The following is a 52,946-nucleotide window of genomic DNA, read 5'->3' on the forward strand; positions in this document are numbered from 1 at the left end:
GGGCCAATCCTGTCACTGCCTTTTTTAGAAAAAGTAAAAAACTGCGCCACAGCCTTGGCAGGCCATCGCGCAGCGATTTTGTTCACTTCAAGTTTGCATGGCAGGTGGCTATCATGGAGATGAAGAGAAATGGATGAGAGGAAAGCGTATTGGTTTGAACAGCCATATATGCCGCGGATGAAAAATATTGCGGTGGCTCCTGTTATTCTGGAAGATGGAAGGCTGTCCTTCTGTGTTCCGGGGATGATGGTCCTCCGTGGTCCGGGGTGTGGAACCTGACTGGAAAGGTTGTTTTGGACGGGGATGATTATTTTGAGTTAAGACCTTGATATGGATGTCAATTTTGCTACAGATTGCATCTGTTTGAAGTTGTGAATGCGCGATATCAGAGGAGTGGACAGGTTTCCGTTTTGACAGGATATGTTTCCGTAAACGGGCACAAGACCTGACATCAATCAGAAGGTATCGCGCCACGTGGAGACGGTGTGCCTCTTGAGCAAACGAAAACCAGATACCACGGTAAAACTCAGCGTGGATATGGATGATTACTATCGTATTATAGCTTGCGACTGCAATTTCCCGCCCAGGTCTGCAGCATTTGGGATGGAAATCACATATTAAAAAGAATCTTAGGTGGATACTAGTTGCATGGTTCCTTTCTGTAATATTAGGAACGCTCGGAGCAGCAATTTATTTTCTTATTACACCTGACGCATGGGACACATAGGTGCTTTGTGTGCGACTCGGATGTGCCAGTTTTCTGAAAGAAGGCTTGGCGAAATGCTGTCAACCGAATTTCAGGCCATGATGCTGTTTGTGAAATCCAAGGCAGGAGAAACGCAATGAGCACTCCTGAAACGCAATGGATTTTGTGTCCGGCGTGCCACGGAAAGACCCGGACACAGTTGCGCAAGGACACGGTTTTACAGAACTTTCCGCTTTTCTGTCCGAAATGTAAAAGGAGTTTTCTGATTTCACTACGGGAATGTAAAACTGAATATGAAATCAAGCCAGACGCCAAGACGCAGGCTTACTGGATGGAATATGAATATGAGCTGAAGGAGCATGGTTTTTCCGGTGAAGAAGATTATATTTTGAAACTTACTGATATGCCATTTGAGGAAATGTTTCAGATCAGCAAAATGCCTGAGGATGCGCTTGATGTGCATGCCGGAGCATTTGAGATAGCAACCATGCGTGAAATTTATACGGAAGCGATCAGAAAAAATGCACTTATTCCAAACGGCTATGTTGGAGAACTAAAAGGCAGCCAATATATTGAGACAAAGGCGAACGTGGAAAAATAAAAAACCAGGACGGAATGCACGGATGGATTTCCTTACAAAAACATTGGAATTTACATCCAGGTGGTGATACAATTTTGACATAAAGGCAAAACAGGAGGACAAAATGATGTTATTTTTAGAATACCCAAAATGTTCCACATGCCAGAAAGCGAAAAAGTGGCTGGATGTGCATCAGATTTTATATACAGACCGTCATATTGTGGAAGAAAATCCAACTTATGAGGAACTGAAAGACTGGCATGAGAGAAGCGGACTTCCACTTAAGAAGTTTTTCAACACCAGTGGAATGGTATACAAGGAACTTCAGTTAAAAGATAAGTTGCCGACGATGAGCGAAGAGGAACAGTTGAAGCTACTTGCGACCAATGGAATGCTAGTGAAGCGTCCGCTGGTTGTCAAAGAAAACTGTATCCTGACGGGATTTAAAGAAGCTGAGTGGGAAAAAAATATTTTGGATTGAAACATTTGAGAGAAAAAAGATGAACCACACTGTGAGAACGCAGTATGGTTCCTTTTTTTAACGTTATTTCGGCCAGATGAAGTTGCAGTTTCCGGCTTCCAGTCCATCAATCAGGATATTCTGCCCGGTGCAGAAGCGGTTGATCACAGCCATGAAATAGATCCACTGTGCAGCTTCTTCTACAGTCATCCACCGTTTCAGCGGGGTGAGCTCCATGATTTGATTCCAGAGCTTTTGGTCTTCCATCACCGGGCGGTTCAGCTCGGTTAAGACGCCACCGAAGTCCAGGCTGTTGCAGGTGGCCTGATAAGGAGCAATGCGCATGGCGACGTTCTTTGTGTAAGCGAGAACGCCGCCTTTGCTGGCTGCATATTCCGGAAATTCTGAACCAGTGTGTCCGCTGGCAGAACCGATCATGATCACGGAATGGATTGCCGGATGGATGGCATAATGTTCTGTAATAGAAATGGTTCCCTTCAGATTTACATCAATATCATCACCATCCTGCACACCGGCATTATTAATTACGATATCCACAGGAGAAAGCTTTGGGTAGGCAGATTTATCCCGTATGTCCAGACAGAAATGGGTATAAGCAGGATGTGAAATTGTAGAAGTATCTTTGTCAAATCCATATACCAGATGCCCTTCTTTCAGAAAATATTCTGCGCAGCCCTTTCCGATTCCTGAGCTGGTACCTGTAATTAATATGTTCATTTTGCAAAAATCCCTTTCATATTTTTTCGCAGTGCAGTGATCAGAACTGCAGATACTGCAAGGCATAAAACACGGTCAATATAATCAGTAATAAACTGAACTACGAAGCAGCTTCCCACCATACCAAGCGGTGTTCTTGCTAGAATCTGTACCAGGATGGTAGATCCGGAAGAAGTAATACCACCGAATAAAAATGCGGTAATGCAGGAACTGATAATGGTAGATGGCAGGGTAATCAGCAGGGCTGCCGGAAGGATGCCCCATTTTTTCGGCTGCCATTTTCTGTACACAAGACCGGTGACAAAACCAAGTACAATACCGACCGGTGCATAATACAGAGAATAGACGTCTACGGTCATACCCATCAACAGGCCACTGAGCAGATTTGGCAGCATACCGTAAAACGGACCCAGTGTAGAAGCTACGAAGACGGTACCGATGCTGTCCAGATAAATCGGGAGTCTCATAAGCAAAGCAATCTGTCCGCCTACAAAGTTGATACAAATAGCAAAAGCGATCATGCAGATCGTATATGTTGTCATTTTTGATGTTTTCATAATTCACACGCCTCCTTAGATCAAATCCTGTAAAATATCCAGTTTTTCCGGTTCCAAATCCAGAATCCTTGACAGGAATGTCTGGAAGAAAGAGTATACATCCACTTCTGTTAGCACTTTGGTATTCGGTGTTTTCCGATAGAAGTTCATGGCATCTACTACGGACTGACCAAGGGAGATCCCTTCGGTCTCGATCTGTACATAAGAGTTAAATCCCTGACAGATAGATGGATTCAGAAAATAAGCAACCGCCAGAGGGTCATTGATGACACAGCCAATGATATGTTCCCATTCCCAGTGGAAGTCAAAGTAGAACTTTGTGATCTTGCGTATGAATGAACCAGTTTCTTGATCCAGACGGCAGATATATTCCAGAAGAGTAGGTGTCAGGACAATCTTTCTTGTCACATCCAGACCCACCATATGGATGGTTTTACCCAGCTCGTGCATCGTATGATATACAAGGGCTGCAGCATCCGGATCGCACCAGTAATTATATTCTGCCACAGGAGAGCAGTTACCATGGCTTTTAAAAGTACCACCCATGGAAACAAACGTATCAATATTGGCAAGAGCATCTTTGTCCTTTTGAATCAGTCTGGCCAGATTCGTCATTGGAGCCAGTGCAATCACAGAGATGGATTCTTTTTTCAAAATATCAGCCAGAAAGTCTACAGCACTCCTATCCTGATGGAAGCCTGGAACTTCTGGCAGAAAGCTTTCTCCCAATCCATCTTCCCCATGGGTATCCAGGGCATTTACATAGTCCCGTTTTAACGGGGTACTTTCACCGATGAACACCGGTACATCCAGTCGGTTCATCTGTTTTAGAATTTTTTTGGCATTTTCAAATCCCATCTCTACGGGAGAATTGCCACAGACCACAGTGATTCCCACGACCTCGATCTCCGGAGATTTCAGTGCCAGCATGATGGCGAGACTGTCATCAATGCCCGGATCACAGTCAATAATAACTTTTCTTTTTTCCATTACAATCCTTTCTTGCGTGTAAAAATAGAATCTTGGCTTACGGCATAAAAAAAGCTCTTGTTTATACCTCAATAAACAAAAGCAACAGTGAAAAGACTGCCAGAGCAGCCTGTTTTTCTATTTTTACTTTGCCTAGTTTTTTATACTGGGAGGTTTCCGAACCAGTTCGGCTGTCATTTTAACATATGTTTCCTGTGATAGCAATATTATTTTCAGAAAATCCCCATTTTTCGCATTTTCTGCTTACTTTATTTACAATTCTATGTTACACTGTTCTTTGCGTGTCATATAAAAATGAAGGAGATTTAAGGTTATGAGCAAAAACAAAGGAGAAGGCCTGAAATTGTTCAACAAGGGATTTACCGTGCCGGATACCTACATTATTATCTTTTTTGTAGTGGTTATTGCAGCGGTTATGACATTCCTTGTTCCCAAGGGCTATTACGAGACAACAGATATCTCGTACACGATTAACGGGACTGAAAAGACCCGTACGGTAATTAAAGATGGAAGTTTCCAGTATCTGACGGATGATGAAGGAAAGCCGGTAACAGAGGGTGTGGCTTTATTCAGTGGTGATGGTGAAACAGGTTTCTTTAATTACATGTATAATGGAATTGTCAGTAGTTCTGCAATAGAGATTGTAGCATTTTTGCTGGTAGTAGGAGGTGCATTTGGCATCATGATCCGAACCGGCGCTATTGAAGCTGGACTGATTGGACTGATTCGTAAAGCGAAGGGCGCAGAAAAACTGCTGATTCCGGTACTTTTTGTATTGTTTTCCTTAGGAGGGGCAGTGTTTGGAATGGGAGAGGAAGCACTTCCGTTTACTATGATTCTCTGCCCATTGTTTGTAGCAGTAGGATATGATACGGTCATTGCCGTACTGGTAACTTATGTGGCTACTCAGATTGGCTTCGGAGCATCCTGGATGAATCCGTTTTCCGTAGGAATTGCACAGGGAATTGCCGGTATTGATGTATTCTCCGGAGCAGGATTCCGAATGGTGATGTGGGTGGTATTTACTGCACTGGGCTGTGGAATGACCATGTTCTATGCATCCAAAGTAAAAAAGAATCCGAAGATTTCAGTTGCATACGAAAGTGATCAGTATTTCCGTGATCAGAATGAAAAGACCGGTATTGACGAAGGTCATAGTTTTGGTATTGGACATATTTTAGTATTACTGACATTGGCGGTTACCATAATCTGGGTAGTCTGGGGAGTTATGACAAAAGGATACTATATGCCAGAGATTGCTACTCAATTCTTTGTGATGGGTGTGGCAGCAGGCGTCATTGGTATCATCTTCCACTTAAATGATATGAAGATGAATGATATCGCCTCTTCCTTTAAAGATGGAGCAAAGGATCTGATTGGTGCAGCCCTGGTGGTAGCCATGGCACAGGGGATTATGCAGGTGCTTGGCGGTTCTGATCCGACGACACCGACAGTCATCAATACGATTATGTACAATATTTCACAGGCACTGGCAGGTGTATCGGGTGCAGTGGCAGCCGTGCTGATGTATCTGTTCCAGTCAGTATTTAACTTTTTTGTGGTATCTGGTTCCGGACAGGCAGCAATCACTATGCCGATTATGGCACCGCTGGCAGATCTGCTGGGCGTAACCCGTCAGACTTCTGTACTGGCTTTCCAGTTGGGGGATGCATTTACGAATTTAATTGTTCCAACATCAGGCTGTCTGATCGGTTCCCTGGCAATTGCCAGAATCGAATGGTCCAACTGGATCAAATTTATGTGGAAGTTCCTTGGTATCTTAATGATCGGTGCGGTTGTTACCATATTGATTGCAGTAGGAATCGGTTTCTAAAAATGAGGGCAGAGCAGAAACATGGTGAAATTCATTCAAAATATTGACGTATATGCACCACAGCATTTGGGGCAAAAAGATGTACTTACGGTTAATGACAAGATTGTAAAAGTTACAGACGCAGGCACTATACAGGGTGTTACATTATTTCCTGAACTGGAAATAGTAGACGGAACGGGAAAAATCCTGACACCGGGATTTATAGACTGCCATGTTCATGTGCTGGGAGGCGGCGGCGAAGGTGGATTTGCCAATCGAACCCCTGAGGCTACTATGGAAGGGTTGACGAAGTTTGGGGTAACTACCGTAGTGGGCTGTCTGGGAACGGATGGAATTGGGCGTGATATGTGTGCCCTTGTAGCAAAAACAAAGGGATTAAATGAACAGGGCATGACGGCTTACTGTTATACGGGAAGTTATCAGATTCCAGTGCGTACACTAACAGATAGTATTACAAAAGATATTATGATGATTCAGGAAATCATTGGAACAGGAGAGATTGCCATTTCTGATCATCGATCCTCTCAGCCAACCTTTGAAGAATTTGCCCGTGTGGCAGCAGATACCAGACTGGGCGGTGTGCTTTCCGGTAAAGCAGGAATCATCAATGTGCATTTGGGTGATAGCCTGAGATGTATGGATCTCATTGAACGGGTGATTGATGAGACGGAGATACCTGCATCCCAGTTCCTTCCAACCCATGTCAACCGGAATGAAATGCTGTTCCGTAAAGCCATCACGTATGCTTTGAAAGGTGGGGCTGTGGATTTTACCGGAAATGAAGACATTGATTACTGGGAAACGATTTGCGATGAAGTTCGGGTCTGCAATGGTATGAAACGGATGTTAGATGCAGGCGTGAATCCAAACCGCATCACCATCTCATCAGATGGACAGGGAAGCCTGCCGATTTACAACAAACAGGGAGAATTCCTTGGAATGGGCGTAGGACAGTCCAGCTGTCTGTTAAAAGAAGTGAAAGAATGCGTAGAGCGGGCAGATATTCCTCTGGAAATAGCACTTTCCGCTATTACATCCAACCCTGCAGAGACCCTGAATCTGAAGGGAAAAGGAAAGATAGAAGAAGGAAATGATGCTGATCTGTGCATTCTGGATCAGAAGCTACAGATCACAGAGGTTATAGCAAAGGGAAAAACAGTATATACAAAATAAGGTAAGTCTGGCTTGACTTTATATACGATTCTTTTTATAATATCTCCAAGTAAATACAGGTGCAACGTGGCACATGGACAGAAGATGTCTGTGTGCCTTATTTTTTTACATATAAAATGGGGGAAGATATGGCAGCTTTTGAAAGAATCTGTTCTGGGATTCCGGACATGGATCAGGCGCTGGATGCTATCCGGCTTGGTGATAATGTAGTCTGGAGAGTTTCGAATCTTCAGGAATTCCGGTATTTCTGTGAACCATACGTAGAGCAGGCAATTCAAGATAAGCGGCGAATCATATACTTTCGATTTGCCAGTCATGAACCGCTGGTAAAAGACTGCCCGCAGGTTGAAAGGATAGAGATTCCGTTATCGCATCGATTTGAAGATTTCACAGTGAAAATACATAAGATCATTGAAAAAGAGGGCTTTGACGTATTCTATGTGTTTGACTGTCTGTCGGAGCTTCAGACGGCCTGGGCCACAGATCTGATGATGGGAAATTTTTTTCGTGTGACCTGTCCGTTTCTGTTTACGTTGGATACGGTTGCGTTTTTTCCGATCATCCGGGGCAAGCATTCCTTTCATGCTGTGAAAAAGATATTAAATACCACGCAACTTTTTCTGGATGTGTATTCGGATCGGAAAAATATATATGTTCGTCCGGCTAAGGTGTGGAACCGTGATTCTGAAACCATGTTCCTGCCACATATTTATAACAGAGAAGCAGGGACATTTAAGCCGATTCTGGACGGCGTACAGTCCAGCCGGTTTTATCAGGTACTTGGCAAGTTTCAGAGACCGGGAGAAGAACAGTTTACCGATTCCTGGAATCGTTTTTTTAATACGGCGAAAATGCTGTATGACAACCATATGAATACAGACGATGCCTGTAATACTATGTGCGATATTATGATGACCAGGGATGAAAAGATGCGACGTATGGTGAAAAAACATTTTACGCCGGAAGATTATTTCCGTGTTCGCAATCATATGATCGGAACAGGCATGATCGGTGGAAAAGCCTGCGGTATGCTGCTTTCCAGAGCAATTGTACGCAATCTGGCACCAGACATTGAGGAGGTGCTGGAGCCGCATGATTCTTTTTTTATAGGATCCGATGTGTACTATACCTATATCGTAGACAATGGATTCTGGGATATCCGCATCCGTCAGAGAGAGGAAAAAGAATATTTTTCACTGGCAGAGGAGTTCGCACAGCGTCTGAAGGAGGGCGCATTTTCAGAAGAGATGAAAAATCAGTTCCTGCATATTCTGGAATATTATGGGCAGGATCCCTTTATTGTGCGTTCCAGCAGCATTCTGGAGGATGGGTTTGGCAATGCGTTTGCAGGTAAGTATGAGTCTGTTTTTTGTGCCAACCGAGGATCGCTGGAAGAACGCCTTTTGGAGTTTGAAAATGCGATAAAGACTGTCTATGCCAGTTCTATGAGTCTGTCTGCGCTGGATTACCGAAAGCGAAGAGGACTGGACAAGCGGGATGAACAAATGGCGCTTCTGGTGCAGAGGGTGTCTGGTTCTTACTATGGTTCATATTATATGCCATGTGCGGCAGGAGTGGGATATTCCTATAGTCCATATAAATTTCTGGAGCAGATTGATCCCGGGGCAGGAATGTTACGGTTGGTGATGGGGCTGGGAACGTCGGCGGTAGATCGAACAAAAGGTTCTTATCCAAGGCTGGTCAGCCTGGATATGCCACAGGCAACAAGCTGTACCACTGTTGCAGAAAAACATCAGTTTTCTCAGAGGAATATAGAGGCAGTGGATACAACCATGCATTGTGTGAGACAACTGGATCTGCAGCAGATCGAGCCGTTACTTCCGGGATATCTGGGTAATATTTTGTTAGATCATGATTTTGAAGTGGAAAGATCCTTCCGGGAGAGGGGGCTCAACCGGTCAGTTCGTTTTATTTCCTGTAGTGGTATCGTGAAAAATGAGATATTAATGAAGCAGATACAGGCAATTATGCAGCTCATCCAGAGGGAATACGAATATCCGGTAGACATTGAGTTTACCGTGAACCTCTCGGAAACAGGAGAATATTCCATAAATCTGCTGCAGTGCCGTCCGCTTCAGGTATTTAAGGATACCGGAAAAGTGAAGATTCCAGAACATATTCCAGAAGAAAATATTATTCTGGAGAATGTACATTCTTCCATGGGATTATCCAGAAATGTAAAAATGGATATGATTGTTCTGGTGGATCCGATTGCGTATTATCATATGCCATATGCAAAAAAGACAAATGTGGCACGTTTGATCGGAGTGGTGAACTGGAAAAATAAGGGGCGGAATAAGCATATGCTTTTGATGGTTCCCGGACGGATAGGTACTTCTTCGCCGGAACTTGGGGTACCGACTACATTTGCGGATATCAGTGAATTTGAAGCGATCTGTGAGATCGAAGAGAAAAATGCAGGATATAACCCGGAGCTTTCCTATGGGAGCCATATCTTTCAGGATCTGGTAGAGGCAGAAATATTATATACAGCCGTATTTTCCAACGAAAAGACACTGCATTTTGTACCGGAAAAACTGGCAGAATATCCAGATATTGTCAGCCAGTTCACGGAAGATCCCGAACTGAGACAAATTGTGCATGTGTATGATGTGAGCAGGGGCTCCTGTGAATTATGCAATGATCTGCAGAGGGAAAGACTGATGCTATATCTAATTTAAAGGATATCATTCAATCGAGAAGTTCATCAAAGCAACTGGTGCCACCTTTGGATGATAAAATATTGTTCGGGGCATGCTGACATTGACTCTTCTGTATGCCGATAATAAAATGATTGACAGAAACAGTGGAAAAGACTTCTCCCAGGGACAGTGGCAGCTGCTGTCCATAGCCAGAGCAGTAGTGGCACAGCCCTCACTGTTGTTATTGGATGAGATTACAGCAAATCTGGATGCGGAAACAGAAAAAATGGTATTACAGGCACTTCGGCGTGCAGCAGAGCATCGCACCGTGATCTCTGTATCCCACAGAACATCAGCGGAACTTGGAAGGACCAGTGGGGAATACAGCATTGGAGGTTCGTATAATCTGGTACAGAGGAATAGTCGTCTTTAGATGGCTGTTTTTTCTATCTTGCAATGTTTGGAAAGTGTGCTATACTGTTATTAACATATGTGAAAAACATGAAGGAGAGATTCATATGGCGAGACCAACAAAGAAAAGACGCATTTGTGGCAGACCAAAGTATTGCAGTTTTTCTGCAGGTTCGTTTGAACAGAACCAGGAGCGTATTGTTATGAGTCTGGATGAATTTGAATGTATCCGGCTGATTGACTACGAAGGAATTACGCAGGAAGAATGTGCAGAGCAGATCAATATGGATCGAACCAGTGTGACACTGATGTATGCAAGAGCACGGAAGAAGCTGGCAGAGTGCCTGGTGACAGGAAAGGAATTGCGGATAGAAGGCGGAAACTATGAGTTCTGCCCCGGTAATCTGGAATGCTGCAGACGCAGGATGACAGCAGGAAACCGATGTCTTGGAAGAATGAGCGAAGAATGGAGGAAGCAAAAGATGATAATCGCAGTAACTTATGAAAATGGACAGGTATTTCAGCATTTTGGACACAGTGAATATTTTAAGATCTATGAGGTGGAGGATGGCAAAATAGTAAAGTCAGAAGTATATGATACCAATGGACAGGGACATGGTGCACTGGCAGGATTCCTGAAAAATTATGCAGTGAATGTATTGATCTGTGGCGGTATCGGTGGCGGCGCAAGAACTGCGCTGGCACAGCAGGGAATTGAACTGTATCCGGGGGTAAGCGGAAATGCAGATGAAGCGGTCAAAGCCTTGATTGAAGGAAACTTATTATATGATCCAGATACTGTATGTAATCATCACGGAGAAGGACATGAGCATACCTGCGGCGAGCATGGATGTGGCAACCATTAAAAGTAACCAAATCAGGTTATCTGGATGATGCGTTAGGAGCGCTGCAAGTAAAACTCACACCGGAAGACATTTCGGGTAATTAAAAAAGGATTGCATCGGCATGATTTTGTAGTAGAATAAGAAAGTTAGAATCATTATTTTGAGGTGAATGTGATATGACAAAAGATTTAACTACCGGAAAGATTATGCCGATTCTGGTGAATTTTACCGTACCGCTTGTCCTGGGCAATCTGTTTCAGCTGACCTATAATGCAGTGGACAGTATTATTGTAGGAAGGTTCGTGGGTAAGGAAGCACTGGCAGCGGTTGGAATTTGTAACCCAATCAGTACGTTGATGATTCTATTTTTGAATGGTCTGTGTATGGGAGCCAGTATTCTCATGGGAATCCAGTATGGAGCGAAGGATTACAAGATGCTGCACAGGCAGATCAGTACCACGATGCTGTCAGGTATGATTTTTTCATTCATTTTGACATTGTTTTGTGTGATCTGTGCCACACCGATCCTGCATATGCTCCAGGTAGATCCGGCAATTATGAATATGACGAGGCAGTATCTGCGGATTATTTTTCTGGGACTGATGTTTACGTTCCTGTACAATTTCTTTTCCAGTACCTTAAGGGCACTGGGAGACAGTGCATCGCCGTTGTATTTTCTCATTATCAGTGCAGCATTGAATATTTTCGGTGACCTGTTCTTTGTTATTGTATTAAAGGCAGGAAGTAACGGATGTGCAGTATCTACCGTATTAAGTGAAGCACTTTGCTGTCTGTTCTGCATTATTTACATACAGAAAAAAGTACCGATTCTTCGTCTGGGAAAGAAGTGGCTGGTCTTTGATACCAGTCTTTTGAAGAAGACCATTGCCTATGGCTGGGCTTCTGCCATGCAGCAGGCTACAGTGCAGATGGGGAAGATTGCCATACAGGCACTGGTGAATACCATGGGCGTATCGGTAGCGGCAGCTTTTGCAGTTGTAAATCGTATTGATGACTTTGCCATTACACCGGAGCAGAATATCGCACATGCTATGACGGCACTGATGGCGCAGAATAAAGGAGCAGGGAAGACAGACCGCATGAAAGAAGGCTTCCGATGTGGTGTGATTCTGGAGATCATTTATGGCATGGTCGTGATGCTGATCTGTCTGCTATTGGCCAGACCATTGATGACCCTGTTTGTCAAGGATGAAGAAGTAATCGGACATGGTGTGATCTACCTTCATCTGATTGCAGTGATGTATATTTTACCGGCATTGACCAATGCCATTCAGGGATTCTTCCGCGGAATCGGAGACCTGAAGGTGACACTGCTCAGCAGTTTTACTAATATGGGCGTGCGTGTGATTGCGGCAGCACCGATGATTCTGTTATGGAATTTTGGTATTGAAGCATTGCCATATTCTTATCTGGCAGGCTGGATTGCCATGTTACTTGTGGAAGCACCGTTGATGTTTAAGATTTACCGTAAATCTGGAAAAGGAAAATAGGAATGGAATTTCAAATATTAGATGCATTGCAAACTATACATAACCCGGTTCTGGATACCGTGATGTGTGGGATTACCAGACTGGGAGATGCGGGAATCATCTGGATTTTACTTTGCATTGTCTTGCTGGTTTTGCCAAAGACCAGAAAGTCTGGTGTGATTTTGATGGCGGCACTGCTGGTGGATCTGGTGATCTGCAATGGTATTTTAAAGCCACTGGTACATAGAATTCGACCATTTGACGTAAGGACAGGAATCGAGTTGCTGGTAAAAAGACCGACTGATTTTTCTTTTCCGTCTGGACATACAGCAGCATCCTTTGCTTCTGTGATGGCACTTTACCTGGCAGGAGAAAAGAAAATCTGGATATCGTCACTGGGACTGGCTGTTCTGATTGCCTTTTCCCGGCTGTATCTGTATGTGCATTATCCAACAGATGTACTGGGAGGTGTGATAATCGGAGTAATGGCAGGTGCCCTTGGATACTGGCTGGTGAAAAAAGTACAGGAACTGAAGAATGCATAACGTAGAAAAGCAGGTGGCAACATCTGCTTTTCGTTGTTTTCATCTTTAGGCTATATGCAAGAGCACGGATGTGGTAGAATAATCAGCAGAAAGCATAGAGAGGTAGATGAAAATGATAAAATTAACCACACTTTGTTATCTGGAAACAGAAGAACAGTACCTGATGCTTCACCGCACGAAGAAGGAGCAGGATGAAAATAAAGATAAATGGATTGGCGTTGGTGGCAAGTTTGAATATGGAGAGAGCCCGGAGGATTGTCTGATTCGTGAAGTAAAAGAGGAGACAGGATATACTTTGCGGTCATGGCGTTTTCGTGGAATTGTAACGTTTGTATATGGAGAGGATACGGTAGAATATATGCATCTGTATACTGCAGACAAATGGGACGGCACACCAGTTATCTGTACGGAAGGTGATCTGGAATGGGTGAAGAAAGCAGATATCTGGAAACGGAATCTCTGGGAAGGCGACCGGGTATTCTTCCGTCTGTTGACAGAAGAAACATCGTTTTTCTCTCTAAAACTGATCTATAATATAGAAGGAACACTAAAACAGGCCGTGTTGAATGGAAAAGAACTGGAGCTGTTTGATATTTTAAATGAAGACGGAACAAAGTCAGGTATTGTACGGGAACGGGGCGTAGCTCATCTGGATGGATCGCTTCATGCAACGGTGCATATCTGGATCGCCAGACCAAATGCGGAAAGTGGCTATGACATTCTTCTGCAGAGGAGAAGTCCTCACAAGGATTCCAGCCCGAACTGTCTGGATATTTCATCGGCAGGACATATCAGTGCCGGGGATGATTTTCTGCCAAGCGCTATGCGGGAGGCAAAAGAGGAACTGGGACTGACACTGGATCCAGGAAAATTAAAGGAGCTGGGATTCCATCGAAAGAAGTTCGAAGGAGAATTCTATGGCAGGCCATTTAGGGATAACCAGCTGAGTAAAGTTTACTTATATATAGAAGCAATAGATATCACAAAACTGATCCTTCAGGAAGAAGAAGTATCCGAAGTAATCTGGATGGATTATGCGAAATGCAAAAAGGGAATACAGGAGAATACGATCAGGCATTGCATTTATCTGGATGAGTTTGAAATGGTTGGAAAAGGACTGGGAATTGACGGATAAACCAGAGCATGAAAAATTAACCTCTTTTCAAAAACACCAAAATAAGGTATGATGGTACATATTTGCGTGTTTCAGCAAAATTTGAAACAGATACCTGTTGTGAACTTGTAATTTACGAAAAGGGGATTTATGTTCGAAACGGCCATTGATGCAATCAACACGTTTTGTATCATCCTTTCAGGCCCTGATGGTGTCTGCCGTATCCCGTGTAGGTACCGGGAAAAAAGAGAAAGTTCATGGCAAATTTAAGGATATGAGAACGAAAGGGAAAATGTATGGAACTATTTGTAACAGTTATGAATGCAGTCAATGACATCATCTGGCATCCGGTGATGTGTGTGTTTCTGATGTGTGCGGCGATCTGGTTCACGATTCGCCTGCAGGGTATTCAGGTACGCAGATTCAAAGACATGATAAAATGTTTGATGGAAAAGGGTGATAATAAGAAAGATACCGGACTGTCAGCTTTTCAGGCGTTTGCAACGACTGTTGGCGGACGTGTTGGTACCGGTAATATTGCAGGAACTGCAACTGCTGTATTTATGGGCGGTCCTGGCGCATTATTCTGGATGTGGGTTACGGCTATTCTGGGAGCATCTACCGGTATTGTAGAATGTATTCTGGGACAGGCTTATAAGACCAGAAACTTAGGCGAGCTGACTGGGGGCCCGGCCTATTATATGTCAAACGGTATCAAAAATAAAAAGTTTGGAAAAGTGCTGGCAGTACTGTTTTGTATCGCAGTTTTCATAGGACCAGGATTTCTCTTGCCGGCTATGCAGACACAGACAGCAGCCACGGCAATTAAAGGTGCATTTGGAATTCCGTTTATCGTAGTTGGAATTGCCATGGTGATCATTGTTGGTGTGGTAACGATGGGAGGAATCAAGCGAATCGGACATGTAGCGGAGATTCTGGCGCCGATTATGTGCGGAGTTTATTTTCTGATCACGATTGTAATTTTTATTCTGAATCATGATCAGATTTTACCGATGTTTGGCAGTATTTTTGCAAGTGCATTTGGAAAAGATGCCGTATTTGGCGGAATCGTAGGATCTGCTGTGGCATGGGGAATCAAAAGAGGATTTTTCTCTAACGATGCAGGAAACGGAATGAGCCCATTGATTTCTGCAACTACGGACACTTCCCATCCGGTGAAACAAGGACTGGTACAGGGCCTCTCTGTTTATATTGATACCTTGCTGGTATGTACCTGTACCGGATTTTGTATTCTTCTGGCAGGAACCTACAATGTTGCTGCAGATGGAGCAGGAGCAGTGCTTCTGGTAGAAAAGGCGCCTGGCATTCAGTACGGTATTTCTTTCATGCAGGAAGCATTGAGAGTATCGGTAGGAAAATTTGGAGCCATGTTTCTGGCTGTTATGTTGTTTATTTTTATTTTTACCACCATGCTGTCTTATTCTTACCAGTTGGAATCCACCTGTAAGTATTTGTGGGGTGAGAATAAAGCAGTAATTACTGTAGTACGTATTTTATTCCTGATTTTCTGTCTTTTCGGAATTCTGATTGATGGGGATACGATCTGGCCAATGGGTGATATCGGAGTAGGATGTATGCTTTGGGTCAATACCTTCAGTATTCTGCTTCTGACGCCGCAAGTTATCAGGATCATCAGGGACTACGAGAACCAGAAAAAGGCTGGACTGGATCCATTATTTGATCCGGCTACCGTGGGCATTAAAGATGAAGCAAACGTATGGGGACCATATGTAGAAAAGAAAAAGGCCCGTGGAGACTATAAGAATCCGGATCTGGGATATACAAAAAAATAAAAAGATAAAATTCTGTGGATGTTCTGGATGAATATTCACAGAATTTTTAAATTTTAACACTTGTATAATAGAAGAAAAAGCTGTAAACTGTGTTCGAAGTTGTTTAAGAGGCAAGGAAGTGCAGCCGGGAATAAAAGATCTGTGATCAGAGACAGCTCGGCGCATTTGTTGGAGGATAGAATATGCGTAAAAAATCACATATAGCATTGGCAGGTTTCCTGGTACGGGAGATGGATGACACAAATATGCAGAAGCACTGGAAGGCATTTTATTTTGGATCCATATTGCCGGATTTGACGCCGAAGATGATTACGGATCCACATGAGTTTGATTCATCTTATCTGGAACTGAAGAGAAGAATTGCAAAGCTGCTGTCGGAGGCAAGAGAACATGCCTGTAAGGAGGGAACTCTGTTCTGTCGGCTGGGTGTGGTGATGCATTATCTGGCAGATTATTTTACGTTTCCGCATAATACCACATTTGAAGGAAATCTGAAGGATCATTGCCTGTATGAAAGGGACATGAAGCATGAACTGCGTGCCAGAATTCAGACAGAAGAAGCAATAGAGATTTTTGAAAATCAGCAGAAGAAGCAGAATCAGATTCATACAGCGGCACAGTTATTTGATTATATCGAGGAAATGCATCGTACTTATTTACAACGGCGCAGAAACCTGGCAGATGACTGCAGATGGATTATGGAGATGTGTTCCTGGGCATTGATCGGACTGGTGAATATCATTACCGATTATAAAAATACTGCAACAGCAGTTGTAATTTAAAAAAGAATATGCTATAGTATAGAACATTAGAGGACAAAGGCGCTCTCAATAACGGGGTAACTTTGTCCTTTTCTATTTATGCGGGCAACGAGCCAGAGTCCGTGCCTGCACGAGGTCTTGGCGACTGCCGCGATAACTTGAGAAAGAGGAGAAAGGAAAAATGAACAAAAGTGTAAAAAAAGTAATGGGTGTGATGTGTACAACCGCAATGGTAATGACAATCGGCAGCAGCGTATGTGCAGAAGAAGGAAAAACTTTAAAAGTAGCGATGGAATGTGGGTATGCTCCATACAACTGGACTCAGCCAACAGACGAGAACGGAGCTGTTCAGATCGCTGACAGCACAGAATACGCTTATGGATATGATGTTATGATGGCAAAGCATATTTGCGATGAACTGGGATATGATCTGGAAATTGTAAAGATGGACTGGGATTCTCTGGTGCCGGCTGTGGTATCAGGAAATGTGGACTGTGTGATTGCAGGACAGTCTATTACTGCAGAACGTCAGGAAATGGTAGACTTTACAGATCCGTATTATTATGCATCGATTATTACGTTGACCAAGTCAGACAGCAAGTATGCAGATGCAAAGGGCGTAGCAGATCTGGCAGGTGCAACCTGTACATCTCAGCTGAACACCATCTGGTATGATAACTGTCTGCCACAGATCAAAGATGCTAACATTCTGCCGGCACAGGAATCTGCTCCAGCCATGCTGGTAGCCCTGGAAGCAGATAAATGTGATATCGTAGTGACAGACCAGCCGACCGGTCTGGCAGCCTGCGTAGCATATCCGGACTTCAAATTACTGGATTTCGCAGATTCCGATGATCCATTTGAAGTTTCTGATGAAGACATCAACATTGGTATTTCTCTGCAGAAAGGAAATACTGAACTGAAAGATGCCATCAACGGTGTACTGGAAAAAATGACAGCTGATGACTATGAAGAGATGATGAACGAAGCAATCGCTGTTCAGCCACTGTCTGACGCAGAATAAAGGAGCGTGTTAGTATGCCACAGGATTTTTGGGGCAGAGTCGTTTATCTGCTTCAGACAAGGGGAAGCTCCTATGCCATGGGAGCATTAAATACCATGATCATTGCCCTGGTCAGCACCTTCATTGGGTGTGTGATCGGGTTTGCAGTGGGTATTGTCCAGACGATTCCGGTGAGTAAGTCTGATGCTGTCTGGAAAAAAGGAATCTTGGGAATCATTAAGTTCATTTTGAACGTGTACGTAGAAGTATTTCGTGGTACGCCTATGATGGCACAGGCAATGTTCATTTATTTTGGATCATCCGCTGTATTTGGCATTAATATGTCTATGTGGTTTGCGGCATTTTTCATTGTTTCTATCAATACTGGTGCCTACATGGCAGAAACAGTTCGTGGTGGAATACTGTCTATTGATGAAGGGCAGACAGAAGGGGCGAAAGCGATTGGCATGACCCATTTTCAGACAATGCTATATGTGATCCTGCCACAGGCCCTGCGAAATATCATGCCACAGATCGGTAACAACCTGATTATTAATATCAAGGATACCTGTGTACTGTCCGTGATCGGTATTGTAGAACTTTTCTATGCAACCAAGAGTGTGGCAGGTGCATTGTATACCTATTTTGAATCCTTTGCGATTGCCATGGTGATCTATTTTGCACTGACTTTTACCTGTTCCAGGATCTTGCGCCACTGGGAAAAGAAAATGGATGGAAATGATAATTATGATCTTGCCACATCCGATACACTGGCACATACCAGCGGACTGTACAGCTACAGCAAGAAGGAGGAGAAGGACGAATGAACGAAGAGGTAATCAAAGTAAATCATTTAAGCAAATCCTTCGGAAAACATGTGGTTTTGCGGGACATTGACTTTTCTGTGTCTACAGGAGATGTGACCTGTATCATCGGTGCATCGGGATCAGGAAAGTCTACCCTTCTGCGCTGTATGAATCTGCTTGAGACACCGACAACCGGAGAGATACTCTATCATGGGAAAAATATTGCGGATGGACATACGGATGCAGCCGGATACCGGGCAAAAGTCGGAATGGTATTCCAGAGTTTTAATCTGTTCAACAATATGACAGTGCTCCAGAACTGTATGATTGGACAGACAAAAGTCATGAAAAAAGAGAAAGAAGCAGCAAAGACCAGTGCTCTTACTTATCTGGAAAAGGTGGGAATGGCACCTTATATCAATGCCAGGCCACGGCAGCTCTCGGGCGGACAGAAGCAGCGTGTAGCCATTGCCCGTGCGCTTGCTATGGAACCGGAGGTCTTGTTATTCGATGAGCCGACTTCCGCCCTGGATCCACAGATGGTAGGAGAGGTGCTGGACGTTATGCAGCAGCTGGCGAAAGAAGGACTGACTATGATCATTGTGACCCATGAGATGGCATTTGCCAGAGATGTATCCAACCATGTTGTCTATATGTCTGACGGTGTCATAGAAGAAGAAGGTACACCGCATCAGATCTTTACAGACCCTCAGAGTATAAAGGCGAAGGATTTTCTGAGTCGGTTTATGAGAGGATAAAAAGTGCTTGACAGATCCAAAGATCAGGATTAATATAGTGGAAATAAAAACCAAAGAAAAAAGTGAGAAGACGCAGGTGTCGACGAAAGTCGATATCTGCGCCTTTTTTAGTTTTCAAAAAAGAGAATAGGATAGAAAACATTGGAGGCAGTATGGGAACAGAAAAACAGGAAGAATTGCTGCAGATAAAGAATCTGGCGATTTCGTTTTACAACAAGTCTGGAGAGGTACAGGCAGTACGAGGTATCAGTTATACGCTGCACAAGGGAGAAGTCCTCGGTATTGTCGGAGAATCCGGAAGTGGAAAATCCGTATCCAGTCATGGAATTCTAAGATTGACGCCGGATACGGGAAAAGTAAAAAGCGGAGAGATTTTATTTCACGGAAAAGATATTCTGAAAATGTCCAGGAAGGAGCTGCAGGAGCTTCGGGGAAATAAAATTGCCATGATCTTTCAGGATCCCATGACATCCCTGGATCCACTGTTTACAGTAGAATATCAGTTGAATGAATCCCTGAAAAAGCATACCAGCCTGGATGCGCAGGCAAGGAAAAAAAGAATGCTGGAACTGCTGACACTGGTTGGTATCAATCAGCCGGAACGAAGAGTAAAACAATATCCATATGAGTTCTCCGGAGGTATGAGGCAGCGTGTGATGATTGCCATGGCACTGTCCTGTGATCCAGAGCTTTTGATTGCAGATGAGCCAACCACAGCGCTGGATGTTACCATTCAGGCACAGATCGTAGAGCTGCTGAAGGAACTGAAAGAAAAGCTGGGAATGGCGATTATTTTTATTACCCATGATCTGGGCGTAGTTTCAGATATCTGTGATAACATCATGGTTATGTATGCAGGAAAAGTGGTAGAAGAGGGAACCAGCCGTCAGGTTTTTTATGAGAGAAAGCATCCTTATACAGAAGGACTTTTGTCCTCAGTTCCGAAGCTGGATCAGAAGAAAGATGAGAAACTAAAACCGATTAAAGGAAATCCACCAGATATGAGTCATGTAAGACCGGGATGTGCATTTGCCCCGAGATGTGGCTGTGCCATGCATATCTGTGTAAAGGAAGAAGCACCGATGTGTGAGCTGGATGATACTCATAAGGTATCCTGCTGGCAGGTCGTCAGGCATGAGATGGAAGAACAGAAAAGGTAATGGTGGCAGCAGATGGAAAACAGAAAAAAATTACTGGAAGTAAAAAATCTGAAAAAATATTATCCGGTGCGAACCGGGTTTATAAAGAAAACAGAGCTAAAGGCGGTGGATGATGTCAGCTTTTTCATTCGAAAGGGAGAAACTCTTGGAATTGTAGGGGAAAGCGGATGTGGAAAATCTACACTGGGAAAAAGTATTCTCAGACTGGAAGAACCGACAGCGGGAGATATTCTTTATGATGGAACATCGATTATGGGAAAAAACATGAAAGAATATCGTACCAGGATGCAGATCGTATTTCAGGATCCGTATGCCTCTCTGGATCCAAGAAAAACAGTATCTGATCTGATTGGAGAGGCTATGGATCTTCAGAATCTCTGTAGCAGCAAAGCAGAGCGGAAAGAACGGATTCTGGAACTGATGAACCTGGTGGGACTGAATACACAGTTTTACAACCGGTTTCCTCATGAATTCTCCGGTGGACAGCGACAGCGTATCGGAATTGCCAGAGCACTGGCGGTGAATCCGGGATTCATTGTATGCGATGAACCGGTTTCCGCACTGGATGTATCCATTCAGGCGCAGATCATCAACATGCTGGAAGAACTGCAGGAAACAAGACGGCTGACCTATCTGTTTATTGCTCACGATCTTGCCATTGTGAAGCATATCAGTGACCGGATTGGTGTTATGTATCTGGGCCATCTGGTAGAACTGACAGACGGTGAGGAATTATACAGGTCTCCGCTCCATCCTTATACACAGATGCTGTTGTCTGCGATTCCGATTGCGGATCCGGATCTGAGTGCAGCAAGGAAACGTATGAAACTGGACGGAGAAATACCAAGTCCGTTAAATCCACCGTCCGGATGTCCATTTCGCACCAGATGTCCGAGAGCAGATGAGATCTGTGTACAGAGTATGCCACTCCTGAAAGAAGCAGCACCGGGACATTTGACAGCATGTCATCACATCAATTAAAAAGGAGAGCGAAAAATGCAGACCTGGAGATATATGATCAAACGTATTTTACTGGCTGCGGTCAGTCTGTTTGCGATCATAACGATTACATACTTTTTAATGAATCTGATGCCGGGAGATCCGTTTATGTCAGAAAAAGCATCAGAAGAGAACAGAGCAATCTTAATTGCGAAATATGGGCTGGATCAGCCGGTTTATGTACAGTACGGAAAATATCTGGAAAATCTTCTTCATGGAGACATGGGTACCAGTTATGTTCTTCAGAAAGGAAGAGTAGTAAAAGATATCATTGCAGAATCTTTTACCGTATCGATGGGACTGGGAGTCAGGGCACTGATCTTGGCTGTGATCTGTGGTATTATCCTTGGATGTGTGGCAGGCCTTTGTAAAGATAAACTGCCAGATGCGATCATCCGGGTGTTATCCTCGATTGGAATATCCATGCCGGGTTATGTCATCGCATCGGCACTGATGATGATCTTGGCTGTAAACTGCAGGATTTTGCCGGTGAATTATAACAAGCCTGGTGGATGGATTATGCCGATGATTACACTGGCAATTTATCCCACTTCGTATCTGACCAGACTGACCAGAGCCAGTATCCTGGAGGTTATGAACCAGGATTACTTAAGAACAGAGCGGGCGAAGGGCATGTCAGAGTTTGTTGTAGTGTTTATACATGCGCTGAAAAATTCATTGATCCCGGTGATCACTTATCTGGGACCACTGACTGCATCGATTTTGACAGGCGGATTTGTGGCGGAGAGTGTATTCAGTGTACCTGGTCTGGGACGTTATTTTGTAAGTTCCATCAGCAGCCGTGATTATACCATGATTATGGGCGTCACGATCTTTTACTCAGCGCTGATCGTTGTGATGAATCTGGTGTGCGATATTCTGTATAAAATCGTAGACCCGAGAATACAGTTAGATTAAAGGAAGAAGTCATGAAGAATATATTAACCTTACAAAATAAAATTTCACCGGAAGATTTTGCACCGCTGGATGCAGATTACTTTAAAGAAGAAAAACTGGATACAGAAGAAATCGGATACTGGAAGGCCAGCTGGATCCGTCTGAAATCCAATAAGATCGCAATGGCAGCACTGGTGATGATTGTGCTGATGTTTGTATTTGCTTTTATTGGACCCATGCTTTCTCCATATTCCTATGATCAGCAGGTAAGAGGAGATGAGGCACTGTGGCCATGTCTGGCTCATCCTTTTGGCACTGACCGTCTGGGAAGAGATATCCTGGTTCGCTGTATGATCGGAACCCGGATCTCGATGATTGTCGGTCTGGTATCAGCAATCATTGTCATGATTGTAGGAAGCATCTATGGAGCTATTTCCGGTCTGATCGGCGGTAAGACAGATATCATTATGATGCGTGTAGTCGATATTATCTATTCCGTACCGGAGATTTTGCTGATTGTCGTGATTAAAATGGTCATCAGTGAACCATTGCAGACACTGATTGACACTGTCCCGATGTTTCATGGACTTCAGAAGATCGGTTCCGGCCTGATTGCAATCTTTATTGTATACGGTTGCCTGTACTGGGTGGGAATGGCCCGTATTGTTCGAGGACAGATCCTGCAGTTGAAGACGATGGATTTTGTGACAGCGGCTGAGGCACTGGGATGCGGAAAGGCTACCATGATACGGGAGCATTTGCTTCCAAACTGTATCGGACAACTGATTGCAACGGTGATGCTCCAGATTCCATCTGCGATCTTTACCGAAGCCTTTTTAAGTTATCTGGGTATCGGGGTATCTGCACCAATGGCCAGTCTGGGATCATTGACTTCAGAGGCATTAAACGGAATCACGACGTATCCGTACCGCGTCATTTTCCCTGCGGTATTGATCAGTTTGATTATTTTATCATTTAACCTGTTTGGAGACGGTCTGAGAGATGCACTGGATCCAAAGATGAAAAAGTAGATATATATCCGAAAATGGATTTATATAGAAAATGCGAAAACCTGCATGAAAAAAGGAGGAAGAATAATGAAAAGACGAAACAAAATGGCTTTAGCCGCAGCGGTACTGGGACTTACGACAATGGCACTTTCATCCGGTGTATCTGCCGCAGATGCAGAAAAACTGGAGATTTCCGTAACTGGTGGCGGTGAGGATTCCATGCAGTTAAATACGGCCACCAGTGGATTCTTAAACGGTCTGTCGGCACTGCGTCATCTGTATGAGGGACTTTACAAGCTGGATGCCAATGGGGAAGTTGTACTTGGACAGGCAGCATCGGTGGAAGAAAGCGATGATAAACTGACATGGACTTTCACTTTAAGAGATGACATCACCTGGTCAGACGGACAGCCGGTTACGGCAGGAGATTTTGTTTTTGCCTTTGATAATCTGGCAGCTCAGGGCGGAGATTACTGTACTCTGTTATCAGATGTTGCTGAAAGCTACGAAGCAACTGATGACAAGACACTGGTGATTCATTTGAAACAGCCATGTGGATATCTGCCATCGATTCTGGCTTTTCCATCTACCTATCCGGCAAGACAGGATTATGTGGAAGAATACGGTGATGCTTATGCAACAGATCCGGATAAAGCGGTATACAATGGACCTTATGAAATGACTGACTGGGCACATGAATCAGAAGTTGTGATGAAGCTTCGGGATGATTATTATGATGCGGATAACATTGATGTGGGAACCATCAACTGGGAACTGATTACCGAAGAAAGTTCTGCACTGGCTTCTTTTGAAAGCGGAGAATATGTATATTCTGATCTTTGCCCGGATGAAGAAAAACCTCGTATGGATGGCAATGGATTGGTATACACAGCCGGAAATAATAACTATTGTGTTATGTTCAATCTTGGAGATAAGGGAAACGATGTTCTGAAGGATGAGAAGGTCAGAGAGGCACTGTCTCTTACGATTGACAGAGAACGTATCATCAATATCCGTGGATTAAATGATGAAGTTGGTGTGACACTGATTGGCCGAGGTTATACCAATGAAGAAGGTACTGATTTTGTAGATTATTGTGATCCATGGGAAGATGTGGATGCCTACGAAGATAACTGTGAAACAGCAAAGCAGCTGCTTGCAGAAGCAGGATATGAAAATGGAGAAGGCTTCCCGGCACTGACTTATATCGTCAACAATGACAGCCGTAAGGAAATCGCAGAATCCATTGTCAATGACTGGAAAGAAATCCTTGGTATTGATTCTGTTACAGTTGAAAAAGTAGAAAACTTCTCAGCAGCAAGAAGGTCTGGCGACTATGATCTTGCATATTATGGATGGTTCATGGATTATACAGATCTGTCCAATATGTATGGAACCTTTATCAACACCGGTGATGCCAACTCTTTCTATCAGAGTGATGAATACGATAAGGCATACCAGACAGCCATCAGTGCAGACACTCAGGATGCACAGTGGGAGGCATATAAAGAATGTGATGCCATTCTGGCAAAAGACCTTCCGGTATCTGTCATTCTGCATTCTATGAGCAGTTATCTGTTTGATGATACTAATTACGATGGACTGGTATACTCCTGTGGAAACTTTGTATTTACCTATTTAAAGGCATTATAAAATAAGATGCTCTGATGCATCGGTGCAAAAGCCATGATTGCGGATGGCCCGGGATCATGGCTTCTATGCATTTTTGAATAAAAAGAAAATGAGAGGAACGAATTCATGAAGATACAGGAAATTGCCATCGGATATATCAGTATTCCATTGGTGACACCATTTAAGACAGCATTGCGTACGGTAGATAGTGTCAACGACCTGATTGTGAAGATTACAACAGATGATGGAACGGAAGGATTTGGCGAGGCACCGCCTACTGCTGTGATTACCGGAGATACGAAAGAATCTATCGAAGCAGCCATCCGCTATTATATTGCACCGGCAATCAAAGGCATGGATCTGGAAGATTTGCCGTCTGTGATGGAAAAAATGGAACACTGCATTGCCAAAAACACCAGCGCCAAGGCTGCGGTAGATATTGCATTATACGATCTGTATGCAAAATTGCAGAAAAGACCATTATTCCGCTTGCTGGGAGATGGAAAATCCGATAAACTAAAGACAGAGCTGGAAACAGATCTGACGATTAGTGTAAATGACACAGAAGAAATGGTACGTGACAGTATCTCAGCCATAGAGCAGGGATTTCGGATCCTGAAGGTAAAAGTAGGAAAAGGCGGAGAAAAAGATGTGGAACGTATTCGTGAGATTCGAAGGGCAGTGGGAAAGGATGTTGTGATCCGTGTAGATGCCAATCAGGGATGGACCAGAGAAGAAGCGGTTTCCACGATACGCGCCATGGAAAAAGAAGATCTTGGAATCGAACTGGTGGAACAGCCGGTATCTTATCACGATTTTAAAGGGATGCAGTATGTGACAGCCAGTGTGGAGACGAAAATACTGGCTGATGAGAGTGTATTCTCTTACGAAGATGCAGTTCGTATTATGGAGGAACACGGAGCAGATCTGATCAATATTAAGCTGATGAAGACCGGAGGAATCCATGAAGCAGTCCGTATCTGTGATGCAGCAGAAGAACATGGCATTTCCTGTATGATTGGATGTATGCTGGAGAGTAAAGTATCCGTCAGCGCCGGGGCACACCTGGCGGCAGGCAGATCCATTGTTACTATGGCAGACCTGGATGGACCGTCTCTTTGCAGAGAAGATCCATACAGAGGCGGCCCAAAGTTTTCAGGTTCGAAGATCAGTATGCAGGAAGAGCCAGGAATTGGAATCTCCCATGTTCCGGTGGAGTTTGTAATGATATAAGTGAGTCGGAACAGATAGAAGATGAGGACGGGGAATGGAAAAACAACTAGGAGTAATTACAGCAGAGTATACTTATCTGCGAAGTGGAATGGAAGAATCCGATGGCAGGAACAGAACAGGAATCGAAGATGAGATTTTTGCAGGATGGGCGATTCGGATTCTGCAGGAGAATCCTGCAAAAGATTTTGTAAAAGTAGAGACACATTATGGGTATACCGGTTATGTGGATCGACGGGATTTCCGTCGTGTGACAAGAAAAGAACTGGAGCAGAGGCAGGATAAAGAGCGCTTTTTGAGAATTCAGACCGGCGAAGCAGATCTTCTCGACCAGCCGAAGGTGCAGGGACTTCCGTTGGAACTGCTGCTAAAGAACAGTATTGTAGAACTGTTGGAAAGAGAAGTGGCAGAAGGTTGGAGCAAAGTACGCAGTGCATCCGGGCGGGAAGGCTATATTCATACTCAGAATCTGAAAAGGAGAATGGATCATGATGGTTATCTGTTGACAGAAGAAAAAAAGGCTGATTATTTCCAAAACTGGGAAAATCCAGTTTGTCACGATGGTTTAGCGGATGAGGAAGTGCTTCGGGAACGACTGGAGGACAGTGCCAGAGAATTCCTTGGCACACAGTATCGCTGGGGTGGTAAATCCTCCCAGGGCATTGACTGTTCCGGGCTGGTGTTTATGAGTTATCTGGATCAGGGAATTTTGATTTATCGGGATGCAGATATCAAAGAGGCGTATCCGGTGAAAAGAATTCCGGTAGAACAGTTGAAAAAGGGAGATCTTCTGTTTTTCCCGGGGCATGTGGCCATGTATCTGGGGGAGGGAAAGTATATTCATGCAACCGGATATTACCAGACCCCGTATGTTACCATCAACAGCCTGAAAAAGTCAGACCCGGATTATCGACCGGATCTGGCTGAAAATATAACAGAATGTGGGAGCATATTTGTATGAGAGAATTTCAAACAAAAGAATTAGAGTCACTGGCGCTGGAGCTGCCGGAAGAGGTACAGCAGTATAAGCTGGCCGGAGCACTGGAAGAGGCACAGGATGCCATCGGCCGATGGATGAAAAAGCCGATCAGTGAAGCATTAAAGACCAGACTTCGGTATGAACAGTACATTTTGGAAGAACTGCCACTGGAATTTCCGTATACAGAACAGGAGATATTACAGTTGTTTCAGGAAAAGATCCCGGATTTTTCCTCAGAAGATCTGAAAGAGCTGGAACGTCAGAATATTGCAGAATGGGTCTATATCCATGGAGAGAAGCACTATATCCATAATCTGCTTCGGAATATCTTAGATAAAGATGATGATATCCGGGAACGGGCAGGACTGATGGAAAAACTGACCGAGGATAAAAAATTGCTTCTGGAAAAAGTGAAAGAGATACAGGAAAAGAAGGAAGTGACAGAACAGATTCATCTGCGGACTTCGATTCGGCTGAAGGATGAGGTATTTCAACCTGGTATGAAGGTGAGAGTGCATTTGCCTCTTCCGGCTAAGTGGTATCAGACCGATGAAATTCAGATCCTGGATTATACACCGGGCAAAAAGGTAACGGTGGATGATGTGCGTTCCCGGTATCGGTCTATTTGCATCGAAGATACACTGGAAGAAAATCGTACATTTTATGTGGAATATCAGATGAAAGTGCGGACTGTATACATAGATCTGTGGAAAGAAAATGAAGAAGTGTCGAATGTTTCTCTTCGGGAGGGGACGGACTGGAAGATCTCAGAGGAAGAGCAGAAGGAGTTTTTAAAAGAACAGTATCCACACATTCGTTTTAGCCCTTATCTGAAAGCACTGGCAAAAGAAATTGTGGGTGGAGAAAAGAGACCATTGGAGATCGCACGCAGAATCTATGATTATATCACGGAACATGTGCAGTATTCATACATGAAAGCGTACTCTTTGATCCCGGATATTCCTCAGTACTGTGCCAGAAATTTAAGGGGAGACTGTGGAGTCCAGGCACTGTTGTTTATTACGCTGTGCCGTATCAGCGGAGTCCCTGCCGGCTGGCAGTCTGGTCTTTATGCCAATCCGGCATATGTAGGTCCACATGACTGGGCCATGTTCTATGTGGAGCCTTACGGATGGCTCTATGCGGACCCATCTTTTGGAGGTTCAGCCTTTGCATCAGGAGATGAAAATCGCAGAAGATTTTATTTTGGAAATCTGGATCCATACCGTATGACAGCAAACCATGAGTTTCAGCAGGAATTTGCGGTCAAAAAGGGATTCATGCCAATCGACCCGTACGATAACCAGTCTGGTGAGATAGAGTCTGAGACACAGGGATTTGCCTCTTATGAAGTAGAAACAGAGAAAGAATATATAAAATAGACGAGGTATCGTTTTGTGATGTCCTGGATTATTGTACAGCCGGAAACTGTCCGGATGGGCAGTAGCCCAGGACATAGCGCTCTTTTCCACCATATTTCAGCATACGCTTCAGAATCTGAAAGCCTTCGTTTTGTACATTGCGAAGACTAAAGAGATTGGAAGGGGAAACGGTGGTGAGCAGGATGCTGTCAGGATCTTGCTTCAGTGTATGGGAGATACAGCGGTCAATTAAAGTGCGCTGCAGGCCAAGACCTCGGAAATCCGGGTCGACCACGATGGTATCCAGCTTGGCACAATGTCGGATCTGAGTGGAATTCCAGCCGAGATCCCATCCAAGATTGTCGGAGGCGTTTTTGGGAAAGGCCAGAGAAGCATAAGCAATCAGACGTTTTTGTTTAAAAACGCCATAGATTACATTCGGTGGGGTCAGGTAGGAAGCATTTTCTTCCCGGCAGGTGGATGCAAACAGGTCAGGCTGGGTAATCGCTGCACAGATGCGATCCTGCAGATCCATAATATCATCCAGTTCCTGCAGTGTGCAGAGACGAATAGAAAAATCGGATGAATGCATGAAGCAGATCCTCCTTTGATCTTGATATCATAGTTTTAGTATAGTGACGAATAGCGGGGAAAGCAAACGGAACTTTTGCATAAGCTAATTTAATTTTTGGTGTTGACGGAGAGAAAAGGATATGTTACGATAGTGCAAAATTCAGACACAGATTACGGACCATTTGGGATAACGACTGTGCATGCTTTTTGGCATGCCATACGTTATCCCTTTTTGTATTGTACAGGTTGTCGAAAAGGAGCAGACATATGTATTTGATGATTGATAATTATGATTCTTTTGTATACAATCTGAAAGCCTATTTTCAGGAACTGGGACGGGAGATTCTGGTAAAGCGGTGTGATGAGATTACCCTTGATGAGATCGAACGGATGCATCCGGAAGGAATTGTGCTGTCTCCGGGACCGAAACGTCCCTGGGATGCAAAGCTCTGTATGGAGGCAGCGGAACGTTTTCAGGGAGAAATCCCGATTCTGGGAGTCTGTCTGGGACATCAGGTACTGGGACACAGTTGTGGTGCGACGGTGAAAAAGGGCAAAAAACCGATGCATGGAAAGGTGACTGAGATTCATCATAACGGAACCGGACTTTTTGCAGGACTTCCGGAACACTTTCGGGTAACCAGATACCATTCTCTGATTGTAGAAAAAGACAGTATTCCGGAAGAGTATCAGATTGATGCCATGGCAGAAGATGGGGCAGTGATGGCGCTTTCTCATAAAACCACACCATTATATGGGGTGCAGTTTCATCCAGAGGCAGTATTGACAGAGTATGGTTATGAATTGCTGGAGAATTTTTGCCGTCTGGCAGAAGAATGGCAAAAGCAGACGGGCAGTACGAAACGTATTGTGAAAAAACTGGAAGAATATCTTCCGGCATCGGAACTGTTTCGGTATTTTCAGAAAGAAGCGGATTGTGTATTTCTGGATTCTTCACTGGTGAATCAGCTGGGACGGTATTCCATTATTGGGAGAAAGCCGTATCAGAAGCTGATCAGGGATGGAGAACGGTTTACGATAAACGGAGTTCCACAGAAGGAGACTACGTTCGAAGAGTATCTGCGGAGCTATTTAAACAGCCATGTAGATAAAAATGACACGGGATTGCCTGTTGTTTCCGGTGCGATCGGCTATTTTTCCTACGATTATGGGAGAGAACGCCAGCAGGTAACATCTGCAAACCAGGATATTGTATCGATTCCAGAAGCGGTACTCACTTTTTATGACAGCTTTCTTGTGGAGGACTGTCAGAAAAAAGAAATTTATCTGATAGCAAATGGCATCACAGAAAGTGCAGAGAAACTGATAAAAGAGACAGAAGAGATCTGTAACCGCATCAGAAACAAGAAGATAGCAGGACGGGAAGCAGGACATCCGGAAAAAAATGAAATTGCAGTATTTCCGAATTTTGAGAAAGAAGAATATAAGCAGGCGGTGGCAGATATGATAGAATATATCATAGAAGGGGATATTTATATTGCCAATATGACACAGCAGCTGACGATTGAGAGTCAGAAGGCTCCGCTGGATGTATTCTATGATCTGAGGGAAGCAAATCCATCTCCTTTTGGTGGTTATCTGGATTATGGGGAATACCAGATTGTATGTGCGTCGCCGGAACGGTTTCTGAAAATGAAGGATCATAAAGTGAATACCAGACCAATTAAGGGAACCAGAAAAAGAGGTGAGACGCCGGAAGAAGATCAGAAGATGCGGGAAGAACTGCAGAACTCCGGGAAGGATCAAAGTGAATTGCTGATGATCGTAGATCTGGAACGAAATGATCTGAACCGGGTATGTAAGCCGGGCAGTGTGAAGGTTACAGAATTGTTTACCGTAGAAGAATACGCAACCGTTTTTCACCTGGTTTCAGATATAGAAGGTGAATTGCAGGATGGAAAAAATGTGTGTGATCTTCTGGAAGCCACATTTCCGGGAGGATCAATTACCGGAGCACCCAAATATCGTGCGATGGAGATCATTGATGAACTGGAACATGGAAAGAGAAATCTCTACACCGGTTCCATTGGCTATCTGACACTGGATGGAGCCTGCGATTTTAATATTGTCATTCGTACAGCGGTTCATAAAGATGGCAAATACTATCTGGGAGCAGGTGGCGGAATCACGGCTGAGTCAGATCTGGAGTTTGAGTATGAAGAGACACTTCAGAAAGCAAAAGCGTTATTGGAGGCATTAAGGTAATGGAGATACAATTAGATACAGGTTTTCAGTTTGGGCTGGGGGCGTTTGAGACGATTGCGATAGAAGAGCAAAAGCTAATTTTTCTGGAACGGCATTTGAGAAGGCTGAAACGTGCGGCAGATTTCCTGGGACTGGGCGATCTGAGGGAACGGGGGCTTACCGGCAAGACGGTAGAAGCATTCCTGCAAGAAGAAAATGCTGATCTCAGACATGGAGGACTGAAGATCATGCTTTCTGAGAAAAATGTATTGTTTCAGATACGGGAAAATCACTATACGCCGGAGATGTATGAACAGGGATTCACGATGGCATTCAGTAAAGTCAGAAGAAATGAGACATCACCGCTGGTGTATCACAAGACAATGAATTATGGTGACTGCATTCTGGAAAAAAGGGCAGCAGCAGCCAGGGGAATGCAGGAATGTATTTTCCTGAATACAAAGGGAGAAATCGCAGAGGGAGCAGTCAGTAATGTCTTTTTTGTGAAAAAAGGGGAGGTGCTGACACCGAAGTTATCCTGCGGACTTCTGCCTGGGATCATAAGAGAATATCTGTTGGAGCAGGGAGAGGCCAAAGAGGCTGTCATAACACCGGATGAACTGGAATATTTTGAAGAATGTTTTGTGACAAACTCTCTGATGGGAATTATGCCGGTAAGGAAACTGGGCGGGATCAAGTTTACGAAGAAAGAAAAAAGTGATATACTCAGAGAAAAGATGATGGCAGATGAAGAATACAGAAGATCTTCTCTTTCATACAGATTGTGTTAAAAGAAATACAAAAATTCAACTTCTGTATTGAAATGAATACAAGGACGGAGTATAATTACGTCGTTATGAAAAAAATACAGGAGGAGAAAAAATGGCAGCACAAATCGCAGCAGTAACAATTTTTCTGGTGATGTTTCTTTTGATTATCATGGAGAAATTCGAACGACACGTCATCACACTGGGATGCGCCCTGCTGACTCTGATTCTGGTCTTTGGAGTCTGTATGCACAGCGCATCTGCGGCTCTGGATACGCTGAATGTAGCAGAGATTTTTACAAAAAATTTCTGGATTGTTTCCGGGGAATCTTCAGAAAGTACAGGGGGAATCAACTGGGCTACGATCATTTTTGTGGCAGGTATGATGATTATGGTGGAAGGAATGGCAGCAGCAGGATTTTTCCGCTGGCTATGCATGTCCATTGCGAAAGCGGTAAAATATCAGGTCATTCCAATTTTTATTACGTTTATGATTATGTCAGCAGTACTGGCCATGTTTATTGACAGTATTACTGTGATTCTGTTTCTGGCAGCAGTGACGCTGGAATTATCCCAGCTTCTGGAATTTGATCCGGTTCCGATGGTTCTGGCAGAGATTTTCTGTGCGAATCTGGGAGGATCAGCAACGATGTGTGGAGATCCGCCAAACATTATCGTAGGCACTACCCTGCAGCTTACCTTTGCTGATTTTATTACGAATACCGGTGTACTGGCAGGGATTTCCCTGATCCTTGTGATTATTTATTACTATTTTATTTTCCGAAAAGAGCTGTCCACAGCAGGAAAGCAGATGACCAAAAAGGACTATCCGGATCCAAAGTCTGCAATCAAAGACAAAAAAGGATTTGCAATCAGTACGGTGATTTTCCTGGCAGCAGTGGTACTTCTGGTAACACATGCACAGACAGGCCTGACGGTGGCTACCATCGGAGTAGGAATCGCAGCAGTTACCCTTCTGACATCGGGAAAGAACATGAAGAATGTCATTAGGGGAGTAGATTATAAAACGCTGTTATTCTTTATTGGACTGTTCGTCGTAGTCGGAGGCCTGGAACAGACCCATATTCTGGAATTGATCGCAGGCGTGATCGAGAAGATCAGTGGCGGTAATCTGTACATAATGGTGGCAATCATCATCTGGGTATCTGCACTGGCCAGCGCATTTGTGGACAATATACCATTTGCTGCAACGATGGTGCCGGTAATTCAGAGTCTGGCAGCTGTCAATGGTATTGATATTTCCACACTGGCATGGGGCTTGTCCATGGGTACTGATATCGGTGGAAGTGCAACTCCAATTGGTGCATCTGCCAATGTAGTAGGTATGTCTGTGGTGGCCAAAGAAGGCCATATCATTGGATGGGGCAAATATTGTAAGAGCGCAGTTCCGGCAACCATTATCGTTATGGTTGTGGCAACGATCGGAATCTGGGTAAGATATTGTTAAGTAAAAAAGGGGGATAGTAAGATGGGTGAGAAAAAGCAGCTGATTATTTCGGTAGGACGGGAATATGGAAGCGGAGGTCATGTGATTGCAGAAGAACTGGCGAAGAGATTTGGCATTCCGTTTTATGATTATCATCTGATCGGTGAGATCGCTGCCGGGAAAAAAGTGGATGTGAAAACGTTGGAACGATTTGATGAGTTGCCAAAGATTCCGTTTTTTTCCAGAACAGTGAACGGATTTAGTAATTCTCCGCAGGAGAACCTGGCGAATATGCAATTTGAGTATCTGAACAAGAAAGCGTCAGAGGGAGAATCTTTTGTGATCGTAGGAAGATGTTCAGAGCATATTCTGAAAGAATATAAAGGTCTGGTGAGTATCTTCGTGCTGGGAGACATGGAAGAAAAAGTAAAACGTATTATGGAACGGGAACAGGTGGACAGAATACAGGCAGAAGAGAGCATTGCACATCATGACCGAAAGAGAAAGACTTACCATAATCACTTTTGCCGGGGCAAGTGGGGGGATTCCAGAAACTACGATCTGAGTATCAACAGCAGTAAGCTTGGAATTGAGACTACGATTGATATCCTGGAGGATTATATTCGAAAAAGAATCGAAAAGTAAAATGTAGGAGGTACCTGTACTGGTGCCTCCTTTTGTGATATAATGTGACAAAAATGTGGGAATGTGGTAACAGGACAGTGATACAGAAAGACTGGACAAAAATGGGGATCACACAGGAGAAATTATGGAACAGAAAGACAAAAGAGATGCTTTGATGAACCGGGAAATATTGCAAAAGATTGCGAGCCTGGAAGAACGGGTAAAGACGGATCCACTGACCGGTCTGCTGTCTTTTTCCAGATTTAAAGAAGAAGTAGAATATCTGATGAAGGAAGGATATGCAAGGGATCATTTGATGATCTACACGGATTTTCGGGGATTTAAATACTTTAATCAGAAATATGGATATCTGACGGGAGATCAGCTGCTGAAAGCATTTAGCAAGTATATCATTGAGATGATGCCGGAAGGAATAGAGAGTTGTTTTACAAGGATTGTATCGGATCAGTTTCTTTTGCTTATGCCCTGCGAATATGGTGAAGAGGAGACCTGCGAGATCATTAAACGAATTAACAGGGAATTTGTACGAAGAATGAATCTTCGCTTTCCGCAGTCTAATATGATCATTCGCACCGGAGTATATAAGATTCGGACGGATTGTCCAGGAGTGTCCAGTGCCATTGATGCAGCGAATTATGCAAGAAAGCAGATTAACAACAATAATGGGGAATGTGTGGTTATTTATGATGAGAGACTGAGAAAGCAACAGCATCTGGAGAATGAGATTATGAATGGCCTGGATGATGCACTGTTAAAAAGAGAATTCCAGGTATATTTTCAACCCAAGATTGCTCTGGATGATTATCGGATTGTGGGAGCAGAGGCTCTGGTGAGATGGATCAGACCGGATGGAACAATGTTGAGACCTGATTTCTTCATTCCTCTGTATGAAAAAAATGGCCGGATTGCAGAACTGGATTATTATATTTTTGAAGAAGTAGCGTCATTCATTCAAAAAAATCAAAAAGAAGGAAGAAAGTTGGTTCCAATCTCTGTGAATGTATCGGCACTTCACTGTATGAATGAACAGGCAGCAGAAAAATATTTACAGATTCTGAAAAAATATGAGGTAGATCCTGGAATGTTGGAAATGGAGCTGACGGAGACAGCTACCGTATTGCAATATGACTGGATTAACAGGCTGTTTGGCAGCTTCCGGAAAGCGGGATTTCGCACTTCGTTGGATGATTTCGGTTCTGGATATTCGATTTTGAATCTGATCATGGATGTGCCACTGGATGTGGTGAAGCTGGATCGCATCTTTATTGAAAAATGCGATAAGAGTGAGAGGGAAATACAGTTTCTGACCCAGATTATTACGATGTTAAAGAACCTGGGCTTTTATGTATTGTGTGAAGGTGTAGAAAAAAAAGAACAGGCACTGATTCTGAAGAAGGCCGGATGCGATGGCATCCAGGGTAACTGGTTTTCAGAAGCAGTACCTGCGGATCAGTTTGAAAAATTGTTGAACGTACCTGTTACTTTGTGAATGCCGGGAATATGATAATCCTGCATGGCATGAACAAAACTGTTAAAACGATCCAGAGAAGCGGCATAATTCATGTCTCCGGTTACGTGCGGCAATCTGTGATGAGACAGGAAGGTTACAGAAAAATTACAAAATCTACTTGAAATTTCGAACATAACTGCATATAATGATGCAGTTATTGCACTGTATTGTGGACTGGAAGAAGCAACGGCTATGACGGAGTTGTTTTTGCGCTATGCCGGGACAACCCAGATCGATGAACTTCTTCGCTGTTATATGATGGAACCAGGATTTGCAGATCGGATCCTGTGATTGGAGCCTGTCGGATAGGGGTAAGGAGAGAAAAGAATGGAAAATAACCAAAAAATGAATGATATGACGACAGGAAGTCCTGCCAGTCTGATAATTCGATTTATGATTCCAATGTTTCTTGGAAATCTGTTTCAGCAGTTCTATAATGTGGTGGATTCCATTGTGGCAGGACAGTTTCTGGGAGTGCAGGCGCTGGCAGCAATTGGTAGTACCGGTTCACTGATGTTCTTTGTCATTGGATGGCTGAATGGACTGACCAGTGGTTTTGCTATTATGGTAGCCCAATGCTTTGGAGCAAAAAAGACAGACCGGATGCGGCATTATGTAGCTATGTCAGTTTATCTGTGTGTAGCATTTGCGCTTGTCATGACGGTGGGACTGACAGTGGCCAACGAGCCGATTCTTCGAATGATGAATTATTCAGAAGAGATTCTTCCGGCGGTAAAATCCTATATGGAGATTATCTATCTGGGACTGATTGTAACCATTGCGTATAATGCATTGTCTGCTTTTTTACGTGCACTTGGCGACTCCAGATCTCCGCTGTATTTTCTGATGATCTCAGCAGGAATCAATGTGGTATTGGATATTGTATTGATTGTCAGTCTGGGAATGGGCGTGGAAGGGTGTGCTTATGCAACGGTCATCGCACAGGCAATTTCGGCAGTATTATGTTTCTTCTACATTGTGAAGAAGTATCCGATTCTGCATCTCCATAAAGAAGATTTTCATTTTTCCTGGCATTCGATAAAAAAGCTCCTGGGGCTTGGAATACCGATGGCACTGCAGTTCTCCATAACTGCAATCGGAACGATTATTGTGCAGGGTGCAGTAAATGTCTATGGAGAGACCTACATGGCAGGATTCTCTGCGGCAGGAAAACTGCAGAACATTGTGGCCACAGTCTTTGTCGCTTTTGGCGCGACAGTAGCCACTTACGTGGGACAGAACCGGGGTGCCGGTCGACTGGATCGTGTAAGACAGGGAGTTCGCTGTACCCAGTATATGATCCTGGGGTGGAGTGTGATCGCGATGATACTGATGTTTTTCTTTGGGAAGTACATGACCCGGCTGTTTGTCAGCCCTTCTCAGACAGATGTGATACAGGTATCAGTATTGTATTTCCATACGGTATTCTGGTGCTACCCATTCCTTGGAAGTATTTTCCTGTATCGCAATACCTTGCAGGGAATGGGATATGGATTTATCCCGATGATGGGCGGAATCTTTGAACTGGTGGCGCGAACCGTCATTGTATTGCTGGTGGCAGGTCATACTAGCTTCCGTGGTGTCTGCCTGGCAGATCCGGCGGCATGGATTGCTGCGCTGATACCGCTGGTTCCGTATTACTTCTGTGTAATGAAAAAGTCAGGAGCGAAAGCCGGATAAAAATAAATGAAAAAATACTTGCCAAATGGCAGAAGACGATATATAGTATTCAAAAAGAGCTATTTCGAGATGAAGTTTGCAGGAAAAGATGTATGTCTACCGAAGGAGTAAAACTCTCAGGTGCCGGCGGTGCTGGTGCAACTGTAAATGGATCGACTCTCTGGAGACACCCGGATAGCAGACCGGGGGCCGAAGGTGCAACATATATCTAAGGATATATGAATCTCTCAGGTAAAAGGACAGAGAAGATATCGTTCTAAAAGTATATCTTCTATCCCTGTACCAGTATGTTCATGGTGTAAGGGATATTTTTATTTATGACAATAGAATGTTTGCGGAGCGTATATTCTATTGTATCTACTGGCATATCTGGATAAATGCATGATGCGCGCAGATGAGCGTTTACCAGGTTACAGTCAGAGGTCTTGTCCATATCAGAGTATATCTATTTATATAACTTCCTATTTCGAAAAGTAAAAGCTCAAATATATGCATATGTTTGGAAAAATGTGATAACAGTCACAGAAATAAAAACAATGCAGGAAAAGAAAAAGGATAGGAGAAAGTTACAATGTGGAGTGCAATCAATAGTTTTCTGGTACAGGTAGACGATCTGGTATGGGGAGTGCCTTTGATGGTTCTGATTATGGCAGGTGGTCTTTTACTTACAGTACGCCTGGGTGTAATGCAGGTACATAAACTTCCGCTGGCACTGAAATGGATGTTTAAGAATGAAGAAGATGGTGTGGGAGAAATTTCCAGTTTTTCAGCATTGTGTACTGCACTGAGTGCAACGATTGGTACCGGTAATATCGTTGGTGTGGCAACGGCTGTTTGTGCAGGAGGTCCAGGAGCATTGTTCTGGATGATTGTGGCAGCATTCCTTGGAATGGCAACCAAATATTCAGAAGGTCTTCTGGCAGTAAGGTATCGCGTGGTAGCAGAAGATGGTCACAGCCTTGGCGGACCATTCTATTATATTGAACAGGGTATGGGAAAGAAATGGACCTGGCTGGCAAAGATTTTTGCATTCTTTGGAGTCTGTGTAGGTTTGTTTGGTATTGGTACCTTCAGTCAGGTAAATGGTATTGCCAGTGCAGTCAATGGATTTTTTGATCCACAGAATCTGTACTGTGTGACACTTCCGTCTCTTGGAAGCTACTCCTGGTCTGTAGTTGTGGCATCGCTGTTACTGGCATTTTGTGTAGCGGCCGTACTGATCGGTGGTGTAAAACGTATCGCAAAAGTCAGTCAGATTATTGTTCCTTTTATGGCAGTGATTTATTTTGTAGTAGTAGGTATTCTGATTATCTGCAATATCTCACATGTACCGGCAGCAGTTGTAACAATTGTAACTGCGGCATTTAATCCAAAGGCAGTCACCGGTGGTGTGGTAGGAAGCATGATTGTAGCGATGCAGAAAGGTGTTGCCCGTGGTATTTTCTCCAATGAAGCTGGTCTTGGTAGTGCTCCGATTGCGGCAGCAGCAGCACAGACGAATGAACCGGTTCGTCAGGGTCTGGTCAGTATGACAGGTACTTTTCTGGATACTATCGTCATCTGTACACTGACAGGTCTTTCTATCGTTCTGACTGGAGCATGGCAGGTAGAAGGGCTGCAGGGTGTGGAGGTTACCACCTATGCATTCCAGCATGGACTTCCATTTGCACCACAGTTTTCATCTTTTATTCTGATGATCTGTCTGGTATTCTTTGCGTTTACCACAATTCTGGGATGGGATTATTACAGTGAACGCTGCCTGGAATATCTGACAGGTGGAAACATGAAACCGGTGAAAGTGTTCCGCTGGATCTATATCTTTGCAGTATTTATTGGGCCGTACATGACAGTAAGCGCTGTATGGACCATTGCAGATATCTTCAATGGACTGATGGCGATCCCGAATATGATTGCGCTGTTTGCATTGAATGGCGTGGTAGTCAAGGAAACAAGAGATTTCTTTGCAGCGAAGAAACATAAAATGTAAGGTGGATGCCAGGGTAGAGGCGTTATAAAAAGAACTGGAAAAGGCAGGGTATGTGAAAAGAAAACAATTTCATATGCCCTGTTTTTTGTTGTAGTTACGATATAATTTTTAGAAAAAAGGATTTTCTGAGAATGTGGGTAAAAGATCAGGTGAGGGCAATGAGATGATGGAAAATAAATCCCGGGATCAGAAAAGCGAGTGTAGCAGCGGAGTTGAAAGAAAGTAAAAAATCCGGGGCTGAGAAGATTGCGAAAATAGAGTGAATGACAGCGAGTTTGTAAGCAAGTTAAAATTCCGGGGTCGAGGTTGGCAATAATCGAGAGCGATTGACAGCGGATTTTGCAAACAAACCAAATCCCGGGGTTAAGGATAGAAGAAATAGGATATAAATGATGATGAAGTTCTATAGGAAACAAAATTTAAAATCAATTTAGTTAAAAAAGTATAATTGATAAAATTAAAAACGTTGACGGCAAAATTAAAATAAAGTAAAATTTATACAAACAATTTAGTCATTTGATACATAGATGACCAAATTAAATAGACGATGGGGTAATTGAATGAGAGATTATAATTACAGAAAAAAATGGCACGAATTATTGACGCCGGAAATTGTTAAGAAGCTCACTCTTATTCATGAATATAAGGGAGAACAGCGACTGTTTATCGAAGCACATAAGGATGAACTGAGCGAACTGGCAGAGATAGCAAAAATTCAAAGTACGGAGGCATCCAATAAAATTGAAGGTATTTCAACGGCGGATGACAGGATCAAGAATCTGGTGCAGGCCAAGACAACTCCCCGGAATCGAGATGAGTCTGAAATTGCAGGATATCGAGATGTGTTGAATACGATCCATGAGAATTATGCCTATATTCCAGTTAATTCTAATTACATTTTACAGCTGCACAGAGATTTGTATAAATTTCTTGGAAATGTAGATGGAGGAATATATAAGACTTCCGATAACATGATTCGTGAGACCGATATGGAAGGAAATGAAAGAATCCGATTTAAACCGGTAGCAGCATGGGAAACACCGCAGGCAATTGATGAATTGTGTAAAACATTTGGTGCAGCAAAGGAGGAAGCGGATCCGTTATTGCTGGATATGATGTTTATTCTGGATTTTTTATGCATACATCCATTCAATGATGGAAACGGAAGAATGAGTCGGCTGCTTACCTTGCTTTTGCTATATCAGTCAGGTTTTATTGTGGGGAAATACATCAGTATAGAAAAGATTATAGAAGAATCCAAAGAAACTTACTATGAAGTACTTCAAGATAGTTCAATAGACTGGCATGAGAATAAGAATGATTACAAGCCTTTTGTAAATTATATGCTTGGAGTGATAGTAAGTGCTTATAAGGAATTTGAATCCAGAGTGAAGCTGTTGACAGCTCCTGATTTATCAAAAGCAGATCGTATTCGGGAAAACATCAAATACCATATAGGTACGATTACAAAATCGGAACTGATGACAATGAATCCGGATATCAGTGACACAACGATACAGAGAGCACTGGCAGATTTAGTGAAAAACGGAGAAATAGAGAAAATCGGCGGAGGCCGGTACACAAAGTATGTGTGGAAAGCGGAGGACTAAATGATTACAGGTGAATTAAAAAATAAAATTGACGGTTTATGGGATATATTTGCTTCCGGCGGTCTGGTAAACCCACTTGAGGTAATTGAACAGATTACGTATCTGATGTTTATTCATGATTTGGATGATTCTGATAATACAAGAGCAAAAGAAAGTGCAATGCTTGGGCTTCCATATGAGAGTATGTTTTCTGAGGAAGTGAAGATTGGGGAACGAACGATTGACGGCTCTCAGCTTAAGTGGTCTGTGTTTCACGATTTTCCTGCGGACAGAATGTATTCGGTCATACAGGAATGGGTATTTCCCTTTATAAAGACCTTGCACAGTGATAAGAACAGTGCTTATTCTAAATATATGGACGATGCCATTTTTAAATTGCCGACACCGCTTGTCTTATCCAAAGTAGTAGATTCTTTAGATGAGATCTATAAGATAATGAATGAAATTCAGACAGCAGATGTGCGTGGAGATGTATATGAGTATCTTTTATCCAAAATTGCACAGTCCGGGCGCAATGGTCAGTTCCGAACACCAAGACATATTATCCGTATGATGGTAGAGATGATGGATCCTTCCAGTGATGAAGTGATCTGTGATCCGGCCTGTGGAACATCGGGATTCCTGGTGGCAGCAGGAGAATATCTGAAAGAAAAGAAGAAGGAAGAAATCTTTTTCGATAAGCAGAAAAAAGAGCATTATATGAATCATATGTTCCATGGATATGATATGGACAGAACCATGCTTCGTATTGGAGCTATGAACATGATGACCCATGGAATTGATAATCCATTTATTGAGTATAGAGACAGTTTATCGGATCAGAATCCAGATAAAGAAAAGTATTCCTTAGTGCTTGCAAATCCACCGTTTAAAGGAAGTCTGGATGCAGAGTCGGTCTCAGGAGATTTGCTTAAAGTTTGTAAGACAAAAAAGACAGAATTACTGTTTCTGGCGTTATTTATTCGTATGTTAAAAATAGGGGGAAGATGCGCCTGCATCGTGCCGGATGGTGTATTATTTGGTTCCTCAAAAGCGCATAAAGATATCCGAAAAGAAATTGTGGAAAATCAGAGATTAGAAGCAGTGATTTCCATGCCTTCCGGTGTATTCAAGCCATATGCGGGAGTATCCACAGCGATTCTGATCTTTACCAAAACAGAACATGGCGGAACAGATCATGTCTGGTTCTATGATATGACGGCAGATGGATACAGCCTGGATGATAAGAGAACCCCGGTTGCAGAAAACGATATCCCGGACATCATCGAAAGATTCCGAAATCTGGATAAAGAAACGGACAGAAAACGTACAGACAAATCCTTCATGGTGCCAAAACAGGATATCGTAGATAATGGATATGATCTTAGTATCAATAAATATAAAGAAATTGAGTATGTACCGGTTGAATATCCACCAACATCAGAGATTATGGCAAATATCAGGGAGATCGAGATGGAAATTGGAAAGGAAATGGACGAACTGGAGAAGTTGTTGAATTTATAAAAATAGTCAACCCCAGGAGCAAAGGATTCTAAGCAATGAATATGCCTACTCCCATTCGGGAACCCAGCTTTAATCCGTCACAAGTTGACTGTTAATAATCATAACATGATTACATGGGAAGTCAAGGTTTCAGGGGGGAAGAGATGCAAAAGTGTCAAAATAAGAAAGAAAGGAAATATAAATTTATATTTGTGGAAATGTTAGATGGAATATAAAAAGTTAGGTGAAATAGCTACATATATAAATGGTTTTGCGTTTAAGCCAGAAGATCGAGGGACAGAAGGTTTGCCGATTATTCGTATTCAAGATTTAACGGGTAATTCTTATGATTTGGCTTATTATGATGGAGAATATCCAGAAAAAATAGAAATTGATAATGGTGATGTATTGATCTCGTGGTCGGCGAGTTTGGGAATCTATATTTGGAACAAGGGAAGAGCGTTGTTAAACCAACATATATTTAAGGTGTTGTTTGATCAATGCGAAGTAAATAAAGCATATTTTGTTTATGCGGTACAGCATAAATTAGGAGAAATGGAAACAAAAACTCATGGTGCTACGATGAAACATATCGTAAAAAAGGACTTTGAAAATACAGTAATACCATTCCCTAATTTACGAAAACAAGAAAAAATTGCAGAAGTGCTTGAACGGATTTCGAAAATAATAAGTGAACGTAAACAAGAGATCCAGCGTTTAGATGATTTGATAAAAGCCCGATTTGTCGAATTGTTTGGAGATTCAATAAAGAATCCGAAAGGATGGGATGTTGTAAAACTGTCGGAATGTCTGGAAAGAATTGATAATGGAAAAAGCTTTACATGTGATAGTAATGCACGAGAAGGCGCATTTCCGGCAATTCTTAAGTTAAGTGCTGCAACATATGGGGATTACAGACCATATGAAAATAAAGCTCTCTTGGATGAGAAGCAGTTTGTGGAATCTGTCGAGGTGCATAGAGGAGATTTGCTTTTTTCAAGAAAGAATACACCTGATCTTGTTGGAATGGCAGCCTATGTTTTCGAAACACCAGAAAAACTTATGATGCCAGATTTGATATTTCGCTTAGTCACAAACGAGCGAATGACGCCCATATTCCTGTGGCAATTAATCAATAATAGAGAGTTTAGGCCGGTTATTCAAGGTATCTCTGGTGGATCAGCGAAATCTATGTCAAACATATCTAAGGAACGTTTGAAGAATATAGAGGTTATCTGTCCACCGATTTCTGAGCAGAAGAAACTTGAGGGAGTATTGGAACAAGTCAACAAATCAAAGTTTGGAGAAAGAGAGGTAGTTAGAGGGTGGCGACAGAAATAATGATCTTTGAAACAAAAGATAATGAAATAAAATTGACAGTGCCTGTTGAAAATGAAACAGTATGGCTTACCAGTCTCAGATGACTGAACTTTTTCAAGTGGACAGAACTATTATCACAAGACATGTGAATAATGATTTCAAAGAGAATGAATTAGTAAGAGAGCAATGTGCAAAAAATGCACATTGCGAACTCTGATAAACCAGTCCAATTTTACAGTCTTGAAGTTATTATATCTGTAGGATAGTAAGCAATAGTTACAGGGAGGTGCCCTATGATAACGAATTTTGATTATTTAAAAGCAGAATCAAAGTTCTCAAGGTTTGCAGATGTGGCGATATCGGCGGAGAAGTTGATTCTTATGGATCCGGAAGCCAGTATTATCAATTGCCGCAGAGCCATGGAGTTTGCAATTAAGTGGATGTATTCGGTGGATTCTGAACTGGAAATGCCGTATCAGGATAATCTGCAAAGTCTTATGAATGCGGAGGAGTACCGGGAGATTGTAGGACAAGATCTGTGGAAACGCATGGATTATATCAGGAGATGCGGAAATAATGTGGCTCATAGTAATAAGAAATTAGGGCGGGACGAGGCAATGCTCTGCCTTGAAAATCTGTTTATCTATTTGGATTTTGTTGCCTGCTGTTATTCAGACAGATATGAAGAACATTCTTTTGATAAGACAATCATTACCTCCAGAATAGAGAATGCAAAGAAATCAAGAGAGGCGGCTGAGACAACAAAAGCAGATTTGGTAAAAGAACAGGAGAAGTCTGCCCAGAAGGAACTGGATTTACAGAAATTAATTGCCGAAAATGCATCCTTAAAGGAAGAATTATCTGCCCGCAGACAGGAGCAGCAGTCGACCTACGTTCCTAAGCCGCTTGATTTATCAGAATATAAGACAAGAAAGCTTTATATTGATGCAATGCTGACAGATGCAGGATGGACAGAAGGCAAGGACTGGATAAACGAAGTAGAGATTCCGGGAATGCCGAATAAATCAGAAATTGGATTTGCGGATTATGTACTCTATGATGATATGCATCGACCATTAGCAATAATAGAAGCAAAAAGGACCTGTGTAGATGTATCAAAGGGAAGGCAGCAGGCGAAGCTTTATGCAGATCTGTTAGAACAAGAATATAAGAGAAGGCCGGTTATTTTCCTTACAAACGGATTTGAAACCCATATTATTGATGGACAATATCCGGAGAGAAAGTGTTCTGTTATTTATTCAAAAAGAGATTTGGAAAAATGGTTCAATTTATTGACAATGCGGACAAGCCTGAAGCACGTTACTGTAGATAAAAATATTGCCGGACGATATTATCAGGAGGCAGCAGTCAAAGCAGTGTGCAGTAGTTTTGATGAAAAGAACCGGAGAAAAGCACTGCTTGTCATGGCAACCGGTTCTGGTAAGACGAGAACAGTGATTGCGCTGTGTAAGTGCTTGCTAGACGCTGGTTGGGTAAAGAATGTTCTCTTTCTTGCAGATAGAAATTCACTTGTCACACAGGCAAAAAGAAGTTTTGTGAATATGTTCTCGGAGAATTTGTCATGCGCTAATCTTGTTGAAGAAAAAGATAACTACAATGCACGTTGCGTTTTCTCTACTTATCAGACAATGATGAATTGCATCGATACGGTAAGTGACAGTGATGGAAAATTATTTACCTGTGGCCATTTTGATCTTGTGATCTGTGATGAAGCACACAGATCCATTTACAACAAGTACAGAGATATTTTTTCTTATTTTGATGCACCATTGGTTGGTCTTACAGCCACGCCAAAGGATGAAATCGATAAAAATACATATGAAGTATTTGAACTGGAAAATGGTGTCCCGACATATGGATATGATCTGGCGCAGGCAGTAAAAGATGGATATCTGGTAGATTATGTTTCGGTGGAATCAAAACTGAAATTCATTGAGCAAGGTATAGTTTACGATGAATTATCAGAAGAAGACAGAGAAGCATATGAGGAAACGTTTGAAGATGAGCATGGAGATTTACCGGAAGCAATCAGTTCTTCGGCGCTGAATACTTGGATCTTTAATGAAGATACGATAAGACAGGTATTAAATATACTGATGACAGAAGGAATTAAGATTGAGTATGGACAGAAACTTGGCAAGACTATTATTTTTGCAAAAAGTCATGCGCATGCAGAAAAGATTCTGGAAGTGTTCCATAAAGAATATCCACATCTCCCAGATTATGCAAAGGTAATAGACAATTATATGACCTATGCACAGAGCGCCATTGATGAATTTGCTGATCCAAAGAAAATGCCGCAGATTGCAATTTCAGTAGATATGCTGGATACCGGTATTGATGTACCGGAGGTACTGAACCTGGTATTCTTTAAAAAAGTAATGAGTAAAGCAAAATTCTGGCAGATGATTGGACGGGGAACAAGACTATGTCCTGAGCTACTTGATGGAGAAGATAAGAAGAAGTTTTATATTTTTGATTTTTGCGGTAATTTTGAGTTTTTCCGAATGAATAAGGGAAAAGCAACAGCGAACATGATTGCGCTTCAGGGAGCTATTTTTAATTTGAAGTTCGAGATTTCCTATAAGCTTCAGAATATCGAATATCAGATTGAACGACTGATTGCATACCGTAATGCGTTGGTGAAGCAAATGGCTGAGAAAGTACAGGAATTACCAAGGGATAATTTTGCGGTTCGCCAGCATCTGAAATATGTGGCTCTGTATTCCTCAGAAGAAAATTATAATGCGCTCACATACGAGGATACTTTAATTGTCCGGGAAGAAGTTGCACCGCTCATATTACCGGATGGAGACGAAGCGAGTGCTGTCCGTTTTGATGCACTTATGTATGGAATAGAACTGGCTTATCTGGTTGGTAAGAAGTATACAAGAGCTCGTTCGGATTTGCATAAAAAGGTTGCGGGGATTGCCAGTGTGGCTAATATTCCTGAGATTCAGGCGCAGTCTGAATTTATCAATATGATTTTACATACAGATTATGTGGATACAGCGGGAATTAATGAATTTGAAGAGATCAGAGAAAGACTTCGTAATTTGATGAAATATTTATCGCATTCGAATGTACGGTATGATACGAATTTTACCGATGAACTGCTCTCAATAGAATGGAATGAATCGGAACTTGAAAATGATGAACTTAAGAATTATAAAGCAAACGCAGAATATTACATCAGACAACATCAGGATAATATTGCAATTGCGAAATTAAAAACAAACCAGCCTCTGACACCGGCTGATGTTGCTGCATTGGAGAAAGCACTATGGCAGGAAGTGGGAACAAAACAGGATTATGAACAAGAATATGGAAGCAAGCCGCTTGGTGAATTTGTCCGTGAGATCGTAGGTCTGGATATGAATGCGGCAAAAGAAGCATTCTCAGAATATTTGACGAATACAAGCCTTGATGACAGGCAGATTTATTTTGTGAATCAGATTGTGGAATATATTGTCCATAACGGAATATTGAAAGATTTTTCTGTTCTTCAGGAATCACCATTTACAGATCGGGGAAGTGTAGTCGAAGTATTTACCGATATGACTGTATGGATGGGGATTCGAAAAGTGATTGATACCATCAACGCAAATGCAGCAGCGTAGAGCATGATGATGAGTATATTTTTACTGATTGACCATAAACTTTTTTTACAGGCTGACATTTGATTATTTGTAGAAAGTGGTGTAATATATGCAAAGTGGTTAATCAGGTATGACTGTATCTGAAAAGTCGCAAGGCAAAAACATTTGTGAAAACAGGAAGGAACGTGTTATGACCAATCATAACCATCAGAAAAAGATCGCATTAATTAATGATTATACAGGATTCGGGCGGTGTTCGGTTGCAGTGCAGTTGCCGATTATTTCTATGCTGAAGGTGCAGTGTTGTGCATTGCCGACATCAATTTTTTCCAATCACACCGGATTTGAAAGTTTTTTTTACACGGACTATACGGACAACATGCAGGCCTATATTGAGGAATGGAAGAAGCTACAACTACATTTTAAGGGGATCTGTACTGGATTTCTGGGATCGGCGCAGCAGATCCAGATTGTCAGTAAGTTTATCTGTGACTTTAAGAAAGAAGATACCATCATCATTATTGATCCGGTGATGGGCGATTATGGAAAAGCCTATCCGACTTATACGGAAGAGATGTGCAGCCAGATGATTGAGCTGGTGCGCTATGCAGATATTGTAGTGCCAAATGTGACAGAGGCCTGTATCCTGACAGGAACACCATATAAAGAAAAATGGACTGCCAGAGAGTTGCTGGAACTGGCAGAGAAGATCGGAGAGATAGGACCGGAAAAGATTGTGATCACCGGAATTCCACAGAAGACTTACGTATCCAATTTCTGTCTGGAAAAGGGAAAAGGATACGAACTGATTCGTACCCACAAGATTGGCAGCTCCAGATCGGGAACAGGGGATATTTTCTCTGCGATTATTGCAGCGGATGCGGTAAATGGCGTGGAATTCACCCAGTCCGTTCGGAAAGCATCGAAGTTTATCAAGAAATGCATCCAGAGATCCATAGAGATGGATCTTCCGCTGACAGATGGGGTATGTTTTGAAGAGGAACTATATACGTTGAAGTAAAAAATACCAGCGAATATGCATGATATAAAGCAGCTGCAGGGTATTACTTATATTATCAGAAAAGAGGAATGCAATATGAAAAAAGGAATGACTATTTTATACAAGGTACACAATAATCTGTATGTGAATCTGACCAACCGCTGTCCATGCGCCTGTACTTTCTGTCTGCGCCAGAATATGGATACAGTCACTCATGATGACCAGACGCTGTGGCTGGAGCATGAGCCGACAGTAGAAGAAGTAAAGGCAGAATTTGCAAAATTTGATCTGTCTGAATATGAAGAAGTGGTATTTTGCGGTTACGGTGAACCAACAGAACGTCTGGACGCACTTCTGGAGATTGCAAAGTTTGTAAAAGAAAATTATCAGAAGCCGATTCGCATCAATACCAATGGACTGGCTAATCTGATCTGGAAAAGAGATGTGACACCGGAACTGAAAGGTCTGGTAGATACCATCTCCATCAGCCTGAATACACCGAATGCAGACCGTTATCATGAACTGGTGCGCAGCAAGTTTGGAGATCAGTCTTTCGATGCTATGCTGGCCTTTGCGAAAGAAGCAACACAGTACGTGCCACATGTGGTGCTGACAACGGTAGATACCACACTGACCAAAGAAGAAGAGGCTCAGTGCCGCAAGATCTGCGAAGATCTGGGAGTGACATACCGCATCCGTCCATGGGAGGACTAGAAAGAAGTTTTGCAATGCTTCAGAACACATTGCATTTATGAAGGTATAGAATAGATACAAATTTTCAGGAAAAATGTTTCGGGTCGTGTTTTAGAAAATAGAAGACATGACCCGATTTTGTTCAAATCGAAATTCTGTGGAACATGATATGTGCTTCTGAGTGATTTTATAAATATTTATCTGACAGACAGGAAACTAAAGTATGAGTAAAAAGAAATACTATAAGAATTACCGAAAGAAAAAGCAGAAGAAGATCAAAAATCCTCTACTGAAAATTGTGCTTCTGGCTTTGTGCAGTGCCCTGGCCCTTGCTCCGGAGCAGGCAGAAAAGCTGATTCGGTTTGCTGATGGAGTTTATGAGAGCATTACCAGGGAACCGACCATTTCTCTGGATGAAGTCCCGGAATACAGTGGAGAACCTTATGTGGTGCTTAATGATAATGTGCCGGATTTTACCGATGATGAATTGACCACAACACCGTTTGAGATCTACAGTGATCTGGATGTGCTGGGGCGGTGCGGCGTGGCCTATGCGAACATTTGCGAGGAGCTGATGCCTACAGAGAAGCGGCAGAGCATTCAGGAGGTTCACCCGACAGGCTGGAAAAACAAGCAGTATGATATCGTGGATCAGGACTCTTTATACAATCGCTGTCATCTGATCGGATTTCAGCTGGCAGGAGAGAATGCAAATGAGAAAAATCTGATTACCGGAACCCGTTACATGAATGTAGATGGTATGCTGCCATTTGAAAATGAAGTGGCGGATTATGTACATGAGACCGATGGACATGTGCTGTACCGTGTAACACCAATTTTTGAAGGTTTGAATCTGGTGGCATCTGGTGTAGAGATGGAGGCGGAATCAGTAGAAGATCAGGGAGCGGGAGTCTGCTTTCATGTTTTTGTATATAATGTACAGCCGGGAATCAACATTGATTACCGGACTGGGGAAAATGAAAAGGCGGCAGATTATGATGATTACAGATAAAATGACAGGAAATATTACAGAGATCACAGATTTTGATGCACCGGAACTGGACGTATATGCCAGACTGACGGAAAATCAATTGTTGAATCGTGCAGATCCGAAAAAAGGAATGTTTATTGCAGAAAGTCCGAAAGTGATAGAACGTGCCCTGAATGCCGGATGCGTACCTGTGTCCTGCCTGGTTGAAAAGCGACAGATTGAAAATGAAACAGAGGAAGTGATGGAGGTGCTGAAAAAATGCAGCCAGGTACCTGTGTACACAGCGGAATTCGAAGTGTTGACGAAGCTGACTGGATTTGCACTGACCCGTGGTATGCTTTGTGCCATGTATCGTCCAAGGCTGGCGACAATGGAAGAGATTTGCAGGGGAGCCAGAAGAATTGCTGTGCTGGAAGAGGTGGTGAATCCTACGAACGTGGGAGCAATTTTTCGTTCAGCTGCGGCTTTGAATATGGATGCAGTAATTCTTACGGCCGGATGTAGCAATCCATTGTATCGCCGGGCGATTCGTGTGAGTATGGGGACTGTATTTCAGATTCCATGGACCATACTGGATAAAAATATAGCATGGCCACAGGAGGGAATGCAGGCATTAAAAGCGGCAGGATTTCGTACAGCTGCTTTTGCACTGCGCAATGATTCGGTGGCTATTGACGATCCGAAACTGGCATCAGAAGAGAAACTGGCCATACTGCTTGGGACAGAAGGAGATGGACTGGTATCAGCGACTATGGCAGAATGTGATTATACGGTGAAAATACCGATGTCTCATGGAGTGGATTCCTTGAATGTGGCAGCGGCCAGTGCAGTTGCTTTCTGGGAGCTTGGAAAAAAGAAATAAAATTACTTGCATTTTCCAAAAAGCTGTGATAGGATAACAAGGTTTGATTTAGGTTTATATTGGAAACGCACATCCTCCGGATGATAACGAACAACACAGAAGTCAAAGACACAGTGTATTATTATCATAAGGAGGATATTTTATGCCAAAAACAAAATTTGAAGATGTTATTTTTACTGCCATTATGGCGACAGTCATGGTATACGGAATGATCGTATACAATGTAGCTCTGAATACAGGAGGAACCGTGAGCGGTTTCACATTCCTTGCAGCCACACATGAACTGATATTCATGGCACCGATTGCTTTTGTGCTGGAATTTTTTGTAGTCAGTAAGTTGGCGGCTATGCTGGCATTCAAGGTGATGAGACCAACGGACAGACCACAGTTTATCACCTATGCGATTTCTATCTGCATTTGCTGCATTATGTGCCCAACCATGAGTCTGATTGCAACGGTCTTATTTAAGAAACCATCTTTTGGAGAGTGGATTCGTACCTGGGCGATGAACTTCCCAATGGCAATCTGCTATCAGATGTTTTACTGCGGTCCGTTTGTACGTCTGATTTTCCGGTTGATTTTTCGCCGTGGAGAAAAGAAACAACAGTCATAAGAAGTGCGGTTGATCAGAAAAAATAAATAGTATGTTGAGAGGATGAGGTGTCTGATTTTGAGACATCTCATCTTTTTATATAAAAATTTTGTTTGTGGTATTAACCACAGATCTTGAGGAGAAAATATTTTATAATTCAGACACAAGATGTGAGTGTAGAGAAATATAACTTCTTTCCATGGGGGAGGAAATGCACTAATATCTCCAAATTATGAATGAATCAGGAGGAAGTGAAATGGAACAGAATATGTATCTTATTTGGAAGTAACGCACATTGGCGAAGAAAAAGACTTTATGCCAGTGATTGAGAAGGCATTGGAACTGGGCGGTTATGCAGAAGACCGGGAATTTACCGGAATCAATGGCGGCACCAATGTAATGACCGAATTCAGCCATGGAGCAGTGTTGCAGGTGGCAGATCAGATGATTGACGCTGTAAAGTCTGGAGCGATCCGTCATTTCTTTCTGGTAGCAGGATGTGATGGAATCCACAAAGGCAGAAGCTATTATACGACTTCGTAAAACTGACACCTGATGATACCATGATCCTCATGCTGGCCTGTGGAAAATACCGTTTCAACGATCTGGATCTGGGAACGATCGGGGGACTGCCACGTATCATGGATATGGGACAGTGCAACGATGTTTATAGCGCTATCAAAGTAGCAGTGGCGCTGGCAGAAGCATTTGGCTGCGGCGCAACTATTGGGGACGGTGTTTGTGGTTTTTTTACCGTCCCTTCTGGCATTACTATTATTAGGATAAGCGGAAATGATTTTAAATTTGCAAATAAACTGGGGGAGAGTGTTTGGTTCTGATTTTTTTGGGTATATTTGACGTGTATATTCAAATCATAACCACGGATTTATGAGACTTCTATATTTCCGGGGGAGGATTAATTTGAAATACAAGCTGCATGACCACGGATTTGATTGCGTTCTACATTTCCGGGGAAGGATTAATCTGGAATACAAGATGCATGACCATGGATTAAATTGATTTCGACATTTTTATGAACGACAAGAAATAAAAGCAAATAAAAGGATTTTGTAAAAAAATGAAAAAAGCTGTTGACAAATGCTGGGACGGATGATAATATAATGAAGCTGTCTGAGAGAGACAGCAAGAAACACAAAGCTTCAATCGAAAGATTGAAAAATAAATAAAAAAGTTGTTGACAAACTTAAAAAGCAGTGATATGATATAAAAGTTGCTGCTGATGAGAATAACAGCAAAGAACCTTGATAATTGAACAGTGAAACAACCTTGAAAGATTCTAAAAAAGACGAGTATCTTCCGGAAAACTTTGTTTTCCGGAAGCATGCATTCAAGGAACTGACCTTATAAAACAGTAAAAGGGATAGATTAGCTAGTATGTTGATTTTGAACTGGATTAAAATTAATTTTCGCGAGTAATGAGGAGAG

Annotated in this window: 44 protein-coding genes, 3 pseudogenes and 2 riboswitches; of the genes and pseudogenes, 43 read left to right on the forward strand and 4 right to left on the reverse strand. The window is 42.8% G+C overall.

From position 1 onward, the window contains the following. Positions 1-129 precede the first annotated feature (129 nt). The 4 genes and pseudogenes from OCV47_RS13280 (at position 130) to OCV47_RS13295 (ending at position 1,767) form a co-directional block, all read left to right on the forward strand. Entirely contained in the window at positions 130-279 is a 150-nt protein-coding gene (locus OCV47_RS13280; RefSeq protein ID WP_262655563.1) for a hypothetical protein, read from the forward strand. Between the two features lie 563 nt (positions 280-842). After that, positions 843-1,007: pseudogene (locus OCV47_RS13285) on the forward strand (cysteine-rich KTR domain-containing protein); the annotation flags it as partial. 30 nt (positions 1,008-1,037) lie between these two features. After that, entirely contained in the window at positions 1,038-1,307 is a 270-nt protein-coding gene (locus OCV47_RS13290; protein WP_262655614.1) for a hypothetical protein, read from the forward strand. A 106-nt stretch (positions 1,308-1,413) separates the two neighbouring features. Next, the gene (locus tag OCV47_RS13295; RefSeq protein WP_117448574.1) at positions 1,414-1,767 is read left to right on the forward strand and encodes an arsenate reductase family protein; all 354 of its coding nucleotides are present in this window, start codon (positions 1,414-1,416) and stop codon (positions 1,765-1,767) included. 63 nt (positions 1,768-1,830) lie between these two features. Here the strand turns inward: OCV47_RS13295 and OCV47_RS13300 are convergent, their stop codons facing one another. From OCV47_RS13300 to OCV47_RS13310, 3 genes are read right to left on the reverse strand one after another with little or no spacing between them, the layout of a single operon-like run. Then, positions 1,831-2,484, reverse strand: coding sequence for an SDR family NAD(P)-dependent oxidoreductase (locus tag OCV47_RS13300; RefSeq protein WP_262655565.1), 654 nt, complete (start codon positions 2,482-2,484; stop codon positions 1,831-1,833). Further along, complete coding sequence (locus OCV47_RS13305; RefSeq protein WP_262655566.1) at positions 2,481-3,041, reverse strand: ECF transporter S component; 561 nt, start codon at positions 3,039-3,041, stop codon at positions 2,481-2,483. The genes OCV47_RS13300 and OCV47_RS13305 overlap by 4 nt, the downstream gene beginning before the upstream one ends. Positions 3,042-3,056: 15 nt before the next feature. After that, positions 3,057-4,031: a nucleoside hydrolase gene (locus tag OCV47_RS13310; RefSeq protein WP_262655567.1), complete on the reverse strand. Its 975-nt coding sequence runs from the start codon at positions 4,029-4,031 to the stop codon at positions 3,057-3,059. A gap of 126 nt (positions 4,032-4,157) precedes the next feature. Further along, a riboswitch (PreQ1 riboswitch) is annotated at positions 4,158-4,202 on the reverse strand. A gap of 142 nt (positions 4,203-4,344) precedes the next feature. Here OCV47_RS13310 and yfcC point away from each other — a divergent pair. The 21 genes from yfcC to OCV47_RS13415 all read left to right on the forward strand — a co-directional run bounded on the left by yfcC (position 4,345) and on the right by OCV47_RS13415 (position 28,537). Beyond that, entirely contained in the window at positions 4,345-5,865 is a 1,521-nt protein-coding gene (yfcC, locus tag OCV47_RS13315; protein ID WP_262655568.1) for a putative basic amino acid antiporter YfcC, read from the forward strand. Between the two features lie 24 nt (positions 5,866-5,889). After that, entirely contained in the window at positions 5,890-7,038 is a 1,149-nt protein-coding gene (iadA, locus tag OCV47_RS13320) for a beta-aspartyl-peptidase (protein ID WP_334308171.1), read from the forward strand. Between the two features lie 128 nt (positions 7,039-7,166). Next, positions 7,167-9,740 carry a PEP/pyruvate-binding domain-containing protein gene (locus OCV47_RS13325; protein ID WP_262655570.1) on the forward strand — a complete coding sequence of 858 codons (2,574 nt, stop codon included), beginning with the start codon at positions 7,167-7,169 and terminating at the stop codon, positions 9,738-9,740. Between the two features lie 73 nt (positions 9,741-9,813). After that, positions 9,814-10,134 carry an ATP-binding cassette domain-containing protein gene (locus tag OCV47_RS13330; RefSeq protein ID WP_416888021.1) on the forward strand — a complete coding sequence of 107 codons (321 nt, stop codon included), beginning with the start codon at positions 9,814-9,816 and terminating at the stop codon, positions 10,132-10,134. Positions 10,135-10,219: 85 nt separating this feature from the next. Further along, on the forward strand, positions 10,220-10,978 hold the full coding sequence (locus tag OCV47_RS13335) for a NifB/NifX family molybdenum-iron cluster-binding protein (RefSeq protein ID WP_117448567.1): 759 nt from the start codon (positions 10,220-10,222) through the stop codon (positions 10,976-10,978). Positions 10,979-11,133: 155 nt separating this feature from the next. Further along, entirely contained in the window at positions 11,134-12,468 is a 1,335-nt protein-coding gene (locus OCV47_RS13340) for an MATE family efflux transporter (RefSeq protein WP_262655571.1), read from the forward strand. Positions 12,469-12,470: 2 nt separating this feature from the next. Further along, complete coding sequence (locus OCV47_RS13345; RefSeq protein ID WP_256300279.1) at positions 12,471-12,992, forward strand: phosphatase PAP2 family protein; 522 nt, start codon at positions 12,471-12,473, stop codon at positions 12,990-12,992. Positions 12,993-13,104: 112 nt separating this feature from the next. Next, positions 13,105-14,127 carry an NUDIX domain-containing protein gene (locus OCV47_RS13350; RefSeq protein WP_262655573.1) on the forward strand — a complete coding sequence of 341 codons (1,023 nt, stop codon included), beginning with the start codon at positions 13,105-13,107 and terminating at the stop codon, positions 14,125-14,127. 275 nt (positions 14,128-14,402) lie between these two features. Next, positions 14,403-15,920, forward strand: coding sequence for an alanine/glycine:cation symporter family protein (locus tag OCV47_RS13355; RefSeq protein ID WP_262655574.1), 1,518 nt, complete (start codon positions 14,403-14,405; stop codon positions 15,918-15,920). Positions 15,921-16,102: 182 nt separating this feature from the next. Next, on the forward strand, positions 16,103-16,702 hold the full coding sequence (locus tag OCV47_RS13360) for a zinc dependent phospholipase C family protein (RefSeq protein WP_262655575.1): 600 nt from the start codon (positions 16,103-16,105) through the stop codon (positions 16,700-16,702). A 193-nt stretch (positions 16,703-16,895) separates the two neighbouring features. Then, a complete protein-coding gene (locus tag OCV47_RS13365; protein ID WP_416888022.1) occupies positions 16,896-17,705 on the forward strand; it encodes a transporter substrate-binding domain-containing protein in 810 nt (269 codons plus the stop codon). A gap of 14 nt (positions 17,706-17,719) precedes the next feature. Then, positions 17,720-18,511 (forward strand): amino acid ABC transporter permease, encoded by a 792-nt coding sequence (locus OCV47_RS13370; RefSeq protein WP_117448560.1) that lies wholly within the window; start codon positions 17,720-17,722, stop codon positions 18,509-18,511. After that, positions 18,508-19,248, forward strand: a complete 741-nt coding sequence (locus OCV47_RS13375) for an amino acid ABC transporter ATP-binding protein (protein WP_262655578.1) — start codon at positions 18,508-18,510, stop codon at positions 19,246-19,248. Before OCV47_RS13370 ends, OCV47_RS13375 begins: the two co-directional genes overlap by 4 nt. Before the next feature lie 152 nt (positions 19,249-19,400). Next, a complete protein-coding gene (locus tag OCV47_RS13380; RefSeq protein WP_262655579.1) occupies positions 19,401-20,408 on the forward strand; it encodes an ABC transporter ATP-binding protein in 1,008 nt (335 codons plus the stop codon). Between the two features lie 12 nt (positions 20,409-20,420). Further along, on the forward strand, positions 20,421-21,389 hold the full coding sequence (locus tag OCV47_RS13385) for an ABC transporter ATP-binding protein (protein ID WP_262655580.1): 969 nt from the start codon (positions 20,421-20,423) through the stop codon (positions 21,387-21,389). Between the two features lie 15 nt (positions 21,390-21,404). Then, positions 21,405-22,325, forward strand: a complete 921-nt coding sequence (locus tag OCV47_RS13390) for an ABC transporter permease (RefSeq protein ID WP_262655582.1) — start codon at positions 21,405-21,407, stop codon at positions 22,323-22,325. Between the two features lie 11 nt (positions 22,326-22,336). Continuing rightward, positions 22,337-23,335 (forward strand): ABC transporter permease, encoded by a 999-nt coding sequence (locus OCV47_RS13395; protein ID WP_262655583.1) that lies wholly within the window; start codon positions 22,337-22,339, stop codon positions 23,333-23,335. Between the two features lie 66 nt (positions 23,336-23,401). Further along, positions 23,402-24,967, forward strand: a complete 1,566-nt coding sequence (locus OCV47_RS13400) for a peptide ABC transporter substrate-binding protein (protein WP_256300258.1) — start codon at positions 23,402-23,404, stop codon at positions 24,965-24,967. A 105-nt stretch (positions 24,968-25,072) separates the two neighbouring features. Beyond that, positions 25,073-26,179 carry a dipeptide epimerase gene (locus OCV47_RS13405; protein WP_256300256.1) on the forward strand — a complete coding sequence of 369 codons (1,107 nt, stop codon included), beginning with the start codon at positions 25,073-25,075 and terminating at the stop codon, positions 26,177-26,179. Between the two features lie 34 nt (positions 26,180-26,213). Further along, entirely contained in the window at positions 26,214-27,137 is a 924-nt protein-coding gene (locus OCV47_RS13410; protein ID WP_262655584.1) for an SH3 domain-containing C40 family peptidase, read from the forward strand. Next, positions 27,134-28,537, forward strand: coding sequence for a transglutaminase domain-containing protein (locus OCV47_RS13415; protein WP_262655585.1), 1,404 nt, complete (start codon positions 27,134-27,136; stop codon positions 28,535-28,537). Before OCV47_RS13410 ends, OCV47_RS13415 begins: the two co-directional genes overlap by 4 nt. Positions 28,538-28,565: 28 nt before the next feature. On the opposite strand, the gene OCV47_RS13420 is transcribed toward OCV47_RS13415, so the two are convergent. Continuing rightward, positions 28,566-29,108 carry a GNAT family N-acetyltransferase gene (locus tag OCV47_RS13420; RefSeq protein ID WP_262655586.1) on the reverse strand — a complete coding sequence of 181 codons (543 nt, stop codon included), beginning with the start codon at positions 29,106-29,108 and terminating at the stop codon, positions 28,566-28,568. A 257-nt stretch (positions 29,109-29,365) separates the two neighbouring features. Here OCV47_RS13420 and OCV47_RS16090 point away from each other — a divergent pair. The 18 genes and pseudogenes from OCV47_RS16090 to OCV47_RS13510 form a co-directional block, all read left to right on the forward strand. Next, a pseudogene (locus OCV47_RS16090) lies at positions 29,366-29,899 on the forward strand (anthranilate synthase component II); the annotation flags it as partial. Between the two features lie 15 nt (positions 29,900-29,914). Next, positions 29,915-31,315 carry an aminodeoxychorismate synthase component I gene (pabB, locus tag OCV47_RS13430; RefSeq protein WP_262655612.1) on the forward strand — a complete coding sequence of 467 codons (1,401 nt, stop codon included), beginning with the start codon at positions 29,915-29,917 and terminating at the stop codon, positions 31,313-31,315. Beyond that, positions 31,315-32,085 (forward strand): aminotransferase class IV, encoded by a 771-nt coding sequence (locus tag OCV47_RS13435; RefSeq protein WP_262655587.1) that lies wholly within the window; start codon positions 31,315-31,317, stop codon positions 32,083-32,085. The genes pabB and OCV47_RS13435 overlap by 1 nt, the downstream gene beginning before the upstream one ends. Before the next feature lie 91 nt (positions 32,086-32,176). Continuing rightward, the gene (locus tag OCV47_RS13440; protein WP_262655588.1) at positions 32,177-33,529 is read left to right on the forward strand and encodes an ArsB/NhaD family transporter; all 1,353 of its coding nucleotides are present in this window, start codon (positions 32,177-32,179) and stop codon (positions 33,527-33,529) included. A 21-nt stretch (positions 33,530-33,550) separates the two neighbouring features. Continuing rightward, complete coding sequence (locus tag OCV47_RS13445) at positions 33,551-34,153, forward strand: cytidylate kinase-like family protein (protein WP_262655589.1); 603 nt, start codon at positions 33,551-33,553, stop codon at positions 34,151-34,153. 124 nt (positions 34,154-34,277) lie between these two features. Then, positions 34,278-35,642 (forward strand): GGDEF domain-containing phosphodiesterase, encoded by a 1,365-nt coding sequence (locus OCV47_RS13450; RefSeq protein WP_262655590.1) that lies wholly within the window; start codon positions 34,278-34,280, stop codon positions 35,640-35,642. 348 nt (positions 35,643-35,990) lie between these two features. Further along, positions 35,991-37,343 carry an MATE family efflux transporter gene (locus OCV47_RS13455; protein WP_117448544.1) on the forward strand — a complete coding sequence of 451 codons (1,353 nt, stop codon included), beginning with the start codon at positions 35,991-35,993 and terminating at the stop codon, positions 37,341-37,343. A gap of 150 nt (positions 37,344-37,493) precedes the next feature. Beyond that, positions 37,494-37,596: riboswitch (glycine riboswitch) on the forward strand. Positions 37,597-37,914: 318 nt separating this feature from the next. After that, positions 37,915-39,330, forward strand: coding sequence for an alanine/glycine:cation symporter family protein (locus tag OCV47_RS13460; RefSeq protein ID WP_117448543.1), 1,416 nt, complete (start codon positions 37,915-37,917; stop codon positions 39,328-39,330). Positions 39,331-39,890: 560 nt separating this feature from the next. Then, positions 39,891-40,940, forward strand: a complete 1,050-nt coding sequence (locus OCV47_RS13465) for a Fic family protein (protein ID WP_262655591.1) — start codon at positions 39,891-39,893, stop codon at positions 40,938-40,940. Further along, positions 40,941-42,443 (forward strand): class I SAM-dependent DNA methyltransferase, encoded by a 1,503-nt coding sequence (locus tag OCV47_RS13470; RefSeq protein ID WP_262655593.1) that lies wholly within the window; start codon positions 40,941-40,943, stop codon positions 42,441-42,443. Positions 42,444-42,647: 204 nt separating this feature from the next. Beyond that, entirely contained in the window at positions 42,648-43,763 is a 1,116-nt protein-coding gene (locus OCV47_RS13475; protein WP_262655603.1) for a restriction endonuclease subunit S, read from the forward strand. Positions 43,764-44,035: 272 nt separating this feature from the next. After that, a complete protein-coding gene (locus OCV47_RS13480) occupies positions 44,036-47,383 on the forward strand; it encodes a DEAD/DEAH box helicase family protein (RefSeq protein WP_262655605.1) in 3,348 nt (1,115 codons plus the stop codon). A gap of 169 nt (positions 47,384-47,552) precedes the next feature. Beyond that, positions 47,553-48,383 carry a pyridoxamine kinase gene (locus tag OCV47_RS13485; protein ID WP_117448542.1) on the forward strand — a complete coding sequence of 277 codons (831 nt, stop codon included), beginning with the start codon at positions 47,553-47,555 and terminating at the stop codon, positions 48,381-48,383. Positions 48,384-48,458: 75 nt separating this feature from the next. Further along, entirely contained in the window at positions 48,459-49,076 is a 618-nt protein-coding gene (locus tag OCV47_RS13490) for a TIGR04100 family radical SAM protein (RefSeq protein ID WP_262655607.1), read from the forward strand. A 202-nt stretch (positions 49,077-49,278) separates the two neighbouring features. Beyond that, positions 49,279-50,067, forward strand: a complete 789-nt coding sequence (locus tag OCV47_RS13495; protein ID WP_262655608.1) for a DNA/RNA non-specific endonuclease — start codon at positions 49,279-49,281, stop codon at positions 50,065-50,067. Position 50,068: 1 nt separating this feature from the next. Continuing rightward, positions 50,069-50,908 carry a TrmH family RNA methyltransferase gene (locus OCV47_RS13500; protein WP_262655613.1) on the forward strand — a complete coding sequence of 280 codons (840 nt, stop codon included), beginning with the start codon at positions 50,069-50,071 and terminating at the stop codon, positions 50,906-50,908. Between the two features lie 142 nt (positions 50,909-51,050). Then, positions 51,051-51,521, forward strand: a complete 471-nt coding sequence (locus tag OCV47_RS13505; protein ID WP_262655609.1) for a DUF2798 domain-containing protein — start codon at positions 51,051-51,053, stop codon at positions 51,519-51,521. 294 nt (positions 51,522-51,815) lie between these two features. Beyond that, positions 51,816-52,339 (forward strand): annotated as a pseudogene (locus tag OCV47_RS13510) (hypothetical protein). Positions 52,340-52,946 lie beyond the last annotated feature (607 nt).

It is taken from the genome of Muricoprocola aceti, assembly GCF_025567005.1.
Taxonomy (GTDB): Bacteria; Bacillota; Clostridia; order Lachnospirales; family Lachnospiraceae; genus Marvinbryantia; species Marvinbryantia aceti.

Bases quoted from the DNA above. Each gene is read 5' to 3' on its own strand.
- OCV47_RS13280 (WP_262655563.1), top strand. From the start codon at position 130: ATGGATGAGAGGAAAGCGTATTGGTTTGAACAGCCATATATGCCGCGG.
- OCV47_RS13290 (WP_262655614.1), top strand. From the start codon at position 1,038: ATGGAATATGAATATGAGCTGAAGGAGCATGGTTTTTCCGGTGAAGAA.
- OCV47_RS13295 (WP_117448574.1), top strand. From the start codon at position 1,414: ATGTTATTTTTAGAATACCCAAAATGTTCCACATGCCAGAAAGCGAAA.
- OCV47_RS13300 (WP_262655565.1), bottom strand. From the start codon at position 2,484: ATGAACATATTAATTACAGGTACCAGCTCAGGAATCGGAAAGGGCTGC.
- OCV47_RS13305 (WP_262655566.1), bottom strand. From the start codon at position 3,041: ATGAAAACATCAAAAATGACAACATATACGATCTGCATGATCGCTTTT.
- OCV47_RS13310 (WP_262655567.1), bottom strand. From the start codon at position 4,031: ATGGAAAAAAGAAAAGTTATTATTGACTGTGATCCGGGCATTGATGAC.
- yfcC (WP_262655568.1), top strand. From the start codon at position 4,345: ATGAGCAAAAACAAAGGAGAAGGCCTGAAATTGTTCAACAAGGGATTT.
- OCV47_RS13325 (WP_262655570.1), top strand. From the start codon at position 7,167: ATGGCAGCTTTTGAAAGAATCTGTTCTGGGATTCCGGACATGGATCAG.
- OCV47_RS13330 (WP_416888021.1), top strand. From the start codon at position 9,814: ATGCTGACATTGACTCTTCTGTATGCCGATAATAAAATGATTGACAGA.
- OCV47_RS13335 (WP_117448567.1), top strand. From the start codon at position 10,220: ATGGCGAGACCAACAAAGAAAAGACGCATTTGTGGCAGACCAAAGTAT.
- OCV47_RS13340 (WP_262655571.1), top strand. From the start codon at position 11,134: ATGACAAAAGATTTAACTACCGGAAAGATTATGCCGATTCTGGTGAAT.
- OCV47_RS13345 (WP_256300279.1), top strand. From the start codon at position 12,471: ATGGAATTTCAAATATTAGATGCATTGCAAACTATACATAACCCGGTT.
- OCV47_RS13350 (WP_262655573.1), top strand. From the start codon at position 13,105: ATGATAAAATTAACCACACTTTGTTATCTGGAAACAGAAGAACAGTAC.
- OCV47_RS13355 (WP_262655574.1), top strand. From the start codon at position 14,403: ATGGAACTATTTGTAACAGTTATGAATGCAGTCAATGACATCATCTGG.
- OCV47_RS13360 (WP_262655575.1), top strand. From the start codon at position 16,103: ATGCGTAAAAAATCACATATAGCATTGGCAGGTTTCCTGGTACGGGAG.
- OCV47_RS13365 (WP_416888022.1), top strand. From the start codon at position 16,896: ATGTGTACAACCGCAATGGTAATGACAATCGGCAGCAGCGTATGTGCA.
- OCV47_RS13370 (WP_117448560.1), top strand. From the start codon at position 17,720: ATGCCACAGGATTTTTGGGGCAGAGTCGTTTATCTGCTTCAGACAAGG.
- OCV47_RS13375 (WP_262655578.1), top strand. From the start codon at position 18,508: ATGAACGAAGAGGTAATCAAAGTAAATCATTTAAGCAAATCCTTCGGA.
- OCV47_RS13380 (WP_262655579.1), top strand. From the start codon at position 19,401: ATGGGAACAGAAAAACAGGAAGAATTGCTGCAGATAAAGAATCTGGCG.
- OCV47_RS13385 (WP_262655580.1), top strand. From the start codon at position 20,421: ATGGAAAACAGAAAAAAATTACTGGAAGTAAAAAATCTGAAAAAATAT.
- OCV47_RS13390 (WP_262655582.1), top strand. From the start codon at position 21,405: ATGCAGACCTGGAGATATATGATCAAACGTATTTTACTGGCTGCGGTC.
- OCV47_RS13395 (WP_262655583.1), top strand. From the start codon at position 22,337: ATGAAGAATATATTAACCTTACAAAATAAAATTTCACCGGAAGATTTT.
- OCV47_RS13400 (WP_256300258.1), top strand. From the start codon at position 23,402: ATGAAAAGACGAAACAAAATGGCTTTAGCCGCAGCGGTACTGGGACTT.
- OCV47_RS13405 (WP_256300256.1), top strand. From the start codon at position 25,073: ATGAAGATACAGGAAATTGCCATCGGATATATCAGTATTCCATTGGTG.
- OCV47_RS13410 (WP_262655584.1), top strand. From the start codon at position 26,214: ATGGAAAAACAACTAGGAGTAATTACAGCAGAGTATACTTATCTGCGA.
- OCV47_RS13415 (WP_262655585.1), top strand. From the start codon at position 27,134: ATGAGAGAATTTCAAACAAAAGAATTAGAGTCACTGGCGCTGGAGCTG.
- OCV47_RS13420 (WP_262655586.1), bottom strand. From the start codon at position 29,108: ATGCATTCATCCGATTTTTCTATTCGTCTCTGCACACTGCAGGAACTG.
- OCV47_RS13435 (WP_262655587.1), top strand. From the start codon at position 31,315: ATGGAGATACAATTAGATACAGGTTTTCAGTTTGGGCTGGGGGCGTTT.
- OCV47_RS13440 (WP_262655588.1), top strand. From the start codon at position 32,177: ATGGCAGCACAAATCGCAGCAGTAACAATTTTTCTGGTGATGTTTCTT.
- OCV47_RS13445 (WP_262655589.1), top strand. From the start codon at position 33,551: ATGGGTGAGAAAAAGCAGCTGATTATTTCGGTAGGACGGGAATATGGA.
- OCV47_RS13450 (WP_262655590.1), top strand. From the start codon at position 34,278: ATGGAACAGAAAGACAAAAGAGATGCTTTGATGAACCGGGAAATATTG.
- OCV47_RS13455 (WP_117448544.1), top strand. From the start codon at position 35,991: ATGGAAAATAACCAAAAAATGAATGATATGACGACAGGAAGTCCTGCC.
- OCV47_RS13460 (WP_117448543.1), top strand. From the start codon at position 37,915: ATGTGGAGTGCAATCAATAGTTTTCTGGTACAGGTAGACGATCTGGTA.
- OCV47_RS13465 (WP_262655591.1), top strand. From the start codon at position 39,891: ATGAGAGATTATAATTACAGAAAAAAATGGCACGAATTATTGACGCCG.
- OCV47_RS13470 (WP_262655593.1), top strand. From the start codon at position 40,941: ATGATTACAGGTGAATTAAAAAATAAAATTGACGGTTTATGGGATATA.
- OCV47_RS13475 (WP_262655603.1), top strand. From the start codon at position 42,648: ATGGAATATAAAAAGTTAGGTGAAATAGCTACATATATAAATGGTTTT.
- OCV47_RS13480 (WP_262655605.1), top strand. From the start codon at position 44,036: ATGATAACGAATTTTGATTATTTAAAAGCAGAATCAAAGTTCTCAAGG.
- OCV47_RS13485 (WP_117448542.1), top strand. From the start codon at position 47,553: ATGACCAATCATAACCATCAGAAAAAGATCGCATTAATTAATGATTAT.
- OCV47_RS13490 (WP_262655607.1), top strand. From the start codon at position 48,459: ATGAAAAAAGGAATGACTATTTTATACAAGGTACACAATAATCTGTAT.
- OCV47_RS13495 (WP_262655608.1), top strand. From the start codon at position 49,279: ATGAGTAAAAAGAAATACTATAAGAATTACCGAAAGAAAAAGCAGAAG.
- OCV47_RS13500 (WP_262655613.1), top strand. From the start codon at position 50,069: ATGACAGGAAATATTACAGAGATCACAGATTTTGATGCACCGGAACTG.
- OCV47_RS13505 (WP_262655609.1), top strand. From the start codon at position 51,051: ATGCCAAAAACAAAATTTGAAGATGTTATTTTTACTGCCATTATGGCG.